At 74.7% G+C, this 56,761-nt stretch carries 53 protein-coding genes (2 of these 53 cut by a window edge); 28 read left to right on the top strand and 25 right to left on the bottom strand.

Going from position 1 to position 56,761, the window contains the following annotated elements; translation table 11 throughout:
- The 4 genes from HC251_RS14250 to HC251_RS14265 form a co-directional block, all read left to right on the top strand.
- A protein-coding gene (locus HC251_RS14250) for an RNA polymerase sigma factor RpoD/SigA (protein ID WP_219941268.1) crosses the window boundary here: on the top strand, nt 1-314 show its end. It extends 532 nt beyond the left edge of the window; only the last 314 of its 846 coding nucleotides appear in the window; the start codon falls outside the window, past its left edge; its stop codon occupies nt 312-314.
- 145 nt (nt 315-459) lie between these two features.
- Nucleotides 460-1,830 carry a class II 3-deoxy-7-phosphoheptulonate synthase gene (locus tag HC251_RS14255; RefSeq protein ID WP_219941269.1) on the top strand — a complete coding sequence of 457 codons (1,371 nt, stop codon included), beginning with the start codon at nt 460-462 and terminating at the stop codon, nt 1,828-1,830.
- Nucleotides 1,831-2,015: 185 nt separating this feature from the next.
- On the top strand, nt 2,016-3,797 hold the full coding sequence (locus HC251_RS14260) for a nitrite/sulfite reductase (RefSeq protein WP_219941270.1): 1,782 nt from the start codon (nt 2,016-2,018) through the stop codon (nt 3,795-3,797).
- Nucleotides 3,798-3,837: 40 nt separating this feature from the next.
- Nucleotides 3,838-4,539 carry a phosphoadenylyl-sulfate reductase gene (locus tag HC251_RS14265; protein ID WP_219941271.1) on the top strand — a complete coding sequence of 234 codons (702 nt, stop codon included), beginning with the start codon at nt 3,838-3,840 and terminating at the stop codon, nt 4,537-4,539.
- On the opposite strand, the gene HC251_RS14270 is transcribed toward HC251_RS14265, so the two are convergent.
- From HC251_RS14270 to HC251_RS14280, 3 genes are all read right to left on the bottom strand, one after another.
- Entirely contained in the window at nt 4,532-4,999 is a 468-nt protein-coding gene (locus tag HC251_RS14270) for a DUF3592 domain-containing protein (RefSeq protein WP_219941272.1), read from the bottom strand. The genes HC251_RS14265 and HC251_RS14270 overlap by 8 nt on opposite strands.
- A 14-nt stretch (nt 5,000-5,013) precedes the next feature.
- Nucleotides 5,014-5,193: a hypothetical protein gene (locus tag HC251_RS14275; protein WP_219941273.1), complete on the bottom strand. Its 180-nt coding sequence runs from the start codon at nt 5,191-5,193 to the stop codon at nt 5,014-5,016.
- Nucleotides 5,194-5,318: 125 nt separating this feature from the next.
- A complete protein-coding gene (locus tag HC251_RS14280) occupies nt 5,319-5,975 on the bottom strand; it encodes an O-methyltransferase (protein ID WP_219941274.1) in 657 nt (218 codons plus the stop codon).
- A 121-nt stretch (nt 5,976-6,096) separates the two neighbouring features.
- Between HC251_RS14280 and HC251_RS14285 the strand changes: the two genes are divergently transcribed.
- Complete coding sequence (locus HC251_RS14285) at nt 6,097-6,657, top strand: hypothetical protein (RefSeq protein WP_219941275.1); 561 nt, start codon at nt 6,097-6,099, stop codon at nt 6,655-6,657.
- Nucleotides 6,658-6,682: 25 nt separating this feature from the next.
- Here the strand turns inward: HC251_RS14285 and HC251_RS14290 are convergent, their stop codons facing one another.
- The 4 genes from HC251_RS14290 to HC251_RS14305 all read right to left on the bottom strand — a co-directional run bounded on the left by HC251_RS14290 (nt 6,683) and on the right by HC251_RS14305 (nt 12,497).
- Nucleotides 6,683-8,221, bottom strand: a complete 1,539-nt coding sequence (locus HC251_RS14290; RefSeq protein ID WP_219941276.1) for a trypsin-like serine protease — start codon at nt 8,219-8,221, stop codon at nt 6,683-6,685.
- A gap of 74 nt (nt 8,222-8,295) precedes the next feature.
- A complete protein-coding gene (locus tag HC251_RS14295; protein WP_219941277.1) occupies nt 8,296-9,831 on the bottom strand; it encodes a trypsin-like serine protease in 1,536 nt (511 codons plus the stop codon).
- Between the two features lie 127 nt (nt 9,832-9,958).
- A complete protein-coding gene (locus tag HC251_RS14300) occupies nt 9,959-11,569 on the bottom strand; it encodes a VWA domain-containing protein (RefSeq protein WP_255566420.1) in 1,611 nt (536 codons plus the stop codon).
- A gap of 10 nt (nt 11,570-11,579) precedes the next feature.
- On the bottom strand, nt 11,580-12,497 hold the full coding sequence (locus HC251_RS14305; protein ID WP_219941278.1) for a MoxR family ATPase: 918 nt from the start codon (nt 12,495-12,497) through the stop codon (nt 11,580-11,582).
- A 165-nt stretch (nt 12,498-12,662) separates the two neighbouring features.
- Between HC251_RS14305 and HC251_RS14310 the strand changes: the two genes are divergently transcribed.
- The 3 genes from HC251_RS14310 to HC251_RS14320 all read left to right on the top strand — a co-directional run bounded on the left by HC251_RS14310 (nt 12,663) and on the right by HC251_RS14320 (nt 15,597).
- Nucleotides 12,663-13,688 carry a helix-turn-helix domain-containing protein gene (locus HC251_RS14310; protein WP_219941279.1) on the top strand — a complete coding sequence of 342 codons (1,026 nt, stop codon included), beginning with the start codon at nt 12,663-12,665 and terminating at the stop codon, nt 13,686-13,688.
- Nucleotides 13,689-13,756: 68 nt separating this feature from the next.
- Complete coding sequence (locus HC251_RS14315) at nt 13,757-13,960, top strand: hypothetical protein (RefSeq protein ID WP_219941280.1); 204 nt, start codon at nt 13,757-13,759, stop codon at nt 13,958-13,960.
- 458 nt (nt 13,961-14,418) lie between these two features.
- Complete coding sequence (locus HC251_RS14320; RefSeq protein ID WP_219941281.1) at nt 14,419-15,597, top strand: HNH endonuclease signature motif containing protein; 1,179 nt, start codon at nt 14,419-14,421, stop codon at nt 15,595-15,597.
- 88 nt (nt 15,598-15,685) lie between these two features.
- Here HC251_RS14320 and HC251_RS14325 read toward each other — a convergent pair whose 3' ends face one another.
- Complete coding sequence (locus HC251_RS14325; RefSeq protein ID WP_255566421.1) at nt 15,686-16,936, bottom strand: glutamate-5-semialdehyde dehydrogenase; 1,251 nt, start codon at nt 16,934-16,936, stop codon at nt 15,686-15,688.
- A gap of 176 nt (nt 16,937-17,112) precedes the next feature.
- Between HC251_RS14325 and HC251_RS14330 the strand changes: the two genes are divergently transcribed.
- The 8 genes from HC251_RS14330 to HC251_RS14365 all read left to right on the top strand — a co-directional run bounded on the left by HC251_RS14330 (nt 17,113) and on the right by HC251_RS14365 (nt 27,810).
- Nucleotides 17,113-17,721: an N-acetyltransferase gene (locus tag HC251_RS14330; RefSeq protein ID WP_219941282.1), complete on the top strand. Its 609-nt coding sequence runs from the start codon at nt 17,113-17,115 to the stop codon at nt 17,719-17,721.
- Nucleotides 17,718-19,142 (top strand): AAA family ATPase, encoded by a 1,425-nt coding sequence (locus HC251_RS14335; protein WP_219941283.1) that lies wholly within the window; start codon nt 17,718-17,720, stop codon nt 19,140-19,142. The genes HC251_RS14330 and HC251_RS14335 overlap by 4 nt, the downstream gene beginning before the upstream one ends.
- Before the next feature lie 97 nt (nt 19,143-19,239).
- The gene (locus HC251_RS14340) at nt 19,240-20,232 is read left to right on the top strand and encodes a hypothetical protein (RefSeq protein WP_219941284.1); all 993 of its coding nucleotides are present in this window, start codon (nt 19,240-19,242) and stop codon (nt 20,230-20,232) included.
- Nucleotides 20,232-22,079 (top strand): extracellular solute-binding protein, encoded by a 1,848-nt coding sequence (locus HC251_RS14345; protein ID WP_219941285.1) that lies wholly within the window; start codon nt 20,232-20,234, stop codon nt 22,077-22,079. The genes HC251_RS14340 and HC251_RS14345 overlap by 1 nt, the downstream gene beginning before the upstream one ends.
- Nucleotide 22,080: 1 nt before the next feature.
- Nucleotides 22,081-22,884 carry a hypothetical protein gene (locus HC251_RS14350; protein WP_219941286.1) on the top strand — a complete coding sequence of 268 codons (804 nt, stop codon included), beginning with the start codon at nt 22,081-22,083 and terminating at the stop codon, nt 22,882-22,884.
- A gap of 4 nt (nt 22,885-22,888) precedes the next feature.
- Nucleotides 22,889-24,907, top strand: coding sequence for a murein biosynthesis integral membrane protein MurJ (gene murJ, locus HC251_RS14355; RefSeq protein ID WP_219941287.1), 2,019 nt, complete (start codon nt 22,889-22,891; stop codon nt 24,905-24,907).
- Between the two features lie 54 nt (nt 24,908-24,961).
- On the top strand, nt 24,962-25,750 hold the full coding sequence (locus HC251_RS14360) for a PspA/IM30 family protein (protein WP_219941288.1): 789 nt from the start codon (nt 24,962-24,964) through the stop codon (nt 25,748-25,750).
- The gene (locus HC251_RS14365) at nt 25,747-27,810 is read left to right on the top strand and encodes a prolyl oligopeptidase family protein (protein ID WP_370651300.1); all 2,064 of its coding nucleotides are present in this window, start codon (nt 25,747-25,749) and stop codon (nt 27,808-27,810) included. The genes HC251_RS14360 and HC251_RS14365 overlap by 4 nt, the downstream gene beginning before the upstream one ends.
- A gap of 73 nt (nt 27,811-27,883) precedes the next feature.
- Here HC251_RS14365 and HC251_RS14370 read toward each other — a convergent pair whose 3' ends face one another.
- Nucleotides 27,884-29,671: a serine/threonine-protein kinase gene (locus HC251_RS14370; RefSeq protein ID WP_219941290.1), complete on the bottom strand. Its 1,788-nt coding sequence runs from the start codon at nt 29,669-29,671 to the stop codon at nt 27,884-27,886.
- 87 nt (nt 29,672-29,758) lie between these two features.
- The gene (locus tag HC251_RS14375; RefSeq protein ID WP_219941291.1) at nt 29,759-30,223 is read right to left on the bottom strand and encodes a DUF983 domain-containing protein; all 465 of its coding nucleotides are present in this window, start codon (nt 30,221-30,223) and stop codon (nt 29,759-29,761) included.
- Nucleotides 30,224-30,414: 191 nt separating this feature from the next.
- Here HC251_RS14375 and HC251_RS14380 point away from each other — a divergent pair, with 191 nt between their 5' ends.
- A complete protein-coding gene (locus HC251_RS14380; protein WP_219941292.1) occupies nt 30,415-31,725 on the top strand; it encodes a hypothetical protein in 1,311 nt (436 codons plus the stop codon).
- Nucleotides 31,726-31,874: 149 nt separating this feature from the next.
- Entirely contained in the window at nt 31,875-32,255 is a 381-nt protein-coding gene (locus HC251_RS14385; RefSeq protein WP_219941293.1) for a DUF4267 domain-containing protein, read from the top strand.
- Between the two features lie 16 nt (nt 32,256-32,271).
- On the opposite strand, the gene HC251_RS14390 is transcribed toward HC251_RS14385, so the two are convergent.
- From HC251_RS14390 to HC251_RS14430, 9 genes are all read right to left on the bottom strand, one after another.
- Nucleotides 32,272-33,012: a VIT family protein gene (locus HC251_RS14390; RefSeq protein WP_219941294.1), complete on the bottom strand. Its 741-nt coding sequence runs from the start codon at nt 33,010-33,012 to the stop codon at nt 32,272-32,274.
- A 51-nt stretch (nt 33,013-33,063) separates the two neighbouring features.
- Nucleotides 33,064-33,528, bottom strand: coding sequence for a C40 family peptidase (locus tag HC251_RS14395; RefSeq protein ID WP_219941295.1), 465 nt, complete (start codon nt 33,526-33,528; stop codon nt 33,064-33,066).
- Between the two features lie 183 nt (nt 33,529-33,711).
- Nucleotides 33,712-36,105 (bottom strand): transglycosylase domain-containing protein, encoded by a 2,394-nt coding sequence (locus HC251_RS14400; protein ID WP_219941296.1) that lies wholly within the window; start codon nt 36,103-36,105, stop codon nt 33,712-33,714.
- Between the two features lie 129 nt (nt 36,106-36,234).
- A complete protein-coding gene (locus HC251_RS14405) occupies nt 36,235-36,708 on the bottom strand; it encodes a pyridoxamine 5'-phosphate oxidase family protein (protein ID WP_219941297.1) in 474 nt (157 codons plus the stop codon).
- A 61-nt stretch (nt 36,709-36,769) separates the two neighbouring features.
- The gene (locus HC251_RS14410; RefSeq protein ID WP_219941298.1) at nt 36,770-37,726 is read right to left on the bottom strand and encodes a carbamate kinase; all 957 of its coding nucleotides are present in this window, start codon (nt 37,724-37,726) and stop codon (nt 36,770-36,772) included.
- Between the two features lie 60 nt (nt 37,727-37,786).
- Nucleotides 37,787-39,010, bottom strand: coding sequence for an arginine deiminase (locus tag HC251_RS14415; protein WP_219941299.1), 1,224 nt, complete (start codon nt 39,008-39,010; stop codon nt 37,787-37,789).
- 1 nt (nt 39,011) lies between these two features.
- Nucleotides 39,012-39,815, bottom strand: a complete 804-nt coding sequence (gene ddaH, locus HC251_RS14420) for a dimethylargininase (protein WP_219941300.1) — start codon at nt 39,813-39,815, stop codon at nt 39,012-39,014.
- A 10-nt stretch (nt 39,816-39,825) separates the two neighbouring features.
- Entirely contained in the window at nt 39,826-41,262 is a 1,437-nt protein-coding gene (locus HC251_RS14425) for an amino acid permease (RefSeq protein ID WP_219941301.1), read from the bottom strand.
- Nucleotides 41,263-41,385: 123 nt separating this feature from the next.
- Nucleotides 41,386-42,036: a response regulator transcription factor gene (locus tag HC251_RS14430; RefSeq protein ID WP_304608279.1), complete on the bottom strand. Its 651-nt coding sequence runs from the start codon at nt 42,034-42,036 to the stop codon at nt 41,386-41,388.
- A gap of 66 nt (nt 42,037-42,102) precedes the next feature.
- Here HC251_RS14430 and HC251_RS14435 point away from each other — a divergent pair, with 66 nt between their 5' ends.
- Both HC251_RS14435 and HC251_RS14440 read left to right on the top strand, forming a co-directional pair.
- Nucleotides 42,103-43,242 (top strand): GAF domain-containing sensor histidine kinase, encoded by a 1,140-nt coding sequence (locus HC251_RS14435; protein WP_219941302.1) that lies wholly within the window; start codon nt 42,103-42,105, stop codon nt 43,240-43,242.
- A gap of 53 nt (nt 43,243-43,295) precedes the next feature.
- A complete protein-coding gene (locus HC251_RS14440) occupies nt 43,296-45,935 on the top strand; it encodes a cation-transporting P-type ATPase (protein WP_219941303.1) in 2,640 nt (879 codons plus the stop codon).
- A gap of 15 nt (nt 45,936-45,950) precedes the next feature.
- On the opposite strand, the gene HC251_RS14445 is transcribed toward HC251_RS14440, so the two are convergent.
- Entirely contained in the window at nt 45,951-47,300 is a 1,350-nt protein-coding gene (locus HC251_RS14445) for a HAMP domain-containing sensor histidine kinase (RefSeq protein WP_219941304.1), read from the bottom strand.
- Complete coding sequence (locus HC251_RS14450; RefSeq protein WP_219941305.1) at nt 47,301-47,987, bottom strand: response regulator transcription factor; 687 nt, start codon at nt 47,985-47,987, stop codon at nt 47,301-47,303.
- A 237-nt stretch (nt 47,988-48,224) separates the two neighbouring features.
- Between HC251_RS14450 and HC251_RS14455 the strand changes: the two genes are divergently transcribed.
- From HC251_RS14455 to HC251_RS14470, 4 genes are read left to right on the top strand one after another with little or no spacing between them, the layout of a single operon-like run.
- The gene (locus HC251_RS14455; RefSeq protein WP_219941306.1) at nt 48,225-48,542 is read left to right on the top strand and encodes a hypothetical protein; all 318 of its coding nucleotides are present in this window, start codon (nt 48,225-48,227) and stop codon (nt 48,540-48,542) included.
- Nucleotides 48,535-48,927 carry a hypothetical protein gene (locus HC251_RS14460; protein WP_219941307.1) on the top strand — a complete coding sequence of 131 codons (393 nt, stop codon included), beginning with the start codon at nt 48,535-48,537 and terminating at the stop codon, nt 48,925-48,927. The genes HC251_RS14455 and HC251_RS14460 overlap by 8 nt, the downstream gene beginning before the upstream one ends.
- 16 nt (nt 48,928-48,943) lie before the next feature.
- On the top strand, nt 48,944-49,837 hold the full coding sequence (locus HC251_RS14465; RefSeq protein WP_219941308.1) for an FAD:protein FMN transferase: 894 nt from the start codon (nt 48,944-48,946) through the stop codon (nt 49,835-49,837).
- Complete coding sequence (locus HC251_RS14470) at nt 49,834-50,418, top strand: ferric reductase-like transmembrane domain-containing protein (protein ID WP_219941309.1); 585 nt, start codon at nt 49,834-49,836, stop codon at nt 50,416-50,418. Before HC251_RS14465 ends, HC251_RS14470 begins: the two co-directional genes overlap by 4 nt.
- Here HC251_RS14470 and HC251_RS14475 read toward each other — a convergent pair.
- The 4 genes from HC251_RS14475 to HC251_RS14490 form a co-directional block, all read right to left on the bottom strand.
- On the bottom strand, nt 50,379-51,110 hold the full coding sequence (locus HC251_RS14475; protein WP_219941310.1) for a VIT family protein: 732 nt from the start codon (nt 51,108-51,110) through the stop codon (nt 50,379-50,381). The genes HC251_RS14470 and HC251_RS14475 overlap by 40 nt on opposite strands.
- A complete protein-coding gene (locus HC251_RS26035) occupies nt 51,103-52,569 on the bottom strand; it encodes an AAA family ATPase (protein ID WP_219941311.1) in 1,467 nt (488 codons plus the stop codon). The genes HC251_RS14475 and HC251_RS26035 overlap by 8 nt, the downstream gene beginning before the upstream one ends.
- On the bottom strand, nt 52,566-53,123 hold the full coding sequence (locus HC251_RS14485; protein WP_219941312.1) for a GNAT family N-acetyltransferase: 558 nt from the start codon (nt 53,121-53,123) through the stop codon (nt 52,566-52,568). Before HC251_RS14485 ends, HC251_RS26035 begins: the two co-directional genes overlap by 4 nt.
- A 169-nt stretch (nt 53,124-53,292) precedes the next feature.
- Nucleotides 53,293-54,510 (bottom strand): CoA-binding protein, encoded by a 1,218-nt coding sequence (locus HC251_RS14490; protein ID WP_219941313.1) that lies wholly within the window; start codon nt 54,508-54,510, stop codon nt 53,293-53,295.
- Between the two features lie 179 nt (nt 54,511-54,689).
- Between HC251_RS14490 and HC251_RS14495 the strand changes: the two genes are divergently transcribed.
- The 4 genes in view from HC251_RS14495 to HC251_RS14510 are tightly spaced (at most 14 nt apart) and all read left to right on the top strand, a layout consistent with a single transcriptional unit that may run on beyond the window.
- The gene (locus HC251_RS14495; protein ID WP_219941314.1) at nt 54,690-55,196 is read left to right on the top strand and encodes a TraR/DksA C4-type zinc finger protein; all 507 of its coding nucleotides are present in this window, start codon (nt 54,690-54,692) and stop codon (nt 55,194-55,196) included.
- On the top strand, nt 55,193-56,038 hold the full coding sequence (locus HC251_RS14500) for a universal stress protein (RefSeq protein ID WP_219941315.1): 846 nt from the start codon (nt 55,193-55,195) through the stop codon (nt 56,036-56,038). The genes HC251_RS14495 and HC251_RS14500 overlap by 4 nt, the downstream gene beginning before the upstream one ends.
- A gap of 14 nt (nt 56,039-56,052) precedes the next feature.
- Nucleotides 56,053-56,484 (top strand): pyridoxamine 5'-phosphate oxidase family protein, encoded by a 432-nt coding sequence (locus HC251_RS14505; protein ID WP_219941316.1) that lies wholly within the window; start codon nt 56,053-56,055, stop codon nt 56,482-56,484.
- Between the two features lie 3 nt (nt 56,485-56,487).
- Nucleotides 56,488-56,761 carry the beginning of a universal stress protein gene (locus HC251_RS14510; RefSeq protein WP_219941317.1) on the top strand. 575 nt of this gene lie beyond the right edge of the window, so 274 of the gene's 849 nt are visible here — the first part of the coding sequence; the start codon lies at nt 56,488-56,490; its stop codon lies beyond the right edge, outside the window.

Raw genomic sequence — 56,761 nt, forward strand, 5'->3', positions numbered from 1 at the left:
CCTCGCTCGACCGCACGGTGGGCGACGACGACGGCAACGAGCTGATCGACCTCCTGGCCGACGACAACGCCGGCCCCGAGCACATCGTGATGGCCCGGGCCGAGGAGGACTACGCCACCGGCCTGCTCGAGGTCCTCGAGCCCCGGGCCCGCTACGCCGTCGAGCAGCGGTTCGGCATCAACGACGGGCGCAAGCGCTCCTACCGCGAGGTCGGCGACGAGCTGGGCGTGACCGCCGAGGCCGCTCGCCGGCTGGTGAAGCGGGCGGTCCACACCGTCCGCTCCGAGGCCGAGGCCCGGATCTCGGCCGCCTGACCCTCCGGACGGCGCGTTCTGCGTCGTCTACCCGCAGAAGACCGGCGACGGCTGCGCGATGTGCGCAGCCGTCATCGCGTCAGCCCAGGACCGGTGCGCGCATTCGCGCTTTGCGTCCGGGGCCGAGACCAGCGAGGCTTGCCCCATGCTCACCGCCGAGCGCGACACACCGCACGACGCATCCCCCGCCGCCTGGAAGGCCCTCCCGGCGGCGCAGCAGCCGGACTGGCCCGATCCCGGTGCCCTCGACCGCGTGACCAAGGAGCTGGCCACCCTGCCGCCCCTGGTCGTGGCGAGCGAGAGCCGCGACCTCCTGGCCGCCCTGGGCCGGGTGGCCGACGGCGAGGCCTTCCTGCTCCAGGCCGGCGACTGCGCCGAGTCGTTCGACTCGTTCTCGGCCGAGTCGGTCAAGCGCCGGCTGCAGGTGATCCTGCAGATGGCGGTCGTGCTCACCTACTCCTCCGGGGTGCCCACGGTGAAGATCGGCCGCATCGCCGGCCAGTTCGCCAAGCCCCGCTCCTCGGGCACCGAGACCGTCGACGGCGTGACCCTCCCGTCGTTCCGGGGCCACATCGTCAACGGCGACGCCTTCACCGAGGAGGCCCGGGTCCCGGACCCGGGGCGCCTGCTCCAGGCGTACCACCAGTCGTCGTCGACCCTGAACCTGCTGCGCTCGCTGACCCGGGGCGGCTTCTCCGACCTGGCCGAGGTGCACGCCTGGAACCAGGACTTCGTCACGGCGACCCCGCAGGGCCAGCAGTACAAGGCGCTGGCCGACGAGATCGGACGGGCCCTGCGGTTCATGACCGCCTGCGGCGTCGACACCGGGTCGCTGCCGACCCTGCACCAGACCGACTTCTTCACCAGCCACGAGGCCCTGCTCCTCCCCTACGAGGAGGCCCTCACCCGGCGGGACCCGATGAGCGGCGACCTCTACGCCACGTCGGCCCACATGATCTGGATCGGCGAGCGGACCCGGCAGCTCGACGGCGCCCACGTCGCCTACTTCGCCAGCGTGGCCAACCCCATCGGGTGCAAGGTCGGCCCCACGGCGACCCCCGAGGAGGTCCTCGCCCTGTGCGAGGCGCTCAACCCCGACCGCGTCCCCGGCCGGCTCACCCTCATCAGCCGCATGGGTGCGGCGAAGATCGAGGAGGGCCTCAAGCCGCTGCTGGCGGCGGTCCGCGACGCCGGCCACCCCGTCGTCTGGGCCTGCGACCCCATGCACGGCAACACCTTCACCTCCGACAGCGGCCACAAGACCCGTCGCGTCGACGACATCCTCGACGAGATCGCCGGGTTCTTCCGGGCCCACGCCGCCGAGGGCACCTGGGCCGGCGGCGTGCACGTCGAGCTCACCAGCGACGACGTGACCGAGTGCCTGGGCGGGTCCCACGAGATCCTCGACTCCGACCTCGACACCCGCTACGAGACGGTGTGCGACCCCCGCCTCAACGGGCGCCAGTCGCTCGACCTGGCCTTCCGCGTCGCCGAGGCCCTGCGCGCCCGCTCCTGACGCACGGAAGGTGCCTGGCACCATCCGTGGCATGCATCCCCACCGGATCGGTGGGAGAAGCCGCTGGTCAGGGGTGACATCTCTGACCGGGCGGGAATGTTGACCTAGGTGATCAGGTTTGTCACTCTTTGCGTGGCACCCCTCCGTGGAGGGGTGTGGTCCCACACCTGCGAGAGGCCCACCCGATGCTCACCACCGAGATCGATCCCGAGCTCGACCCCGACCAGCTGGCCGACATCGAGAAGTTCGAGACGATGCTCGCCCGGCACCTCGAGGGGGCGATCGACGAGGACGCCTTCCGGGTCTTCCGCCTGAACAACGGGATCTACGGCCAGCGCCAGGGCGGCCACAACCAGATGGTGAGGGTCAAGATCCCCTACGGGTCGATCATGCCCGAGCAGCTCGAGATGTTCGCCGAGCTGGCCGACACCCACTCCCGGGGCTGGGGCCACATCACGACCCGCCAGAACGTCCAGTTCCACTACGTCCAGCTGACCGACGTCCCCAACGTGCTCCGCAAGCTGGCCTCGGTGGGGATGACCACCCGGGAGGCCTGCGGCGACACCGTCCGCACCGTGCAGGGCTGCCACCTGGCCGGCGCCTGCCCCTTCGAGCACCTCGACATCAGCCCCTGGGCCGAGGCCGCCACCGAGCACTTCATCCGGAACCCGCTCAGCCAGCGCCTCCCCCGCAAGTTCAAGATCAACTTCTCGGGCTGCGCCACCGACTGCGGCCAGGCCATGTTCAACGACGCCGGCGTCATCGCCGTGAGCCGGCGCCGCGACGACGGGACGATCGAGGCCGGCTTCCGGGTCTTCGTGGCCGGCGGGCTGGGCGCCAACCCCCACCCCGCCCTGGCCCTCGAGGAGTTCACGCCCCGCGAGGAGCTGATGGCCACCCTCGAGGCGATCCTCCGGGTGTTCAACAACCACGGCAACCGGGACAACAAGATCCGGGCCCGCATGAAGTGGCTCGTCGACACCATGGGCTGGGAGGAGCTCCAGGCCCGGGTGCTCAAGGAGCGCAACCTCCTCGTCGCCTCCGCCACCTGGCCCGGCGGCATCCCCGAGCACGTCCAGAAGGTCGGCGACGCCCCCGCCGGCCGGTCGGCCACCGTCGAGCCCACGCCGATGGGCCAGGGCACCGCCGTGGCCATCCGATCGGGGGCCTACGAGGCCTGGGAGAGCGCCAACGTCGTCCGGGGCGAGGCCAAGGGCACCGTCTCGGCCTACGCCTGGAGCCGGCTGGGCGACGTCACCTCCGACCAGTTCCGGGCCCTCGCCGCCATCCAGCGCGAGCTCCACGCCGACGTGCGGCTCACCAACCGCCAGAACCTCGTGTTCCGGGGCCTCACCGAGGGCCAGCTGCCGCTGCTGTACGAGCGGTTGACGGCCATCGGCATGGCCGAGCCCGGCGCCGAGCTGGTGCGCGACGTGGTCGCCTGCCCCGGCGCCGACACCTGCAACCTGGCCGTGACCCAGAGCCGGGGCCTGGCCTCGGCCATCGGCGAGCAGCTCGAGGAGGAGGGGCTGGCCACCGTCGGCGGTGTCCGCATCAACATCTCCGGCTGCACCAACTCCTGCGGCCAGCACCACACCGCCGACATCGGCTTCTACGGCGCCGAGCGTCGGGCCCACGGCCAGGCCGCCCCCGGCTACCAGATGCTCCTCGGCGGCTACGTCGGCCAGGAGCAGGCCCACTTCGGGAACCGGGCCCTGCGGCTGCCGGCCAAGGCCGCCCCCGCCGCAGCCGCCGCCGTCGTCCGCCGCTTCGACGAGGAGCGCACCGTCGGCGAGAGCTTCCGCTCCTGGCTCGACCGCTCCGGCGGGGCCAAGGGCGTGGCCGAGGGGCTCAAGGACCTGGGCGTGTTCCCGACCCCCGAGGACGCCCCCGACTACTACGTCGACTACGGCGAGACCGGGCCCTACGAGGCCGAGGTCGGCGAAGGAGAGTGCGCCGCGTCATGAGCCCGTTCCCCCCCTCCGCACCCCGCCCCGCGAGGATCCCATGAGTGCCATCACCGGACCGGGGATCGGGCCGCTGGCCATCCCCGACTTCAGCGACGAGGAGCTGGCCGAGCTCAACCGCGAGTTCGAGCACCTCCCCGCCTCGAAGATCATCCAGTGGGCGGTCGACACCTTCGCCCCCCACCTGTGCATGACGGCCTCGTTCACCGACGCCGTGCTGATCGACCTCGCCGTCCAGGTCGACCCGGGCATCGAGGTGGTGTTCATCGACACCGGCTACCACTTCCCCGAGACGCTCCAGACCGTCGAGGACGTGCGCCGCCACTACGGCCTCAACCTGCGGATGATGACCGTCGCCCGCCAGGAGGAGGAGCTGTGGGCGGCCGACCCGGCCAACTGCTGCTCGGCGGTGAAGGTCGGCCAGCTCGACCGGGCCCTCGCCGGCAAGGCGGCCTGGATGAGCGGGCTGCGCCGGGCCGACGCCGGCACCCGGGAGACGGCACCGATCGTCGTGCGCGACCTGCGGGGCCTGGTGAAGGTGAACCCCATCGCCACCTGGTCCGACCTCGACGTGCAGGGCTACATCGCCGACCACGAGGTCCCGGTGAACCCGCTGACCCAGCAGGGCTACCCCTCGATCGGCTGCATGCCGTGCACCTCGAAGGTGGCCGACGGCGAGGACGCCCGCGCCGGCCGCTGGCGGGGCTCCGACAAGACCGAGTGCGGCCTGCACCTCAGCTAGAGGTCGATGCCGCCGCCCGCCGGCGGCGGGCCTCCCGGCGGGCGGTCACCGTGGGCCAGACCGCGATCAGCCCGGCGGGGACGCCGACGGACCCGGCGAGCAGGGCCTTCTCGGTCCAGACCGGCACCGGGTCCTCCACCGCCTCGGCCGTCGACGGCCGGTCCGGGTCGTAGCGGATGCGGAGCCTGTCGGAGGTCGGGCGGGCCTCGGTGGCCACCGAGGCCCTGGCCTCGGCGCCGTCGGGCAGGTCGAAGCGGACCAGCGTGTCGTGGTAGCCGATGAGGGTGCGGTTGGTCTCGACCTCGACGACCTCGGCCACGACCTCGACGCCTTCGTCGCGGAGCCGCTCCTCCCGGACCCGGTCCCCGATCCCCGACCCCGCGGCCCAGAGGCCGATCACCCCCAGGAGGGCGACCGGGATCCAGCGCTGCCAGGGTTCCGTCCGCTCCCACCGGGCCACGGGTCGCTCCTGTGTCAGGCGACGTCGGCGAGCAGGTGCGCCGGGGTCGTCGAGGTGTTGGGTTCTGTTCGCGCCAGGCGACACACCTGGCCGGGAGCGGTGTCAGAACGGCGATGGCCGCGTCGACCGTCGTTCTGGTCGCGCCAGGCGACATCGGTGTCCGACAGCTGTGTCAGAACGGTGCTGGCGGTCACGTCCCGCGCGACCGGAGGCCGGGACGAAGCATGCTGCCCACCGACGACACCGACGGTCGGAGCCACGCCCTCGGACGACGACCAACGTGACATCGACGGCGACGGTAGCGGGCGGCGACCCCCCTCTAGCGCCGGACGTTGAGGGTGACGCCGTCGCCCACCGTCACCATGACGGTGCCGACCCGGTCGTCGGCGACGGCATGGTCGTTGTAGGTGCGGATGGCGGTGCGGTTGGCGTCGGCCTCGTCGGGCTCGACGACGTCGCCGCCCCACAGGGTGTTGTCGACGGCGAGCAGCCCGCCGGGCCGGAGCCGGGGCACGAGGAGCTCGTGGTAGGTCACGTAGCCGGGCTTGTCGGCGTCGACGAAGGCCAGGTCGATGGGCTCGCCGTCGAAGAGGTCGCCGGCGAGGGTCTCGGCCGCCGGGGCGATGCGGAGGTCGATGCGATCGGCGACGCCGGCGTCGTCCCAGGCCTGCCGGGCGATCGCCGTCCACTCCTCGCTCACGTCGCAGCAGACGAGACGCCCACCGGCGGCCAGCCCGCGGGCGATCGCCAGCGCCGACATGCCCGTGAAGGTCCCCACCTCGACCGCCCGCCGGGTCCCGGTCAGCCGGGCCAGGGCGGTCATCAGGGCGGCCTGGTCGGCGCCGATCTGCATCCCGGCCACGTCGCCCAGCTCCGCCGTCCGGGCCACCAGGTCGGCCGCGACCGCGTCGAGCGGGTCGGAGTGGGCCTCGACGTAGGCGGCCAGGGCATCGGAGGTCAGGAACGAGCGGCTCATGGCCCCGACGCTATGCCCCGGGTCCCGCGGGTGATCCGTCGCCGCCCCCGTCGGGGGCACCGCTCCAGGTCCGCCCGTCGCGGCCGATAGCGTCTGGGTCCGGACGCCTGGAGGACGCGGCATGCTCGATCTGACCGAGGACACCCTCGCTCCCGACGTCGTCGTCCGCCGCGCCCCGTCCACCGACATCGACGTCCGCCCCGGCCCGTCCGGAGCGCCGCCGGTGGTGGGTGTCTCCGAGGGGGCCGTGTGGGCCCGGGCCGAGACCGACAGCACCGGGATCGACGTCGGCCACGGATCGCTCAACGTCGTGATCCGGTCGGGGACGGTCCTGATCGACGCCCAGGCCGGCGCCGGGCTGCTGATCATCCTGCGCGGCGAGGCCGAGGTCTCCGCCGGCGGCGAGCTCGACCGGGTGGCGCAGGCGGGCGACGCCCTGACCTTCGACGCCACCGGCCGCATCAGCGACCCGGACCCCGTCGACGCCGGGGAGCTGGCCCGCGACCCGTTCGTCAGCCTCAACCTCGTGCTCGACGCCCTCGGCGGCGTGCCCGTGCTGTTCCCCGCCGCCGACGCGCCGGCACCGTCGTCGAGCGGGCGGCTGGGCGCGCCGGCGCCCGTCGACGACATGGTGCCGGACCGGCGCCGGAGCAAGGGGCTCTTCACTCGCGCCAAGCGCTAGTGGGCCTCGACGGTCCGGGGGACCGTCAGAAGCGATGGGCGTACTCGTAGCCCCTGATGATGGTGCTGACGAGCGACTGCGACGACCGGGTGCGCCAGAAGCCGATGTCGCCCTCCGCCGGCGTCCGGCGCAGCAGGCCGAAGAAGGTGATGATCACCGAGGTGTCGGCCGCCGTCGCCGCCTCGAGCTCGGCCGACTCCGAGAACCCCACCATCACCCCACCCCGGGTCCGGCGCCCGCTCTCGAGCTCACCGACCCAGAAGTCGAGGTCCGACGGCGACGGGTCCCGGTGGAGGACGTTCTCGTAGACCCGGTCGACGAAGGCGGTGTCGTCGAGGTCCCCGTACTCGGCCTGGAACTCCTGACCCGCCACCATGATGGTCGCCACCCGCGTGAGCGAGACGCCGCCGTTGACCCGGCCCCACCAGTACCGCATCCCGCCCGTGTCCGGTCGGCGTCGCAGCACCGCCTGGTACAGCCGGACGATGCCGCCGGTCCGGCCCTGGTACGCCCGCTGGGCGAGGACCTCGTGGGCGAACACGTCGGGCCGCTGGCCGTCGTGGAGCTGGGCCACGCCGATGAACAGCTCCCGGTCGGTCGGGAGCCGGTCGTAGGCGTCGACGTACATGCGGCGCACGAAGGCCACGGCGTCGGGCTGGGCGCCGTAGCGGACCTGCTCGTGGATCCACGTCGAGTAGGCGGCCACCCGGGTGTAGATGCCGGGGTACCCGCTCCGGGCGCAGCCCAGGCCGGTGCTGACGATGCCGACCTGGATCCACGAGCCGCCGCGATCCTCGACCAGGGGTCCGCCGCTGTCGCCCTGGCACGAGTCCCGTCCCAGGCGCGCCGCGCAGACCATCGTCGACTGCTGGTAGAAGCCGGGGTAGGCGTCCTGGCACGCCGAGGGCGACGACACGTCGACGGTCACCTGGCGCAGCCGGGCCGGGATCGTGGAGGAGCCCTCCTGGGTCACGCCCCAGCCGGTCGCCACCACGTCGGTGCCCGCCGGTGGGCTCACCCCCTGGGCGGTGAGGGGCTGGACCGGGATCGAGGCCGGCGCCGGCTCGTCGAGGCGGATGAGGGCGAGGTCGTTGCGGTCGTCGACCCCGTCCCACGCCGGGTGGAAGCGGAACTCCCTGCTGTCGATGCGGACCCCGCCGGCGGTGAGGTCCTGCGTGCCGACGAGGACCTGGATCGTCGCCGGGGTCTCGACCAGGTCGGCCTGCCCGGGACGCACGTCGTAGAGGCAGTGGGCGGCGGTGAGCACCCAGCTGCGCTGGACGAGCGTCCCGCCGCAGCGCAACCCCCGGTGGCTGCTGGGGTCGTTCGCCCGCACGAGGGCGACCTGCGAGGGCCAGGCGCCGGGAGCGGCCTCGGTGCCGCCGACGATCTGGGTCTGGGGATCGTCCACTTCGGGCTCGCTCGTCTCGCCCCCGGGAGCCGGGGCGAAGGGGCCGGGCTCCTCGGCCGCCACCGGGGCGGGAGCCGCGCCCACCAGCACCCCCAGGGCCACCGCCCCCACCAGCAGGCGCCGGAGCGCGGTCGCACGTCGTGCCTGGTCCATCGAGCGTCTCCCTCGGCCGGGCGGGACGGTAGCAGCGCGCCACGGGGCGGCGGCGGGGGCCCGACGCGCCGCGGTCAGAACCGGTCGGCGTAGGTCCAGCTGGCGAGGAGGAAGCGGGCGCGGTCGACGGTGGGGCGGCCGGTCCAGGTGCGGAGCTCGCCGTCGTCGGGGACCCGGCGGAGCAGGGCGTGGACGTCGGCGACGACGACGGTGCTCGCGGCGGCCAGGGCCTTGAACTCGGCGGACTCGGAGAACCCGACCATCACGTGGCCGCGGGTGCGACGCCCGCTGTCGAGCTCGCCGACCCAGAAGGCCGTGTCCTCCGGGGTGGGGTCGCGCCGGAGCACGTTCTCGTACACCCGGTCGACGAAGGCGGTGCTGTCGAGCTCGCCGTAGAGCCGGCGGAACTCGGCGGCGGCGACCATGCGGTCGGCGATGCGGATGAGCCCGGCGCCGCGGTTGCGCTCGCCCATCCAGAAGGTGAGGCCTCCGCTGTCGGGGCCGCGGAGGAAGATGGCCTCGTACAGGCGGATCACGCCCCCGGAGCGGGCCCGGTAGGTGGCGCTGTCGAGCAGCCCGGCGACGTAGGCGGCGGTGGACAGGCCGCCCTGGAGGTCGGCGACGCCGGAGAAGAGCTCCACGGCGGTCGGGGGGCGGCCGAACAGGTCGCGGTGCTGGCGGTCGACGAAGGCGTTGGCGTCGGGGTGGGGCCCGTAGCGCACCTGCGACCCGATCCAGCCGGAGAAGGTCGAGACCCGGGCGAAGACGCTGGGGTGCTCGCCGCAGACGGCGCCGTAGCTGACCACCCCGACCTGGACCCCCGCGACGAAGACGGGACCACCGCTGTCGCCCTGGCAGGTGCCGCGCTGTCGGGCCCAGGCGCAGATGGAGGCGGTGGCGCTGAAGAAGCTCGCCCCGAAGACGCCCTCGCAGGTGCTCGGGTGCTGGGCGAGGAGCTCGACCTCCCGCAGGTCGGGCGGGTAGGTGCCGCTGCTGTGGGCGAGGTCACCCCACCCGACGGCCGTCTCGACGGTGTCGGGGAGGGGTGCGTCCGCCCCGGGCCGGGCCAGCGCCTGGTTGGGGACCTGGGGCGGGACGGGGCGGTCGAGCCGCAGGAGGGCGATGTCGTTCCGGATCAGGGACCGGTTCCAGAGCGGGTGCACCCTGATCTCCGCGACCCGGATCCGGGTCCCGCCGACCCGGAGGTCCTGGGTGCCCACGACGACGTCGACCTCCGCCGCCCGGGGGAGCCACCCGGTGTAGGGGTCGTTGACGCAGTGCGCGGCGGTGAGGACCCAGGACCGGTCGACGACCGTGCCCCCGCAGAACTGGCCCAGCACGGCGTCGGACCCGCGGTACACGAGGGCGGCCTGCGACGGGTGGGCACCGGGCGGGGCGATCGTCCCGCCCACGATCTGGGTCGAGGGCGGCACGTCGGACGGGGCGGCGTCGGACCGGTCCGTCCGGTCGGCCCGGCGCGGGCCCCAGTCCTCGGGGTCGGCGGTGGTGGCCGCGCCTGCCGTCCCGCTCGGGACCGCCACCAGTCCGGCCAGGACCACCACGAGGGCCACGGCGCCTCGGCGCCAGCGCGACGTGCTGTTGGTCTGCATCCCTGTGTCCTCCACGACGAGGCCGCCCGCAGGGGCCGCCGCCACGCCACGGGTCGGTTCGCAGGGTCGATCCCCGTCACCGCGCCGTCTCGGAGAGTAGTGGGGCCGGGGTGCGCGACCCCGCCTCTCAGGCCAGGTGATCGATGAAGCGCTCCAGCTGGCGCAGGTTCCGGCACTCGAACACGCCGTCGCAGAAGGTCGCGTACTCCCCGACGATCGAGTCCCCGGTGTCCCAGTAGTTCCGGGGCTCGGGGTTGAGCCAGTACACGTGGCGGGCCCGGTGCTGCATCTCCTTGACCACCCAGGACTGGGAGGCGTGGTAGTTGTTGCGGGCGTCGCCGAGGAGGATGACGGTGGTCTTGGGGCCGATCTCGCGCCCCCACCGCTGCCAGAACACCTCGAAGGCGTGGCCGTAGTCGGAGTGGCCGTCGACCCAGACCACGTCGGCCTCGGTGTTGACCCGGTGGATGGCCTGGTTGATGTCCTCGTTGCCCTCGAAGTACGAGGTGACCTCGTCGATGCCGTCGATGAAGGTGAAGGCCCGGACCTTCGAGAACTGGTTGCTGATGGCGTACACGAGCATCAGCGTGAACCGGGCGAAGGCGGCCACCGAGCCGGAGATGTCGGCGACGACGAAGATCTCGGGCTTGTGCGGCTTGGGGTGGCGGAACTGCGGCTCGGCCGGGACGCCGCCGTAGCTGAGGGACTTGCGGACGGTGCGGCGGAAGTCGAGGGTGCCCTTGCGGCCGTGGCGGCGCTTGCGGGCCAGGCGGACGGCCAGGCGTCGGGTGAGGGGCCCCAGCGCCTTGCGCAGGTTCGCCATCTCGTCCCGGCTGGCGTGCATGAAGTCGACGTCTTCCGGCAGCGGCTTGCGCAGGGTGCGGGCCATGGCCTCGACGCCCCGGTCGGCCACCAACCGGCGGCGGATCTCGGCCTCGACCTCGCGCTTGAGCTGGTCGATCCGGTGCTGGAACTCGTCCTTCTCCAGCCGCTCCTCGAGGTTGGTGAGGTCCTGCCCGTGCTCCTGCGCCTGCTGGCGGGTGGAGTCCATGAGCTTGTCGAGGATGTTGTCGAGGTCGAGGTTCCGCAGGGTGCGGTACAGGTAGTACGTGCCGCCCACCGGTCGCCCCGGCTCCATGCCGGCGTAGCGCTTCACCGCCTGGCGGGCGAGAGCCCGGAGCATGGCGTCGTTGCCGTTGAGGAGGGCCTGGTACAGCATCTGGGCCAGCTCCTCGGGCGTGAGGGCCTCGCCCCCTCCCCCGGCCCCCTTGCCCTCGCCGTCGCCCTGGCCCGGGAGCTGGCCCTCGGCGTCGGGGTCGACCTCACCCTGCTCGAGGGCGGCGTCGTCGTCGATGGCGTGGGCCGCGCCGCGGAGCGAGAAGTACACCTCGAACACCGTCTCGAAGGCGCGCCAGTGGGCCGCCGACTTCACCAACGTGGCGCCGAGGGCGTACTTGAAGGCGCTGCGGTCCTCGAGGGGGATGTGCTTCACGGCCTCGAGGGCGTCGAGGTTCTCGGTCAGGCTGACGGGCAGGCCCGCCTCCCGCAGCTCGACGATGAACCCCGAGAGCAGCTGGAGCAGGGCCTGGCCCGAGGCCTGTTCGAGGCCGGGACCGGCGGCCGGCGAGGCGCCAGACGAGTGGCCAGACGACGCGGCCGACGAGGCGCCAGACGAGTGGCCAGACGACGCGGCCGACGAGGCGCCAGCCGAGGGGCCAGACGGCGCGGGCGAGGCCATGGGGGGTGTCCTACTTCGGTCCGGGGGCGAACGCCTTGACCGCGGACTGGTCCGAGGCCAGCTCGCGCACCGCCTTGGCGATGTCGGTCTGGTACTTGAGCAAGATGTTGGCGGTGCTCGTCGCCGTCTCCGAGTCGACCTCGGTGACGCCGAGCAGCATCAGGGTGCGGGCCCAGTCGATCGTCTCCGACACCGACGGCGCCTTCTTCAGCTCCAGCTGGCGGATCGAGCGCACGATCCGGGCCACCTGGTCGGCCAGGGCCTCGGTGATGTCGGGGACCTTGGCCAGCACGATCTCCTTCTCCCGGTCCATGTCGGGGTAGTCGACGTGGAGGTAGAGGCAGCGGCGCTTGAGGGCCTCGGACAGCTCGCGGGTGGCGTTCGAGGTCAGGAACACCATCGGGATCTGCTTGGCCGTGATCGTGCCCAGCTCGGGGATGGACACCTGGTACTCCGAGAGGATCTCGAGCAGCAGGGCCTCGGTCTCGACCTCGACCCGGTCGACCTCGTCGATCAGGAGCACCACGGGCTCCTCGGACCGGATGGCCTCCAGCAACGGCCGCTGGAGCAGGAACTCGTCGGAGAAGATGTCCTCCTCGACCTCGTCCCAGGTGGAGTCGTCGGTGCGCTCGGCCTGGATGCGGAGCAGCTGCTTCTTGTAGTTCCACTCGTACAGCGCCTTGGCCTCGTCGAGGCCCTCGTAGCACTGGAGGCGGATCAGCCGGGCGCCGGTCATCTCGGCCACGGACTTGGCCAGCTGGGTCTTGCCGGTGCCGGCGGGACCCTCGACCAGGACGGGCTTGCCGAGCCGGTCGGCCAGGTAGACGATGCCGGCGATCCCCTCGTCCGCCAGGTAGGTGGCGTCGCGGAGGCCGTCACGGACCGCGGCGACGGACTCGAACCGGGGCTCAGAGGCGATGTCGGTCATCGGCGCAGCGTACTGGCGGCCTTGACCAGACGGTCAACCCGGTTCGCCGGGGGTGGGGCCGGAGGGTCGCCGGGGTCGGCGTGGCGCCCGACGAAGCTCGGTTTCGTCGCGGTCGGTGGCAGGATCCGGGCTGGCAGGAACCGTGCGAATCGCTAGGTTCCAGACATGCGGCACGACGAGACCGTCCGGGCGGTCGCCGACCCGGCGCGGCGGGACCACCACCGCGTCGTCACCGTGGCCGGGCCCCGGGTGTCGATGTTCGAGATGGCCGTCGCCTGCGAGGTCTTCGGCATCTTCCGCCCCGAGATCGAGGGGTGGCCCTACGTCCACGAGGTGGTGTCGGACCACGACCGGCTCGAGGGGGCCAACGGCCTGACGCTGGCAACCGACGGCGGGCTCGACCGCGCCGTCACGGCCGACACCGTGGTCGTGGCGCCCATCCCGGTGGCGAACGTGTCCCGTCAGGGCGAGGTGCAGGTCGACCGGGCGATCTCCGAGGCCGTGCGGGCCGCCCACGAGTCCGGCGCCCGCATCGTGTCGCTCTGCTCGGGCGCGTTCATCCTGGCCGAGGCCGGGCTGCTCGACGGGCGGCGGGCCACCACCCACTGGATGTACGCCGAGCAGCTGGCCGACCGCTACCCGGCCATCACCGTGGACCCCATGGTGCTGTGGGTCGAGGACCACCCGATCTACACCTCGGCGGGGACCGCGGCAGCCATCGACCTGTGCCTCCACCTGGTGCGCGAGGACCTGGGCGCCGAGGCCGCCAACCGGGTCGCCCGGCGCATGGTCGTGCCGCCGCACCGCGACGGCGGCCAGGCCCAGTTCGTCGACACCCCCGTGCCCGACTGCCCGACCGACGACCCGCTCGGCCCGGTGCTGACGTGGATGGCCGAGCACGTCGACCAGCCGATGACGGTCGAGCAGCTGGCCCGCCGGGCCGCCCTCAGCCCCCGGACCTTCGCCCGCCGCTTCGTGGCCACTACGGGGACCACCCCGCTGCAGTGGCTGCTGACCCAGCGCGTCGCCCGGGCCCGGATGCTGCTCGAGACGACCGACCTGCCCATCGAGCGCATCGCCCAGCTCTGCGGGTTCGGCACCGCCGCCGGGCTGCGGACCCACTTCGCCCGCGTCGTGGGCACCTCCCCCACCCAGTACCGGGGCCGCTTCGCCACCGAGATGGCCGGCTGACAGGAATCACGCGGGCATCGTCGTTCCTGCCACTCGTCGGCAGGGCCCGGGGGGCGGACGATGGGGTCATGTTCACCGCCCACTGCACCGCCGAGGGCCGCGAGGTCCTGCTCACCACCCGGCGCATCACGTCGATCGAGATGCGCGACGGGGCCACCGAGATCCACTTCACGTGCTGGTGCGGGCACGAGGGCGTGGTCGTCGACCGCGCCGTCGAGCGCCCCGCCGCCTCACCGGCCGAGCCCGCCCAGCCGGCCCGCCCTGCGGCCTGACCGGTCTCCCGGTGCGGCGCCCGCCCGTCCCTGCGCGGCGTCGCACCGGGCCACCCACCTCGGCCTCGCGATCGGGCACGGATGGTGCCCGGAGCCGGAGCGGATGGGCGGGACCGCGTGCCGGTGGCTGACCGTCACCGCTTGTGACCTCGCGCCGCGGGCCATCCGGTCGTGTGCCGCTGCGAGCCGCTCGTACCGATGCTGGGGACGGCGGTGGAGTGCGAGGTGGTGGAGAGGCGACGGCTCTGCGGGCCGGGACCGACGGGGTGTCGCTGGCGGGTCTGTGGTGCCGTTCCGGGCCGGGCGCTGTGCGGCCTCCTGCGGCCCGACCCGCCGTTTCGGGCACTGGTGACCACAACCGAACCGAGCGGCTCACAATCGCTCACAGGAGCCGGGAAACCGTGAGATTTCCTAGGTTTCCAGGGTTCGATTCCCGTCTGTCAGGTATCACTGGTGTCATGTTCGAGGCGCTCGCCACCACCATCATCGACCTGGACATCCCGGTCGACGGCGACGCCCTCGAGACGGCCCTGTTCTGGCGGGACCGGTTCGAGGCCAAGCTCATCGAGGCCGTCTGCGCCTTCGATGACACCAACGAGTGGGACACCGCCGAGGGCTGCGCCTCGATGACCGCCTGGCTGCGGGTCCGAGGCCGGATGACCAACAGCGACGCCCAACGGATGGCCAGCACCGCCCGCCGCCTCCGCCACCTCCCGGTGCTGCGCGCCGCCTGGGTGGCGGGTGAGGTGTCGGGTGGTCACGTCGCCGCGGTGGTGGCCAACCTCAACGACCGCACCGCCCCGCTGTTCCAAGCCGGCGAGGACGACCTCGTCCCCATGCTCGCCGGCCTGGATGTGGCCGAGGCGGTGGTGGCCATGAAGTCCTGGGCCGCCCACGCCAAGGAGACCCTTGACGACCAACCCTCCGGTGAGCCCGACCCCGACCGCTCCGCCCACCTCTCACCCACCCTGTCCGGGGGGCGGTTGGACGCGAACCTCGAACCCGAGGCCTTCCACGCCGCCCAAGCCGCCCTCCGGTTGGTCATGGGCAACAAGACAGACGGCGACGAGCGGACACCCGCCCAACGCCGCCACGACGCCCTGGCCGAGATCTTCAACCACTTCCTCGACCACCAACACGACCACAAGGGCGGACGGCACCGCCCGCACGTGAACATCACGATCCCGGTGGAGTCGTTGCTCGAGGGCAAGGGGCAGGGGTGCTTCGACGACGGCACACCCATCACCGCCGACGTCGCCCGACGGCTGGCGTGTGATGCGAACATCCACCGGGTCATCACCAAGGCTGACGGCACCGTCCTCGACTACGGACGCTCCACCCGGACCATCCCGGCGCCGCTGTTCCAGGCGCTGTGCATCCGCGACAAGGGGTGCCGGTTCCCGGGCTGTGACCGACCTGCCCATCGCACCGACGGCCACCACGTCGCCGAGTGGATCGCCCACCGCGGACCCACCAACCTCCGGAACCTGGTGCTGTTGTGCCGGTACCACCACGGCGTCGTCCACCGACCCGGCTGGACCATCGAGCTCCAACCCGACGCCACCGTCATCGTCACCAGCCCCGACGGACGGAGACGACGATCCCAGCCCGTCGACGGACGGGCCCTCGCCGCCTGAACCACCACCCCACCAGGTGAGCGCGCCCCCGAGCGGGCTCACCACCGCGCACGGATGGTGCCAGGCACCATCCGTGCTCTCCGATCGATCAGCCCCGGGTCTGGCCCTCGCCCCGGACGACGTACTTGGCCGTCGTCAGCTCCCGCAGGCCCATCGGGCCCCGGGCGTGGAGCTTCTGGGTCGAGATGCCGATCTCGGCGCCGAAGCCGAACTCCTCGCCGTCGACGAACCGGGTCGACGCGTTGACCACCACTGCGGCGGCGTCGACCTCGGCGGTGAAGCGGTCGGCGGCGACGAGGTCGGTGGTGACGATGGCCTCGGAGTGGCCGCTGCCGTAGGTCGTCACGTGGTCGATGGCGGCGTCGATCGACGGCACGACCCGGACCGCCAGCTTGAGGTCGAGGAACTCCTGGGCCCAGTCGTCCTCGGTGGCCTCCCCCATCGCCGGCACCAGCGCCCGGGCCCCCTCGTCACCCACCAGCTCCACGCCGTCGAGGTCGGTGGCGAGGGCGGGCAGGAGGTCGGCGGCGACGGCCTCGTGGACCAGGACGGTCTCGGTGGCGTTGCACACCGATGGCCGCTGGGTCTTGCCGTTGACGATGATCGCCCGGGCCATGTCGAGATCGGCGCTGGCGTCGACGTAGACGTGGCAGTTGCCGTCACCGTCGATGACGTAGGGGACGGTCGCGTTCTCGAGGATCGAGCGGATCAGCGACGGCCCACCCCGGGGGATCAGGACGTCGATGCTGCCGCGCTGCTGCATGAAGCGGACCGCCGCCTCCCGGGACGTGTCGGGCACCAGCACGAGGGCGTCGGCCGGGAGGTCCACCTTCTCGTAGGCCTCGCGCAGCACCCCGGCCACGGCCGTGTTCGACCGGATGGCCCCCGAGGAACCCCGCAGGAAGGCCACGTTGGCGGACTTGAGGCACAGCCCGGCGGCGTCGCTGGTGACGTTGGGGCGGTTCTCGTAGATGATCGCCACGACCCCGAGCGGCACCCGGACCCGAGAGATGCGCAGCCCGTTGGGGCGCACCCACCCGTCGAGGACCTCGCCCACCGGGTCGGGCAGCGCCGCGACCTGGCGGAGCCCGCCGGCCATGGCCTCGACCCGCCGCGCGTCGAGGCGCAGCCGGTCGATGACCGTGGCCGACGTGCCCGCCTCGGTGGCGGCGGCGACGTCGGCGGCGTTGGCCTCCAGCACCTCGTCGGTGCGGGCCACGAGCAGGTCGGCGGCGGCGAGCAGGCCGGCGTCGCGCTGAGCGGTCGACGACCGGGCGACGACGCGGGACGCGGCCTTGGCCCGATGCCCGAGCTCGACGATGGGGTCGGTGGTGCTCACCCGGGCGATCGTACCGGAGGCACGCGACGCGGCCCGGTGGGCCCGGCGGCAGCCCCTCCACCCGGCCTGCGTCGGATCGAGCCCGTCGCCGAGCTGCCTGGGCGGGAAGGGCCTGTCCAGGGCCAGGTCGCACGCGGGGTGCGCCGTGTCGACCTGGCTTCGGGCAAGATCGCACCGTGCTCCGGGCCCGCATCGCCACCCGGGCGGACGTGCCCGCCCTCGCCACCGCCCTCGCCGGTGCGTTCCGCTCCGACCCGCTGTGGCACTGGATGGTCGGCGACCTCGACCGCTGGGACGTCCGGGCCGCGGGCGCCTTCGCGGCCGAGGCGGCGGTGAAGGTCCGGTACGGGCACACCTACACGACCGACGACCGGGCCGGCGCCGCCCTGTGGGCCCCGCCGGGCACCTGGAAGGGCACCCTCGGCGACGCCCGGCGCGTCGCCCTCCCGATGCTCCGCCTCACCGGCGGGGTCGGCGCGCGCCGGGGCCTCGGCGTGCTGCGGGCCTGCGAACGGGCCCACCCCCCGAGCCCCGACCACTGGTACCTCGCCGTGCTCGGCACCCACCCCGACCACCAGGGTCGGGGCGTGGGCTCCGCCCTCCTGCGCCCCGTCCTCGAGCGCTGCGACCTCGACGGCACGGGCGCCTACCTCGAGTCGTCCAAGCCCGAGAACGTGGCCTTCTACGAACGGCACGGCTTCCGGGCCACCGACACCATCACCCCGGGCGGGTCACCGCCGCTGACGCTGATGTGGCGCGACCCCCGACCGGTCGAGGCCCCGTGATCGCCGACCCCGGCCTGGAGGCGGCCGTCAGCGCCTTCGAACGGTCGCTCACCCCGATCGTCCAGACCCTCGCCGGCACCGTGTCGGGCGTCGACGCCGCCGCCCTGCCCGACGACGTGACGCGCGAGGCCTTCTCCATCGCCGCCGCCGTGGTCGACTGCGACGGCATCCGCACCGACGCCGAGCTGTGGTCGCTGCTCGTGATCTTCGGGCCCCGTCTCGGCGGCGACCTGCTGCGGGCCACGCCCGACGACCTCCGGCGGTCGGGGCTGGTGGTCGGCCAGGCGAAGTGGCTCGACACCCCCTCGACGATGCTCGACCTGCTGGCCCGCTACGACGCCCGCCACGGGACCACCCACGCCCGGACCTACCACGACCGGGCCGTGGGCATCGCCTTCGCCGTGGCCGCCATCGACCCGTACACGACCGAGGACGAGCTCCGGGCCATCGAGCGCTTCCGCGCCTCGATGGCCGCCGCCGGTGCCGCCGCCGGGGCGAGCGCAGGCGGGCCGGGGGTCCCGGAGCCGGCCACCGTCTCCGGTACCGCCGCGGGGGACGCCGACGTCGCCGCCCTCCCCCCGCCCCGCCCGCTCGAGGAGCTGATGGACGAGCTCGACGCCCTCGTCGGGCTCGAGGGCGTGAAGGCCGAGGTGCGCCTCGTCGCCGACCTCATCCGCGTCCAGAACCTCCGGGCCGAGCGCGACCTCCCGGTCGTCGAGCAGAGCCGGCACCTCGTGTTCGCCGGCAACCCGGGCACGGGCAAGACCACCGTCGCCCGGCTCCTGGCCCAGATCTACCGCACCCTCGGCGTCGTCGAGCGGGGCCACCTCGTCGAGACCGACCGCAGCGGCCTGGTCGCCGGCTTCGTCGGCCAGACCGCCACCAAGGTCGTCGAGGTCTTCGACCGCGCCGACGAGGGCGTCGTGCTGATCGACGAGGCCTACGCCCTGGTGCGGGGGGGCGGCAACGACTTCGGCCGGGAGGCGATCGACACCATCGTGAAGCTGGTCGAGGACCGGCGGGACCGCGTCGTGGTCATCGTGGCCGGCTACCCCGACGAGATGGCCGACTTCGTCGACGCCAACCCGGGGCTGCGCTCCCGGTTCCCCAAGACGATCCGCTTCGAGGACTACTCCACCGACGACCTCCTGGCCATCTTCGCCTCCATGGGCGAGAGGAGCGGCTACGCCTGCGACGAGGAGGCGACGGAGAAGCTGCGGGCGTGGTTCGACGCCCAGCCCCGCGACAAGGGCTTCGGCAACGGCCGGGTGGCGCGCAACCTGTTCGAGGCCAGCGTCGCCCGCCACGCCAGCCGCGTCGTCGCCCTCGACGACCCCACCGACGAGGACCTCACCACCCTGGTCGCCGACGACATCCCCGACCTCGACGAGGCCGCCGACTCCTCGATCCGCCGCTCCTGACCCGTCCTCGGCACGGACCTGCACCGCATGCGTGCTCTTCCGTGCTCGGTTGGCGGGTTGAGCCGGGCGGCGGAGGGGCGACCACTACCGTGCGGCCATGCCACCCCGGCTGGCCCGCCTCCTCGCCGTGCTCGTGGCCGTCGCCCTGGTCGCCGGGGCGTTCGTCCTGCGGGGTGCCTTGGCCGACGAGGACGAGCCCACGACGAACGGACCGGGCACCACGACCGGCGCCGGCGGAGGCGATGACGGCGACGGTGGGCCCTACCGCCTCCTCTGCGACGCCGACCTCGGGGAGGAGGCCTGCACCGCCGTGGCCGAGGCGACCGGCGCCGAGGTCCGGACGGTCACCGCCGGTGAGGTCCTGGCCGACGGGGGCGCCGCTGCCGAGGACGCCGATCTGTGGCTGACGCTCGATCCCCTGCCGGGCGTGCTCGCCACGGTGCGAGCCGAGGCCGACCTCGGCGCCATCACCGGAGAGGAGCCGGCGCCCGTCGCCTCCTCCCCCCTCGCCGTCCTCACCTTCGACGGCTCGCCGTTCGACTGCCTTGAGCCGATCGCCTGGGCGTGCCTGGTCGAACCGGTGCGGCCCGAGGTGGCCGTGCCCGGCCTGGACAGCTCGCTCGGGATCGTCGTGGCCGCGGCCGGGTCCGCCGGCCTCGTGGGGAGCACCGACCTGAACATCACCACCTTCCGGGACACCGAGGAGGCGGACCTGGTCGACGACCTCATCAGCGAGAGCCCGAGCGCGGCTGGCGACACGGCGGCCGACCAGGCCAACGCCATGCTCCGTCCTGGCTCGGCGTCGGCCGTGGTGACCGTCGAGGGGCTGGCCGAGCGCCAGGCCAGCACCGTCCAGGGCGGCAACCGCGGCCTGAGCACGGCCTCGCTCTTCCCCCCGGTCACGGTCGGGGTCGTCCTGGCCGGGCTCGGGCCCGAGGGGGACGCCGCCGTGCGAGCCTCGTCGGAGGCCGTCAGCGGCCAAACTGTCCTGCTGGCGCTCGTCGAGGGCGGGTGGACGGGCGCGGCCAGCGCCTCGACCGGGCTGCCGGCGGCCGATCTGGTGTACGCACTACGGGAGAGGATGGGCTGATGAGGACACGTCTGCGGGTGGTCGGCGGGCTGGCGATCGCCGCGCTGCTGGTGGGCGCGACCGCGTGCTCCGACGACGAGGGGCCGAGCGCGTCGGTCCGCGAGGACGGCGCCACCGTCGACCTGGGCGACCCGGGCGACTGCGTCGTCGTCGACCTGGCCGTGTCCTCGGAGAAGGCGACGCTGATGACCGAGCTGGCCCGGGAGTTCAACGGCTCCGACGCAGCCGAGCTCGAGGGCGGCCGGTGCGCCTTCGCCCGTCCCCAGACCAAGGCGTCGGGTCTGGCCGCCGACCTGCTCTCGACCGAGTGGGACGAGGACGCCGAGGGCCCCCGCCCCGTGGTGTGGTCGCCGGCGGCGTCGTCGTGGGGGGCCATCGTCAACCAGCGCCGCGCGGCCGAGGGCCTGCCGGAGATCGTGGGCGAGGCCGACCCGTTCATGCAGACGCCCCTCGTCATCGCCATGCCCGAGCCCATGGCCGACGCCCTGGGCTACCCCGAGGAGCCGGTGGGGTGGGCCGACATCATCCGGCTGTCCCAGGACCCGCAGGGCTGGGCCGCTCTCGGGCACCCCGAGTGGGGGCCGTTCCGGCTGGGCAAGACCAACCCCAACTTCTCCACCTCCGGCCTGTCGGCCCTCATCGCCCAGGCCTACGCCTCGGCCGGCAAGACCGAGGGCCTCTCGGGCGAGGACCTCGCCGCCCCCGCCGTGGAGGAGAGCGCCCGGGCCGTCGAGTCCGCCGTGGTGCACTACGGCGACACCACCCTCACCTTCCTCAACAACTGGTACCGCACCGACGAGCGGGGCACGTCGCTGACCTACGTGTCCGCCGCCGCCGTCGAGGAGAAGTCGGTGATCGACTACAACCGGGGCAACCCCGACGGGAACCTCGACCCCGGCGAGCGGCCCCAGCCCCCGCGGATCCCCCTCGTCGCCGTCTACCCCGAGGAGGGGACGATCTACTCGGACAACCCGTTCATCGTCCTCGACGCCGAATGGGTGAGCGAGGAGGAGCGCCTCGCCGCAGGCGTGTTCGAGGACTTCGTGAAGGCGCCCGAGAACCAGGAGAAGGTGCTCGAGTTCGGGTTCCGGCCGGGCAACCCGGACGTGGCCCTGGCCGACCCCATCTCCGCCGACCTCGGCGTCGACCCCGGCCAGCCCGCCACCCTGCTGGAGACGCCCGCGCCCGAGGTGATGGTCGAGCTGCTCGACCGCTGGGCCGAGCAGCGCAAGAGCGCCCGGGTGACGATCGTCCTCGACGTGTCGGGGTCGATGGGCGATCCGGCCACGCCGGACGGGCCCGAGAGCAAGCTCGACCTGGCCAAGCAGGCCGCCATCACCGCCCTCGACCAGTTCAAGGATGACGACGAGGTCGGGCTCCGCATCTTCACGACGGGCCTCGGCGGCGACGGGACCGCGTCGTACGTCGACCTGGCCCCACCCGAGCCCATCGCCCAGAACCGGGAGCGGCTGCGGCGCGAGATCGACGCCCAGCTCCCCCGCGAGGGCACGCCCCTCTACGAGACGGTCCAGGACACCTTCGACGAGGCCGTCGAGGACTACGACCCGCTCCGCATCAACGCCGTGGTCGTCCTGAGCGACGGCGTCAACGAGGACCTCGACTCGAGCGACGACGAGGAGCAGCTCGACGAGCTCATCGCCAGCCTGCGGGAGAGCTCCTCCAGCGAGCTGGCCAAGCCGATCCGCATCTTCCCCATCGTCTACGGCGAGTCGGCCGACGAGGACGTGCTGCGGCGCATCGCCGAGGCCAGCAACTCGACCGTCTACGACGCCAGCGACCCGGCCACCATCGACCGCGTCTTCGCGGCGGTGGTGAGCAACTTCTGACGTGGCCCGCCGCCGCTTCCGCGACCGGTTCTGGTCACCACCGGTCGCCCGCGCCGTCACCGCGCCCAGCTCGATCCTCCTGGCGGGTGGCGCCGCCGCGGTCGGCATCGTCGCCACCGCACCGCTGGTGCTCCCGGTCAGCATCGTCGCCGGCGTGGTCGCCGGTGCCGTCGCCTACGGCGCCCGCGTGCTCGCCGCCGTGCCCCGGGATCGCTCCGGCACCGCCGGCATCGACCCCTTCGCCGTGCAGGAGCCCTGGCGGCGCTTCGTCGCCGACGCCCTGGCCGCCCGGCGCCGCTTCGACGAGGCCATCCGGGCCATGGACCCCGGCCCGCTCCGCGACCGGCTGGCCGAGGTCGGCGACCGCCTCGACGACGGCGTGCAGGAGACCTGGCAGGCCGCCCGCCGGGGTCACACCCTGATGGCGGCGCGGGCCCGCGTCGACGTGCCCGCCCTCGAGGCCGAGCTGGCCGAGGCCGAGCGGGTCGAGGCGGCCAACCCGGACCCGCGGGCCGCCCAGGTGGCCGAGGCGGTCCGGGCCCAGCTGGCCAGCGCCCAGCGGATGCAGGCCGTGGCGGACGACGCCGTGACGACGCTGCGCCTCCTCGACGCGCGCCTCGACGAGGCGGTGACGCGGGCGATCGAGCTGTCGACCGGGATGGGCCCGGCCGCCCACGCCTCGGCCGTCGGCGGCGACGTCGAGGGCATCGTCTCGGAGATGGAGGCCCTCCGCGTCGCCCTCGACGAGGCGGGCACCGCCGGGGGTCCGGCCGCGGCCGGCGGTGCCGCCGCCCCGTCGGCGTGAGGCCATGAGCGGCGACCGGCGGCCCCACTGGTCCGAGGTCCTCGACGACGTCGCCGACCTCGGGGCGCGGGTCGAGGCGGCCCGGCAGGAGTCGATGACGGCCGCCGCCGAGGGGTCGACCACCGGGCTCATCGGCGGGGCGCCGGTGTTCACCATCGGCGAGCCGCCGCCCCGACCGGCCCGCACCCCGGTGGTGCCGCCGCAGCCGGCACCCGACCGGCTCGACCCGCCGACGGTCCGCATCGCCGCACCCAGCGCGCCCCCGCCGGCGCACCCGTCGCCCCGCATCGGACCGCCCCCGCCGCGGAGCCCGCGGGCGGGGACCGCCGCACCTCCGGCGTCGGGCCCTCCCGTCCCCTCGGCGCCGCCGGCGCCCGCCGCCGGCGCGGCCACGCCGCCGCCGACCGCCTCGCGCCCGTCGGGCGGTCGCCGCCTGCTGAAGGACAACCTCGTCGTGGCGGCGGGCACGGCCCTGTCGCGCGTCACCGGCGTGGCCCGGCTGCTCGCCGTGTACGGCCTGGCGGTGAGCCTGCGCGACGTCTACCTCCAGGCCAACAACACGCCGAACATCGTCTACGAGCTGATCCTGGGCGGGATCCTCACCGCAACCCTCGTGCCGCTGTTCACCCAGCACCTGGAGGAGGACGACGAGGCGGCCACCAGCGCCGTGGTCTCGACGACGATCGTCGCCCTGATCGGCCTCACGCTGGTGGCGTTCGTGGTGGCGCCGGCCCTGCTCTGGCTCTACGCCCGCAACCTCGACGCCGACGTCGACCGGGCCGAGTACCTCCGAGTCGGCATCACCCTCAGCGTGCTGTTCGTCCCCCAGGTCTTCTTCTACGGGATGATGGCCCTCGGGTCCGCCCTGCTCAACGCCCGCCGCCGGTTCTTCGCCGCCGCCTGGGCGCCGGTGCTGAACAACGTGATCGTCGTGGCGGTCCTGGTGGTCGCGGCGCGGATGGGCGACGGCAGCCCGACGATCGGCCGGGCCGACGACGACATGGGCCTGATGCTCCTCCTCGGGCTGGGCACGACGAGCGGCATCGCCGCCATGGCCCTGTCGCTCCTCCCGGCCCTGAGGCGGGCGGGGGTGCGCATCCGCTTCCGACCGTCGCTCCGCCACCCCGCCGTGCGCGCCGCCGGAGGGCTGTCGGGGTGGACCCTCGGCTACGTCGTCGCCAACCAGGTGGCCGCCCAGACCGTCGTCGTGCTGGCCAACGCCGACACCGGCACGTTCACCACGTACCAGGTGGGCTTCATCTTCTTCCAGCTCCCCCACGGCCTCCTCGCCGTGTCGCTCATGACGACGTTCCAGCCCGACCTGGCCCGGGCCTTCGTGCAGAAGGCCTGGTCCACGTTCCACGCCCGCCTCCTCCAGGGCCTCCGCCTGCTGGTTGCGGTCATGGTGCCGGCCGCCGTCGGCTACCTCACCCTCTCGCTGCTGGTGGCGACCCTCGGACCCGACACCGCCGCCTTCGGGCCCGACGGCCGCTTCGCCGAGGCGGTGCCGGTGGCCCGGGCCCTGGCGGGGTTCGCCCCCGGCCTCCTCGGCTTCTCGGTGTACCTGTTCGTCCTGCGGGCCTTCTACGCGACCCAGGACACCCGGCGGCCGTTCTGGATCAACGCCGTCGAGAACGTGGTCAACGTGGTGGCCGCCGTCGTGCTGATCATCCCGCTCCCGCTCCTGACCGGGCTCACGGTGGGCTACTCGATCGCCTACGTCAGCGCCGCCGCCCTGGCCATCGTCGTGCTCCTCCGACGGCTGCCGCCCGGCTTCGACATCCGCGGCTTCGTGGCCACCCTGGTGCGCTGCCTGCTGGCGGCGGCCGTGATGGCGGCCGTCGTCGCCGGCGTCGTCGTCGGCCTGACCGAGGTCGACGACGGGCTCCTCGCCCCGTCGCTGCTGGTGGGCGTGGGCGTGGGCGCGGTCGCCTACGCCCTCGCCGCCCTGGCCCTCGGGGTCGTGCGGGACGCCGGGTTGGCCCGCCGGCTCCCGGGACCCCTGGCCCGGCTCGGCCGCTGACGGTCCCCGCCGTCCCGCTCCGGCCCGGGGCCTGGGCGTCGGTACACTCGCCCCATGCTCAAGCTGATGCGTCGGTTCTGGAAGTACATGACCGCCGGGGCGAACCAGAAGTTCAACGAGAAGGCCGACCCCAAGATCCAGCTGCAGCAGGCCATCGACGAGGCCCAGCGCAACCACCGGGTCCTCACCGAGCAGGCCGCCAACGTGATCGCCCAGCAGAAGCTCGCCGAGAGCCGGCTCAACCGGGCCATGGAGCAGCTCGAGAAGCTGAACGCCAACGCCCGCCAGGCGATCATCATGGCCGAGGAGGCCAGCAAGGCCGGCGACACGGCGAAGGCCGAGCAGTACACCAGCGCGGCCGAGACCATCGCCAACCAGCTCATCACCACCGAGGCTGAGGTCGAGGAGCTCAAGGCCATGGCCCTCGCCGGCGCCCAGGCCTCGGACCAGGCCAAGGCGGCGGTGTCGCAGAACGGCATGCTCCTCCAGCGCAAGCTCTCCGAGCAGCAGAAGCTCATGAGCCAGCTCGAGCAGGCCAAGATGCAGGAGCAGATGAACTCGGCGATGGCCTCGCTGTCGGCCACCGTCGGCGAGGACGTGCCGACGTTCAACGAGATCCGGGACAAGATCGAGGCCCGCCACGCCCAGGCCAAGGGCATGTCCGAGCTGCAGGGCCAGTCGGTCGAGGGCCGCATGCTCGAGGTCGAGCAGGCCACCCAGAACACCCAGGCCCAGGCCCGGCTCTCGCAGCTCAAGGCCGAGCTCGGCCTCGGTCCGGCGGCCACCGCCACCCCCGACCTGGCCAAGCCGGCGCCCCGCGCCGAGCCCCAGCCCGGCACCTGAGCCCCGTCTTCCCGCCCGTCCCGGCCCCACCGCCCACGCCGGCCAACGGGCCGGTCGAGGTGCTGCTCGGGCACCGCGTCGTCGACCCGTTCCGCGCCCTGGAGGACGGCGACGACCCGATCGTCCGGGCCTGGGACGACGCCCAGTCGGCCCGGACCCGGACGGTGCTGTCGGCCCTGCCCGGGCGGGACGCCCTCCGCGAGCGGCTCCGCCAGCTGCTCGACGTCCCCGTCGTGCTCGGCGCCGCCCTGGCCGGCGACGTCGTGGTCACCCTCGAGCGGGCCGACGGGCGCGACCAGGCCACGCTCGTGGCCTCGGCCCGTGACGGCTCGGACCGGCGCGAGATCGTCGACCCCCGCGCCGTCGAGGACGACGACACCGCGGCCATCGATTGGTTCCAGCCCTCCCCCGACGGGGCCCTCGTCGCCGTGGGGACCTCGACCGGCGGCGACGAGCTGTCGACGCTGCGGGTCGTCGCCACCGCCGACGGGGCGTGGCTCCCCGACGCCATCACCCGCACCCGCGCCGCCTCGGTGGCGTGGCGGGCCGACGGGTCGGGGTTCGTCTACACCCGGTACCCGGACCCGGCGACCGTCCCCGAGGGCGAGGCCGGCTACCACCGCACCGTCTTCGAGCACGACCTCGGCGCCGACCCGGCCGACGACCCGGTGGTGTGGGGCGACCTGCCCGACCCGACGGCGTGGGCCGAGGTGCGGCTGTCGCCCGACGACCGCTGGCTGCTGGTCCACGCCTCGCTCGGGTGGGACCGCACCGACGTCCACCTGTGCGACCGCACGACCGGGGCGTGGCGGACGGTCGTCGCCGGCGTCGACGCCCTGACCGACCTGCGGGTGGCCGGCGACCTGCTGGTCGGGACCACGACCCTCGACGCCCCGACCGGCCGGGTCATCGCCGCACCCCTCGACCGGCCCGAGCCCGACGCGTGGGTCGACCTCCTGCCCGCGTCCGACGCCGTGGTCGAGGGGCTGGCCGTCACGTCGGCGTCGCTGCTGGTGGCCCGCTCCCGGTCCGCCGTCGCCGAGCTCGCGCGCCTCCCCCGCCCCGACACCGTCCCCGCCGGCCCCCCGCCGGTCGAGACCGTCGCCCTCCCCACCGAGGGCTCGCTGGTGGCCCTCTCCGGGAGCCGGGACCGGGACGAGGCCGTGGTCGGGTTCACGTCCTTCGCCGTCCCGCCCACGCTGCTGCGGTGGACGGGTGCCGGGGGCCTCGCCCCGTGGGGCACGGCCCAGGAGGCCATCGACCCCGCCACCTTCGCCGTCGACCGCCTCCGCTACCCCTCGACCGACGGCGCCGAGGTCACCCTCTTCTGCCTCCGCCGGGCCGACGTCCCGCCCACGGCCGCGACCCCCACGATCCTCAGCGGCTACGGGGGCTTCGGCATCACCATGAGCCCCGCCTACTCCGCCGACGCCGTGGCCCACGCCGAGAGCGGCGGGGTGTGGGCGGTCGCCGCCATCCGGGGAGGCGCCGAGGAGGGCGAGGCCTGGCACCGGGCCGGGCAGCGGGCCCGCAAGCCGCAGGTCTTCGCCGACTTCGAGGCCGCAGCCGACTGGTTGGTGGCCGAGGGCCGCACCTCTCGCGAGCACCTGGCGATCCGGGGCGGCAGCAACGGCGGGCTCCTGGTCACCGCGGCCCTGACCCGCCGGCCCGACCTGTGCGCCGCCGTCCACTCGGCCGTCCCGCTCTGCGACATGGTGCGGTACCCCCGGTTCCGGATCGCCCGGCTGTGGGTGCCGGAGTACGGCGACCCCGACGAGCCCGCCGACCTGGCCTGGCTCCTGTCGTACTCGCCGTACCACAACGTCACCGACGGCACCCGGTACCCGGCGGTGCTGATCACCACCGGCGCCGAGGACTCCCGCGTCGACCCGCTCCACGCCCGCAAGATGGCGGCCCGTCTCCAGCAGGCGTCACCCGACGGGGCCCCCGTCCTGCTCCGCGTCGAGCGGGGGGCGGGCCACGGGCAGGGCAAGCCGTCGTCGCGCCGGGCCGAAGAGGGCGCCGACGTGCTCGGCTTCCTCCACGCCGTGATCGGCTGATCCCGATCCGGCCGTGTCGATCCCCTGCACCGCGACGGTGGGTGGGACCGACCAGACGATGGCCCGGCGCCGGCTACCGGAGGGGCCAGGCCTCGGGCTCGAAGGCCAGGCCGGCGGCGGCCACGGCCAGGCACACCAGGAGCAGCACGCCACTGGCGAAGGTCGGGCGTCCCCGCGGCACGAGGGCCCGGGCGACGGCGTCGAGGGCGACGTGGCTGCGGAACCCGGGCCCGCCCCGGGCGATGGAGACGACCAGCAAGGTGGCGGCCACGACGCCCGTGGTGCGCAGGATCCACGGCCCCGCCGGGGCGAGGGCCTCGAAGGCGTCGGCCCCGAACCACAGGCACAGGCCGATGGCCAGCACGCAGAGGGCGCCGAGGGTGCGGACGACCCCGAGGGCGACGTTGCGGAGCCACCACACCGGCCACCAGGCGGGGCTCCGGCCGGGCTGGACCTGTCGGTCCCCCACCGTGGCCAGCACCGGGGCCATCCCGATGCCCAGCACGGCGATCAGGGTCGCCGGTTGGGCGCTCGCCAGCGCCACCGCCGCCACCCCCAGGGGCAGGGTGATCCAGCGCCGACCGACCGGCGCCGTGCCGTCGACGAGGTCGAGCCGGGCCCCGGCGGCGGGTGGGGCGGCGGGGCGCGACCGCCGACGGCGGGCCCGCTCGGCCCCCTCGTCGACGACGGGGGCGGGCACGACCCACGAGCCGGCGTGCCCGGCGTCGTCGGGTCCCGCGCCGGCGCCGGCGAGGGCCGAGCGCGGGGAGGGGACCACCGGGGCGAAGACGACGGCGGCGGGGGGCACCACCTCGGTGGCCAGGTCGGGCGCGAGCCCGTCGTCGCCCTCGGCTCCCGCCTCCTCGGGCGACCCGACCGCATCCACCGCCGGACCGTACCCCTCCCCCGCCCGCCCCGCCGGTGCCCGGGCGCCCAACCGGTCGAGGAGGTCGGCCACCGACGCCGGCCGGTCGGCCGGGTCGAGCGCCAGGGCGTCGCCGATGGCGTCGCTGGTGCGGTGGGACACGGTGGGGTTGATCCGCCACAGCGGGACGAGACCGTCGCCGCCGACGCGCTCGGCCGCGACCGGCGGGACCGTGCCCGTCAGCAGCCGGTAGAGCGTGGCCGCCAGGGCGTAGACGTCGGCCCGGGCCGAGAACCGTCCGTTCCCGGCGTGCTGCTCGGGCGGGGCGTACCCGGGGGTGACGATGCGGGTCATCATCGTCGTGCGGTCCTCGACGAAGGCCCGGGCCAGCCCGAAGTCGATGAGCACGATCCGCCCGTCGGGCGTGCGGACGAGGTTGGCGGGGCTGACGTCCCGGTGCAGCACACCGGCGCCGTGGACCGCGGCCAGGGCCTCGGCGGCCTGGGCGGCCACGTCGAGGGCCTCGGGCTCGGTGAACGGTCCCCGCCGCTCCCGCAGCTCGGCCGCCAGCGTCCGTCCCTCGATGCGCTCGAGCACCAGGTAGGCGGTGGCGTTCTCCTCCAGCACGGCGAAGATGCGGACGATGCCGGGGTGGCCGAAGCGGGCCAGCGTCGTCGCCTCGCGCAGGAAGCGGTCGCGCGCCCGCGCGAAGCTCGGGCCGGCGCCGTCGGGCACCACGACCCGTCTGCCCTCGCGGGCGGCGCCCTCGGGGACGAGCTCCTTGACCGCCACCGGTCGCTGGAGCCGCAGGTCCGTGGCGGCGTAGGTGATGCCGAAGCCGCCCCGCCCCAGGACCCCGCCCAGCCGGTAGCGCCCGCCGCCGAGCTCGGCGCCCGGGGGCAGCGGCGCGGGCTCGCCCGCCGGTGTCACGGGAGGGTCCGGTTCCGGGGCCCGGTGCCGGCCACGCACGGTGTCGTCACCGATGACGGGGGCCACCGTCGGAGGCTACGGCCCGGGCGGGGCCGACGACAGGGCGGCCGACGGGGGTGGGCATCCCCGTCCTCGGCGCCGTGCGCCGGGGCCTCACCCGGCGCCGGCGTCCCCGTCGTCGTCGTCCTCGGCCTCGGTCGCGTCGAGGATCTCGTCCAGCTCCATGGGCGCCATGGCCAGGTCGAGGGCGGCCCAGATGGTGCGGGCGAAGGGGTAGAAGAGCACCGGCACGGCGATGGCGACGACCGTGCCGACGACGAGGAACGGCACGGCCGAGGCGCCCGGGTTGCTGCCCAGCCAGACGGCGACGCCCATGATCATGACGAACAGCACGGCGAGCACGACGCCGAAGTTCACGAGGTAGACGCCGGTGAAGTAGCCCTCCTCGCGCACGAAGCGCACCCCGCAGCGGGGGCAGCGCTCCTTGATCGACCACCAGGTCCGGAACAGGTTGCCGCCGCCGCACCGGGGGCACCGCCGGATCAGGCCCCGCCGGAGCATCAGGGCCCAGTCGGCGTCGGGCCGGCTGGCGTCGGAGGGCGAGATGTGCACGGGCATGGGCGGTCGCTCCCCATTCCACCGCGCCGGGCACCGCCCCGACGAGTCCGGCCTGCCCGATGACGCTCCGTCGCCCTGAGCGCGCCGTCGCCCACCCTTGGTGAGATTCTGCTGGACACGCTCCGTGACCATGTGTGATAGTTCCTCACAGAAAGTGGTCGGAGCCCAAGACCGGCCACGCAGGAGACACGATGAAGACGATCCCCAAGATCCTCGCCACCGCCCTGGCCGGTGCCCTCGCCCTGGGCCTGACCGGCGTCGGCGCCCCGCCGGCGGGGGCGGCCCCGGCCGGTGTGGCCCACCCGGTGGTGGTGAGCAGCGACCCGGTCGACACCACGCCCCACGTGCTCGACGGCCAGACCGAGGCCGTCCTCGACCTCGGCTCCCGGGTCCTCGTCGGCGGGTCGTTCAGCAAGGTCAAGCGCTGGAGCCGGCCCGAGGTGCTCACCCGGACGCACCTGTTCGCCTACAGCAAGGCCACCGGGGTCGTCGACCCCGCCTTCGCCCCGCAGCTGAGCGGCAAGGTGACCGCCCTGCTCCCCGCCCCCGACGGCATGGTCTACGTCGCCGGCCAGTTCAAGAACGTCGGCGGGGTCGCCGGCGCCTCCTACCTCGTCAAGATGGACCCCGCGACCGGGGCGATCGTCACCACCTTCGCCCCCACCGTCAACGGCATGGTCTACGACATCCACCTGGCCAACGGCCGGCTGTACGTGGGGGGCACCTTCACCCGGGTCCGCAACCTGGTCCGCACCAACTTCGCCGTCCTCGACCCCACCACCGGCAAGGCCAACGCGACCGACGTCGCCTTCACCGCCGCCGCCAAGGGCGCCACCCGGGTCATGCGGTTCGACGCGACCCCCGACGGCCGCAAGCTGGTCGTGATCGGCAACTTCACCAAGGCCGGTGCCGTCGTCCGCCAGAACGCCGCCGTGCTCGACCTCACCGCCACCGGCGGGGCCACGGTCAACGGGTGGACCACGGACCTCTACCGGTACGGCCTGTGCTCCTCGAGCTACGACACCTACGTCTACGACGTCGACGTCTCCCCCGACGGCAGCTACTTCGTGATCGTGACCACCGGCGCCGCCGGCGGCCCCACCCGGCTGTGCGACTCGGCCGCCCGCTGGGAGACCGGCGTCGAGGGACCGGCCACCACCACCTGGCGCAACTACACCGGCGGCGACAGCCTCACGTCGGTCGCCGTCACCGGTGCCGCCGTCTACGTGGCCGGGCACCAGCGCTGGGCCAACAACACCGACGGAAGGGACTTCGCCGGTCCCGGAGCCCTCCCCCGCCAGGGCATCGCCGCCCTCGACCCGGCCACGGGGCGGGCCCTGACCTGGAACCCGGGTCGGGATCGGGGGCTGCGGGCCTTCCGGGTCGTGCCGACCCCCGAGGGCATCTACGTCCTCAGCGACTCGGCCAAGTTCGCCGGCGAGTACCACCCCCGCCTCACCTTCCTCCCCGTCGCCGGCGGCACCGCCCCCGTCGTCGCCTGATCCGCACGCCCGTCCCCCGCTCGGGAGGGGACGGTCGGCCGGGCCGAGGCCCGTCCCCCACTTGGGAGGGGGCGGGCCTTCGTGCTGCCGGCACCCGCCGCACGGGCCCTCCCCGACGGTCGCTCCCGGGATGCACCACACTCGCGACCATGACCACGCCCGACCTCCTCGCCATCGGCGCCGGGGCCATCCGCCTGGCCTCCGGGGCCTCGTTCCTCATCGCCCCCGAGGCGGCCAACCGGCTCTGGGCCGACGAGCGGACCGACGACCCCACCGCCGCGCTGCTGCTGCGCTCGATGGGCTACCGGGACGCCCTGGTGGGCGGGATGCTCCTCCGCGCCGGCTGGACCGGCTCGGGCACGGTGCCGGGCTGGTTCCTGGCCAGCGCCGGCGCCGACCTGGCGGACCTGGTCGGGGGGCTGGCCAACCACGAGAGGCTCTCGGAGCGGTCGCGGACGGTGGGGGTCTACGGCGCCGCCGCCGGCGTGGCCATCGGCGTGCTGGGAGCCTGGCGCGCCCGTCGCCGCTGACACCGGACCCGGAGCGCTACCCGACCGCGGTGCCCAGCGCCTCGCCGATGGCGTAGGTGACGGCCAGGGCCGCCGCTCCCCCGCCCACCAGGCGCACCACCGCCCGGCCCACCGCCGCGCCCCCCAGCCGGGCGCTCAGGACGCCGGTGCCGGCGAGGGCCAGGAGCACGGCGATGACGGCGACGGGGATGCGCACCGAGGCCGGCGGCACGAGGATCGCGACGAGCGGCAGGGCGGCGCCCACGGTGAACGAGAGCGCCGAGGAGCCCGCCGCCGCCCACGGATCCGCCAGCTGGTCCTGGTCGAGGCCCAGCTCGAGCTCCAGGTGCGTGGCCAGGGCGTCGTGGGCCGTCAGCTCGTCGGCCGCCCGGGCCGAGGTCGCCTCGCTCAGCCCGCGCGCCTCGAGCATGCCGATCAGCTCACGCCGCTCGAGCTCCGGCAGCCGGGCCAGCTCGTCGGCCTCCTGGCGCACCAGGGCCTCCTCGGTGTCGCGCTGGCTGCTGACGGACACGTACTCGCCGAGCGCCATCGACACGGCCCCGGCCACCAGCCCGGCGCTGCCGGCGGTGGCGATGGCGCTGGCGCTCGTGGTCGCGGCGGCGACGCCCACCACCAGGCCGGCGGTCGACACGATCCCGTCGTTGGCGCCCATCACGCCGGCCCGCAGCCAGCCCAGCCGGGCCGCCACCGAACCCCGGTGGGGCTCGCGCCGGTGCCGGGCGCTCCGGGGGACCCGGGCCCACGGTGCGTCGCTCATGGGCCGAGCGTACGGGCCCGGCTCACCGGGGACCGGACCAGTCTGACCGGATCAACCGGCGGGGGGTGGGGCGGGGACCGCCACCTGGCCGTAGCCCATGCGGGCGGCGGGCCACCAGTCGACGCTCTGGTGCTCGACGCGGGTGCCGGGCTTGCGAGCCTGGACGATGCGGCCGCCGCCGACGTACATGGCCACGTGGGTGACGCGACCGCCGCTGCCCCAGAACACCAGGTCACCCAGCTGGAGCTGCGACCGGGAGATGCGCCGGGTCGCTCGGTACTGCTCGGCCGCCGTGCGGGGGATCCGCACGCCGGCCTGGCCCCAGGCCCACGACGTCAGGCCGGAGCAGTCGAACCCGGCTGGCGATGCGCCGCCGTAGACGTAGGGCACACCGATCTGGGCCTCGGCCCGGGCCACGGCGACGGTCCGCGGGGACTGCGGGGTGCACGCCGCCGCGGCGAGCAGGACGGCGACCAGCGCCGGCAGGAGGAGCCGGGTGGAGCGAGAGGTGAGCACGTGGTGGTCCGGTCGTCGGGAAGGGGGCCGCGACGGGGAGCCACGGGGTCGTCGCCAACGACCGGGGAGGAGGCGTGCAGGGGTGCGCGGCCCCGCCCGGCGCCGTCACCTCCCGACACCATCGGCCACGATCGCCGGTTGGCGAGCACCGGGGTCCCGGGTGTGCCCGATGACCCCCTCCGCTCACCCGCCGGGGCCACCTCCACCGGGGGGCCCGCCGGGCGGGGTGGTGGTCGTGGTCGTCGTCGACCCGGTCGGTGCCGTCGTGGTGGGACCCGCCTCGGTGGTCGTCGTCGGCGCCGTGGTGGTGGTCGTGGTCGTCGTGGTGGTCGTGGTGGTCTCCGGGCCCTCGATCTCGAAGGTCGCCTCGGCCACGGTCTCGGGTCCGGCGCCCCGGTCGCACTGGGCCGTGACGGCGGCGGTGCCGGCACCGAGGCCGTCGGGCACCACGAGCGTCGTCGACCGGTCCGACGCCGTGCTGCCCTCCTCGACCGGTGACGCCACCCCACCGGGCTCGAAGGTGGCTGACCACCCCACCAGGCACTGGTCGAACCCCGAGCCCTCGACGGTGATCTCGGTGCCGACGGGCCCGCGGGTGGGGCTCACCGTCAAGGTGGCCTCCTCCTCGTCGGGGGGCTCGAGCAGCTCGGCCGGAGGCTCGGCGAAGTCGGTCGGCTCGACGTCGGCGAGGGCGCGATCCATGAACGCCTTCCAGATGTCGGCCGGCAGCGAGCCACCGGTCACGGCCTCGCCCCGCACGTCGTCCATGGGCCGCTGCGCCCCCTCGGGGTACCCCATCCAGACCACGGCGGTGTAGGTCGGCGTGTAGCCCGCGAACCAGGCGTCGCCGTTGTCCTGGGTGGTCCCGGTCTTGCCCGCCGCCGGCCGGTCGAGGCGGGCCCCGGTCCCGGTCCCCCCGTCGATGACCCCCCGCAGGGCGTGGGTGACCGCTCGGGCCGGGCCCTCCTGGAGGACGCGCGCCACGTCGGGGGCGCCGGCCTCGAAGACCGTCGAGCCCTCGCCGTCCTCGACCCGCTCGATCAGGTACGGGGCGATCCGCTCGCCCTCCCGAGCCAGCGTGGAGTAGGCCTCGGCCAGGGCGACGACCGACACCTCGCCGGTGCCGAGGACGAGGGCCGGGTCCGGCTGCTGGTCCGGGAGGCCCAGGGCGTCGGCGACCTCGGCCGCTCGCTCGGGCCCGACCTCGAGGACGAGCTGGGCGTAGACGGTGTTGATCGACTCGGTGGTCGCGTCGTAGAGGTCGGTCACCCCGAACTCGGTGCCCCCGTAGTTGCTGACCTCCCAGGGCTCACCACCGGCGTCCAGGACCAGCGACCCGGGCGCCGGGTAGGTCGAGCCAAGCGTCGCCGTGCCGTCCTCCAGGGCCGCAGCGAGGACGACGGGCTTGAACGTCGATCCCGGCTGGCGCCCGGAGCCGCCGCCCTCGACGCCCCGCGCCAGGTCGACCTGGAGGGCGGCGAAGTCCCGGCCGCCCACGTGGGCGCGGATCTGGCCCCCCTCGTCGATGGCGACCAGCGCCGCCTGGGGGTCCTCCGGCGCGGTCAGGACCGCGGCGATGGCCTCCTCCGCGGCGCGCTGGTCCTCGATGTCGATGGTGGTGTGGATCGTCAGCCCGGCGCCGTAGACCGCCTCGGGCCCGAACATCTCCACCGCCTGGGCCCGGATCCACTCGACGACGTGGGGACCGACGCCGGCGGTCAGGGTGGCCACCGAGTCCTGGGGGATGGCGCCGAGGTCGGCCGCCCGGGCCGCGTCGGCCTCGTCGCGGGTGATGTCGCCCACCTCGACCAGGTCCTCGATGACCGAGTCCCGGCGGGCGGTCGCCGTCTCGGGGTCGGTGGTCGGGTCGGCCGACTCGGGCGCCCGCAGCAGGCCGACCAGCAGGGCCGCCTGGGGCAGGTCGAGCTCGGCTGCGCTCACGTCGAAGTAGACGTTGGCTGCGGCCTCGATGCCGTACGCCCCCCGCCCGAAGTAGACCGTGTTCAGGTAGCGCTCGAGGATCTCGTCCTTGTCCTCCCGGCGGTCGAGCTTGATGGCCAGCACGGCCTCGCGGACCTTCCTGGTGTAGGTCCGCTCCGAGGTCAGGTAGCTGTTCTTGACCAGCTGCTGGGTCAGCGTCGACGCGCCCTGCGTGTCGCCGCCCCCGACGTTGTTGGTGACGGCGCGGGCGATCCCGAGGGGGTCGATCCCGTTGTGGGACCGGAAGTCGCGGTCCTCGGCGGCGATGAGGGCGTCGACGACGACCGGTGACACCTCGTCCAGCTCGACCTCGATGCGGTACCCGTCGCGCTGGAGGACGGCGAGCTCCTCGCCGTTGGCGTCGAGGATGACCGACGACCGGATCTGGGGGGGCTCGGCCGGGAGCTCGACGGTGGCGTACAGCCAGGCCAGGGCCAGGATCCCCAGCACGCCGACCACGCCCCCGGCGGCGAGCGGCCACCGCCCCCAGCGCCAGGTCCGGGTCCGGCGGAACCGGTCCCAGCGGCTCCCCGGGGCGGCGTCGGCCGGCCGGTCGGGGGCCGCCGGCGTCTCGGCGGGGGTGTCGGATGAGGTCACAGCCGGGCTCCTGCCCGCAGGGTGCAGGGCGGACCGGCCCTGCCCACCCGCCCGGTCGGTCAACCACGCAGAGCGGCCGAGCGCCGCAGGACCCCGGGCCGGGCGCGCCCCGGCCCCCGGCGGGGCCGCTCAGGCCCGGGCGCCCGCCGTGGCCGTCGCCGAGGCGGGGGCGGGGGCGGGCGCCGGGACGGCCCGCTCGCGGGTGATGCGCCGGCCGGAGACGATGTCGGTCGGGAGGAAGAGGATCCGCGACGCCCCCGCCGGGGCCCAGCGGGGGATGGCGCTCGACATGATCGGCCCGGCCCACTCGCTGGCGGGGCTCTCCTGGGCGATGCCGGTGACGACCACGCTCCACCCGGTGTGGTCGACGGCGTCGAAGTCGTCGACCTCGAAGGCGATGACCGCCCCGCGGGTGGCGGCGTCGAGCTTCGACCCGACGCCGGTGCGGAACACGACGTGGCCGTCGATCAGCCGGAAGTTGATCGGCAGGATGGTCGGCAGGGCGCCCACCGAGATGGCGACGCGCCCGAGGGTGCACTGCCCCAGGAGCTCGAGGCACTCGGGCCGCTCGAGGATGTCCAGGCCGTTGCGATCCGCCTTCATGGGTCCATCCTCTCGACCGCCCCGGCCCGCCAGTAGGGCCGAAGGTCCCGGGCAGCGCCGATCAGAGGCGGCGGAGGGCCGGGACGAGGCGGGCCCCCTGGGGGGTCGGCTCCGACGGCCAGATCACCGTTCCGGCCCGGCCGTCGACCAGGGCGGCGGCATCCTCGAGGGCACCGATGCCGGCGACCTGACCCGTCCGCTCGACGAACCGGCAGGCAGCGTCGACCTTGGGGCCCATCGAGCCGGCGGCGAAGTCGTGGGCCCGCAGGGCCCCGGCGGTCACGTGGTGGAGGGCCTGGGCGTCGGGCGTGCCGTGGTCGAGCTCGACGGCGGGGACGTCGGTGAGCAGGATCAGCCGATCGGCGCCCAGGCGCTCGGCCATCACGCCGGCGGTGAGGTCCTTGTCGACGACGGCCTCCACGCCGTGGCGCCGCCCCTCGGCGTCGCGGACGACCGGGACCCCGCCGCCTCCGGCGCAGATGACGATGGTGGACGCCCGCATCAGGTGCTCGACCACCGGGAGCTCGACGATGCTGCGGGGCTCCGGCGAGGCCACCACCCGCCTCCACCACGGCCCGTCCGGGGCGACGGCCCAGCCCTCCTCGGTCGCGACCCGGCGGGCGGTGGCCTCGTCCATCACCGGCCCGATGGGCTTCGTCGGATGGGCGAACCCGGGGTCGTCGGCGTCGACCACCGTCTGGGTCACGAGGGCGACCACGTGACGCCCGGGCAGGGCGTTGCCGAGGTGCTGCTGGAGCCAGTAGCCGATCAGCCCCTGGGTCTCGGCCCCGAGGGCGTCGAAGGGGTAGGGCCGGGCCAGGTCGGCGTCGTGGCTCGTCTCCCGGGCCAGCAGCCCGACCTGGGGGCCGTTGCCGTGGGTGATCACCACCTCGTGGTGGCGCGCCATCGGGGCCAGGGCGGCGACGGCGCGGAGGATGTTGCCCTCCTGGACCGCGGCGTCGGGCGGCTGGCCCCGCTCGAGCAGGGCGTTGCCGCCCAGGGCGAACACGATGCGCATCTCAGGCCCCCGACCTGGCCACGAGCAGGCCCTCGACGCTCCGGCCGCGCCGGTCGGTGCTCATCCGGCCGCCTCTCGCTCGATGGGGCAGGTCATGCAGCGGGGACCGCCCCGACCCCGCCCCAGCTCGCTGCCGTCGATGGTGATGACCTCGATGCCCGCCCGTCGCAACATGGTGTTGGTGGTGACGTTGCGGTCGTAGCCGACGACGACGCCGGGCTCGACGGCCAGGAAGTTCGACCCGTCGTCCCACTGCTCGCGCTCGGCGGCCCGCACGTCCTCCTCGGTCCGCAGGACCCGGACCTTGTCGATGCCGAGGGCGCCGGCGACGGAGGCCCACAGGTCCTCGTTCGGGGTGACGACCACGCCGGCGGGCTCGGTGGCGGGGCGGAGCGTCCACGAGCGCAGGTCGGTGTCGAGGTAGGGGTAGGCGACGAACGTGTCGACGTCGATCATGGTGGCGACGGTGTCGAGGTGCATGAAGGCGTGCGACCGCGGCAGCTCGACGGCGATGACCTGGGTGGCAGCGTCGGCCGCGAACAGGGCCCGGGCCAGGGCTTCGACGGCCATGGGGGTGGTGCGCTCCCCCATCCCGACCAGGACGGCACCGTGGCCGAGCACGTGGACGTCGCCGCCCTCGATGCTCGCCGGCTGGTGGTCGAGGCCGTCGCCGCCGAACCAGATCGGGAAGTCGCGCCCGGCGAAGAGCGGGTGGTGGCGGTAGATGGCCCGCATGTGGATGGTCTCCCGCCGGCGGGCCGGCTTGGCCATGGGGTTGATGGAGACGCCGTCGTAGACCCAGCACGAGTTGTCGCGGGGGAAGAGGTGGTTCGGCAGCGGGGTCAGGACGAAGTCGTCGGCCCGCAGGGTGCTCCAGCGGAGGCTGCTCGCGTCCTGCAGGTCGACCTCGGACTTCAGGACCCCGCCGACGAGGTGGCGGGCCAGGAGCTCCGGGTCGAGGTCCTCGGCCTGCTGGCGGAGCGGGTCGACGAGGCTGGCGCCCACGGCGTCGGCGGTGCAGACCTGGTCGAGGATCTCGGCCCGACCGGCCGGGACGGCGAGGGTCTCGGCCAGGAGCCGGTCGAGGTGGTGGACGACGATGCCCCGGTCGCGGAGGACGCCGACGAAGGCGTCGTGCTGCTCCCGGGCCCGCTTGGCCCAGAGGATGTCGTCGAACAGAAGCTCCTCGACGTTGGAGGGGGTCAGCCGGGCCAGCTCGAGGCCGGGCCGGTGGACGATCAGCTGGCGCAGCCGCCCGACCTCGGAGTGGACCCCGAACCGCATCTCACGGCTCCTCTCTGGGCGCCGGGCGCCCGGCCGGGAGGTCGCGCAGGCGCACCGACAGGCACGTCACGCAGCCCTCCAGCTTCTGGTACTCGCTGATGTCGACCGGGACGGGGTGGTAGCCCAGGTCGGTGAACAGCTCGGCGCTGCGGGGGGCGTCGGCGGCCATGAGCAGCCGCCCCTCCCCGAGCAGCACCACGTGGGCCCCGGACTCCTCGGGGACGCCCAGGAACCGGGGGAACAGCAGCGGGTCGTCGACGAGGGGCAGGTAGCCGATGACGGTGCCGTCCGGGAGGGCGGTCACCGCCGACTTCAGGTGCAGGACCTTGGTGAGCGGGACGGCGACGACCGTGGCGCCGAGCGGCTCCAGGATCCAGCGGAGCTGGCGCACGCCCTCGTGGTTCGTGCGCCCGCCCCGCCCGACGAAGACGGTGTCGCCCACCTTGAGGACGTCACCGCCGTCGAGCAGACCGGGGGCGACGATGCGGTTCATCGACGCCCCCATCCCCTCGAGCACCTCGGCCACCGCCGCCGTCTCGGGTCGCCGGGAGGAGGCCCCGGGTCGGGTGACGACGGCGACGTTGCGGAACATCACCACCGCGTCCTCGACGAAGACGGAGTCGGGGCACTCGGGGGCGGGGGGGACCTCGACGAGGTCCCACCCGAACGCCTCCATGGCGGCCCGGTAGCCGTGCCACTGGCGGACGGCGAGGTCGACGTCGACCTCCACCCGGTCGATGTGGGTGACCAGCCCCTCGGCCAGGCGGGGGACCGGCGGACGGACCAGGGCGCGCATGGTGCTCATGGTGTCCTCCTCAGCGCTCGCTGGTGATGTCGACGAGCTCGGCCGCCGGCATCTCGGATGCCTCGACCGGTGGCGAGGCCAGCCCCAGCCGCTCGCGCCGGGCCTTCAGGAAGCCGTAGAGCGGGATCCCGAGGAGCAGGAGCAGCATCGCCTGGTACACCGACTGGTAGCCGGAGGCGAAGGTGACCCACAGCGAGAACAGCATCCCGACGACCGAGACGGTGAGGTCCCGGGCGAGGGCCCACCCCTGGACCGCCCGCCGGCCGGACACCAGGTAGGCGAGCTGGGCGCAGGCGCTCAGGAAGTACGGGATGGCCACGGTGACGACCGACAGGTAGACGAGGTAGGTGAACACCTTGAGGCCGGTCTCGCTGCTGTAGCTCCAGGCCATCAGCAGCGAGCCGACGACGGTGGAGGCGACGATCCCGAACCAGGGCACGCCCGTCCTCGACTCCTTGGCGAAGGCGGGGAGGAACAGCCCGTCCCGGGCGGCGGCGTAGGGCATCTCGGCGGTGACCATCGTCCACCCGTTGAGGGCGCCGAGGCCGCTGATGATGGCGACGAGGGCCACGGCCTTGCCGGCCCAGCCGACGTCGAACATCTGCTGGAAGGCGGCGACGAAGGGGGCGCCGTCGTCGACCAGCTGGTCGTGGGGCACGAGCCCCATCACCGCGGCGGTCACCGCGATGTAGAGGAGCCCGCTGGCCGCGGTGCCGATGACCGATGCCCGCCCGACGTTGCGGCGGGGGTCACGGACCCGGCCGGCGGCGATGGAGGCCACCTCGACCCCGATGAAGGAGAAGAGGGCGACCCCGGCGGCCAGGTTGACGGCGTCGTAGAGGTTGCCGCCGCTGGCGTTGAACGGTCCGAAGCTGGCGGTGTCGACGAAGAACCACCCGACGGTGCCGACCAGCAGGAGGGGCAGGAACTTCAGCACCACGGTGAGCTTCTGGAACCAGGCCATCTGGCGCACGCCGGCGAGGTTCACGATGGCGGGGATCCACAGGCCGGTGAGGGCGATCCCGAAGCTCGTCCAGGCCGAGGGGGCGTCGATGCCGAAGAAGGACTCGACGTAGAGGACCCACGACGAGACGATGGCGGCGTTCCCGGCCCAGCAGGTGATCCAGTAGCACCAGGCGGTCAGGTACCCGGCGAAGTCACCGAACTCATGGCGGGTGTAGGCGTAGAGCCCGCCGTCGGTGCTCGGCACCCGCTGGGTGAGCTGCCCGAAGAGCACCCCGAGCAGGAGGGCGCCGACGGCGATGATGCCGAGGGTGATGATCGAGCTCGTCCCGGCCCCGGCCATCACCGCGGGCATGGTGAACACGCCCGTGCCGATGATGCTGCCGACGACGAGCGCCGTCGACGACGTGAGCCCGAGCGCGCCCTTCCCGGGGGAGCCGCTCCGGGCGGTTCGGTGGATGAGCCGGTCCAGTGTCGCCGTCATGGCGCACCTCCGTGTGTCATCGAGGTGGGGTCGCCCACCTCTCTCACCCGAAGGTGCGCGCCGAGCGCCTCTCCCCCGTAGAGCCGAAGGTCCCGATCGTCGGGCGCAAACGGCCCTGGCGGCTCAGCGGTCGGTGCGGTGGCGCTCGGCCATGCGGGCGGCGTACACCGCCGCCTCGGTGCGGCGGCTCATGCCCAGCTTGGCCAGCAGGTTGGACACGTAGTTCTTGACCGTCTTCTCGGCCAGGATCATCTGCTCGGCGATCTGGCGGTTGGTGAGGCCGTCGGCCAGCAGGGCCAGGATCCGCCGCTCCTGGTCGGTCAGCCCGGCCAGCCGCTCGTCCTCCTCGGGCCCCCGCCGCAGGCGCTCCAGCACCCGCGTCGTGATCGCCGGGTCGAGGAGGGTCTCGCCCGCCGCGATCCGCCGGATCGACGAGATGAGCTCGCCCCCGCGCACCTCCTTGAGCACGTACCCCGCCGCCCCGGCCAGGATCGACTCGAAGAGGGCCTCGTCGTCGGAGAACGACGTCAGCATGAGGCACGCCAGGTCCGGGCGGGCCGAGCGCACCTCGCGGCACACCTCGACCCCCGACCCGTCGGGCAGGCGCACGTCGAGCACGGCCACGTCGGGGTTGGTCGGGGGGATGCGGGCGAGGGCCTCGGCCGCCGTCCCCGCCTCCCCCACGACCTCGAGGTCGTCCTCGGACTCCAGCAGCTCGCGCACCCCCCGGCGCACCACCTCGTGGTCGTCGAGCAGGAAGATCCGGATCGTCACGGCCCCATCATCGCAGGACTCGGCCCCCTTCCCGTGCCCGCCGGCGGTTGCCCCTACGATCGCCCCGTGACCCGCCCGACGTTCGGACTCCACGCCGGGCCCGCCGCCCTGCGCCGCCTCCTCGACGCCGTCTTGAGCGTGGGCTCCGAGCTCGACCTGCCCTCGGTGCTCCAGCGCATCATCGAGGCCGCCACCGAGCTGGTCGACGCCCGCTACGGAGCGCTCGGCGTGCTCGACGACGAGGGCCTGCGGCTGTCGCAGTTCATCACCGTCGGGGTCGACGACGAGACCCGGGCCGCCATCGGCCCGTTGCCCAAGGGCCACGGGATCCTGGGGCTGCTGATCACCGACCCCCGCCCGATCCGCCTCCCGAACCTCAGCGAGCACCCGGACAGCTACGGGTTCCCGCCGAACCACCCCCCGATGACGTCGTTCCTCGGCGTGCCCATCCACATCCGGGGCGAGGTGTTCGGCAACCTCTACCTCTGCGACCGCCAGGGTGACGAGGTCTTCTCCGACGTCGACGAGGAGATGGCCGTGGCCCTGGCCGCCGCCGCCGGCATCGCCATCGACCAGGCCCGCCTCCACGCCCGCGTCGGCGAGATCTCGATGATGGCGGACCGGGACCGCATCGCCCGCGACCTCCACGACCGGGTCATCCAGCGCCTCTTCGCCATCGGCCTCAGCCTGGAGGGCATCAGCCGCTCGGACCTGCCGCCCGCCATCACCGAGCGCCTCCACCGGGCCGTCGACGACCTCGACGAGACGGTGCGCCAGGTGCGCTCGTCGATCTTCGAGCTCGAGGAGCGCCGCCTCCCCGGCCGCAGCCTCCGCCAGGAGATCCTGGCCGTGTGCGCCGACGCCGGGCGGGGGCTGGGCTACGAGCCCGTCGTCCGCTTCGCCGGCCCCGTCGACAGCGGTGTCGAGCCCGGCATCGCCGACCACCTCCTCGCCGTCATCCGCGAGGCCCTCTCCAACGTGGCCCGCCACGCCCAGGCCCACGAGGTGGAGGTCGGGGTCACCGTGCGCGACGGCCGGCTCGACCTCAGCGTCGTCGACGACGGACGCGGCATCGACCCGGCGGCCCCGCGGGGCGACGGCCTGCGCAACATGGAGGGACGGGCCACGCAGCTGGGCGGGGGCTGCACGATCGAGCCCGGGCGGCCCACCGGGACCCGGATCCACTGGACGGTCCCCACCTCCTGACGCGGTGACGTTCGGCCCTGCCGGGGCGGACGGCAGGGGCGCACGCTCGGGGCGTGACGTCGTCGACCACCCCCGCCGCGCAGGTGGCGGGGGACGCGCCTGGGGGCGCGCCCGGCCTCACCCGGGCCGAGGCCGCGGCCCGTCTCCGACGGGACGGGGCCAACGTGCTGCCGACCGCGGCGACGATCCCGGCCTGGCGCCGCCTCGTGGGGCAGCTCGTCCACTTCTTCGCCCTTCTGCTCTGGGCCGCGGCCGGTCTCGCCGTGGTGGCCGGCATGCCCCAGCTGGGCGTGGCGATCGTCGTGGTGATCGTGGTGAACGGCGTGTTCGCGTTCGTCCAGGAGGTGCGCGCCGGGCGCGCCGCCGAGGCGCTCCGCGACCTCCTGCCGGCCTCGGTGACCGTCCGCCGGGACGGGGAGCTCACCCGGGTCGAGGCGTCCGAGCTGGTGGTGGGCGACGCCGTGGTCCTCGCCGCCGGCGACCGGATCCCGGCCGACCTCGTCGTGCGCCACGCCCCCTCCGCCACCGTCGACGAGTCGATGCTGACCGGCGAGAGCGATCCGGTCCCCGTCGAGCCGGGGGCCGCCGCCCGGGCCGGCACCTACCTTGTCACCGGTGAGGCCGAGGGGGAGGTCGTCGCCGTCGGGGGGTCGACCCGCCTCGCGTCCCTCGCCCGGCTCACCGCCGACGTCGAGCGGCCCGCCAGCCCCCTGTCCCGCGAGCTCGACCGGGTGGTGCGCACCGTGGCCGTGCTCGCCGTGGGGGTGGGCACCACGTTCCTGGCCACCTCGGCCCTGTTCGGCACCCCCCTCCGCGACGCCTTCCTCCTCTCGATCGGGGTGACGGTGGCGCTCGTCCCCGAGGGCCTCCTGCCCACGGTGACCCTGTCGCTCGCCATCGGTGCCCAGCGCATGGCCCGGCGCGACGCCCTGGTGCGCCACCTCGAGGCGGTCGAGACCCTGGGCGCGACGACCTTCATCTGCACCGACAAGACGGGCACCCTCACCCGCAACGAGATGGGGGTGGTCGCCGTCTGGACCCCGGCGGGGGCGGTGGACGTGAGGGGCGAGGGGTACGGACCGGTGGCCGCCGTCTCCGGGGTCCCGGCGGCGCGGGCGCTCGCGGCCCGGGCCGCCCTCGCCGGCCGGCTGGCCTCGGAGGGCCGGGCCGAGGAGCGCGACGGCACGTGGCGCCCGGTCGGCGACCCCATGGAGGCGGCCATCGACGCCCTGGCCCGACGCCTCGCCGACGACGCCGCCGACTCCCCGCTGGTCGCCGCCGAGGTGGTGACCGAGCACCCCTTCGACGCCGACCGCCGCCGGGAGTCGTGCCTCGCCGGCGGCTGGCTCCTGGTGAAGGGCGCGCCCGACTGCGTCCTCCCGGCGTGCACCGAGGTCGCCGGCGTCGACCGCGTCGTGGACGACCTGGCGGCGCGGGGTCTGCGCGTGCTGGCCGTGGCCGGGCGGCCGGCCCGGCCCGGCGACGAGGACGAGGACGCCACCGCCCACGACCTCGACCGCATCGAGGCCGACCTCGAGCTGTTCGGGCTGCTCGCCCTCCAGGACCCGCCGCGCGAGGAGGTCGAGGCGTCGCTGGCGATCTGCCGCCAGGCCGGGATCAAGGTGGCCATGCTGACCGGCGACCACCCCACCACCGCCCGGGCCATCGCCGCCCAGGTCGGCCTGCTCGGTCCCGAGGGGCTCGTGCTCCAGGGGCACGATCTGCCCGAGGACGCCGACGCCCTGGGCGAGGTCCTCGACCACGACGGGGTGGTCATCAGCCGGGTCACCCCGGAGGACAAGCTCCGCATCACCACCGCGCTGCAACGCCGGGGTCACGTCGTGGCCATGACCGGGGACGGGGTCAACGACGCCCCCGCCCTGCGGAAGGCGGACATCGGCGTGGCCATGGGCCGGTCGGGCACCGACGTCGCCCGGGGCGCCGCCGACCTGGTGCTGCTGGACGACGACTTCGCCACCATCGTCGCCGCCGTCGAGCAGGGCCGGGCCACCTTCGCCAACATCCGTCGGTTCCTCACCTACCACCTGACCGACAACGTGGCCGAGCTGACGCCGTTCGTGATCTGGGCCCTCAGCGGGGGTTCCTTCCCCCTCGCCCTGGGCGTGCTGCAGATCCTCTGCCTCGACATCGGGACCGACCTCCTCCCCTCCCTGGCCCTGGGGGCGGAGCCGGCCAACCCGAAGGTGATGCACCGCCCGCCCGAGCGCCGTCACCTCGTCGACGGCGCCCTCCTCCGGCGGGTGTTCGGCGTCCTGGGCGTCACCGAGGCGACCGTCGAGATGGCCGCCTTCTCGGTCGCCCTCGCCGTCGCCAGCCGCTGGCCCGCCGGCCCCGCCCCCGAGGGGCAGGCGCTCCTGGCCGCCTCCGGCGCGGCCTTCGCCGCCGTGATCCTCGGTCAGATGGCGACGGCCTTCGCCTGTCGCAGCGCCAGCCTGCCGGTCCACCGGATGGGCGGGACGACGAACCGGCCCCTCCTCGTCGCCGTGGCCGCGTCGCTCCTCGCCCTGGCCGGGTTCCTCCTCATCCCACCGATCGCCGCCGTGCTCGACCACGCCGCCCCTCCCGCGGCCGGGCTGGCGGTGGCCCTCCTCGCCGTGCCCGCCGTGCTCGCCGCCGACACCGTCCACAAGGCGCGACGGGCCCGACGGCGGGAGCGTCGGGTGGCCGACTGATCGGGGTGGGGCCGGTCACCCGCCGCCGGGGACCGTGGCCAGCACCAGCTGGAACGTCGTGGGGTCCTGGTCGACCAGGCGCAGCCGGCCGGCCTCGGCGTCGGCCAGGCTGCGGGCCAGGTGGAGGCCGATGCCCGTCCGCCCCGCCGACGACGACCGCCGGGCGAAGAGGCGATCGTCGGCCAGCGGGCAGCGCCCCTCGTCGGCCACCACGACGCGGGCCGACCCGCCTGCGGCCTCGGCCGCGAGGGTCACCGCCCCCAAGCCGTGGTGCAGGGCGTTGTCGAGCAGGACGTCCAGGATCGTGTCGAGGGCCGCCACCCGGGCCGAGACCGTGGCCTGGCTGGCGGCCTCGACGTGGAGGGGGCGGTCCTGGGCGCGCAGGAACGGTCGCCACCGCTCCGCGGCCGCCGCGACCACCTCGTCGAGGGCGATGGGCGCACCGACCTCCTCGTCTCGGGCCAGGTCCGTGAGGGCGTCCACCGTGCCCTCCATGCGCTCCACCGCGCCGAGCGCCTCGGTCAGCACCGCGGTGGGGTCCGGGCGCGGGTGGGCCAGCTCGGTCTCGAGGGCGACCCGCAGACCCGCCAGCGGTGTGCGCAGCTGGTGCGAGGTGTCCGCCGTGAGCCTCCGCTCCCGGGCGACCATGGCCCCGATCCGGGTGGCGCTGGTGTTGAGGGCCGAGGCCACCTCGTCGATCTCGGCGATGCCCGTCGTGGGTGCCGTGGCCGTGAAGTCGCCCCCGCCCAGACGGGTCGCCGACCGGCCTACGTCGCGCAGCGGGCGGGTCAGGCGGCGGGCCAGGAGCCACGCCGCCACGGAACCGGCGAGGAGCACGAGCAGGGCGGCGGACGCCAGGCGGAGGATGGCCGCCCGGGTGCGGACGTCGGCCTCCGACGCCGGTTCGGCGGCCCGGACGGCCCCGCCGCCGGCGAGGGGGACGGCGGCGACGCGGAGGTCGCCGACGCGGGCGGTCGCCGAGCGCCCCCGCAGCGCCGACCGGACGGGATCGTCGGCGCCGGGTGGTCCGACGCCGAGGACGAGGCGCCCATCGGCGTCGTAGAGGCCGAAGAGGTGGTCCTCGTCCGCTCCCGCGGGGACCGGACGGTCGGTCTCGTCGTCCTCGCCGCCGTCCTCGTCGGTCTCGTCGTCGCCGTCCTGGTCGACCCCGCCGTCGGGCCCGACGCCCCGGACGCTCTCGTAGCGCTCGCCCAGCAGGGCGGCGGCGTCGGCCGCCTCCCGCTGGAGCTCGGCCTCGTGGGCCGCCCGCTCGGCGTCGTCGAGGGCGAAGGCGGCGGGGATGAAGAAGGCGACGATGGCCGCCGTCGCCAGCAGCAGGGTGCCGACCAGCAGGCGGGTGCGCACTCAGGCGACCTCGAGCCGGTACCCGACGCCGCGGATCGCCGTGATGCGGCTGGGGGTGCCCGGCTCCTCGCCCAGCTTGCGCCGGAGGGCGTTCACGTGGACGTCGAGCGTCTTGGTTGACCCCCACCAGTTCTCGTCCCACACGTCGCTCATGATGTCCTCCCGACGGACCACGTCCCCGGCGTCGGAGGCCAGCCGGGCCAGGAGGTCGAACTCGCGGGGCCGGAGGGCCACCTCCCTCGCCCCCACCATCACCCGGCGGGCCCCCCGGTCGATGGCCAGGTCGCCGACGCGCACGACGCCACCGCGCCGACCGCCGGGGCGGATGGCCGACGCCTGGCGCAGGTGGGCCTCGATGCGGGCCTGGAGCTCGGCCAGGCGGAAGGGCTTGGTGACGTAGTCGACCGCCCCCGACGCCAGCCGGGCGACCACGTCGCCCTCCTCGGCCCGGGCCGTCAGGGCGACGACCGGCAGGCCCGGCTGGTCCCGTGCGAGGGTGGTGATCAGGTCGAGCCCGTCCCCGTCGGGCAGGCCGAGGTCGCACAGGACGAGGTCGGCGTCGGCGACCGGGGCCTCGGCGGCGGCGAGGGTGGCCGCCACGGTCACGTCGTGCCCGGCCGCGCCGAGGGCCCGAGCGAGGCTCGTGGCGATCAGGTCGTCGTCCTCGACGATCACGATCCGGGCCATGCGGTCGAGGGTACGGGGCCCCGGCTCGGCGGGGGCGGTGGTGCGGGGCACGTCGTCCTCCGATCGTGGTTCGACCCCACCCTGGGGTCCGCCGCCCCAGGCCCCGGTGCACGCCCGGTGCGCGGACGGTGAACGTCGGTCGGATCGCACCTCTAACCGTGCGCTCACCCTGGTCTCGCCGGGCGCTGGACGGGGCGAGCGCAGCCTGGGGCCCACACCCAGCAGTCGGAGGACACCGTGCACCGCACCCGGACCATCACCGTCGGATCGATCACCGCCATCGTCCTCGCCGCCGCCGTGGCCCTCGCCGCCACGACCGGGCTCGTCGGCGGGGCCGGGACCTCGACCGGGACCTCCGAGCCCTGGCCGGCCGCGTCGACCGTCGCCCCACCGGCGTTCGAGGGGTCCACGCCGGCCCCCGCGGGCGCCGTGACCACCCCCACCCGCGACGACGGCGACGGGGCCCGGGCCGACGACGACGACCGCGACGCCGTGGGCGACCACGACGACGACCACGGCGAGGGCGAGGACGAGGACGAGGACGACGATGGCTGAGCCGATGCCCGCTGCCGCCACGGGCGAGGAGATGGCCCGACGCCTCGCCGCCGTGCAGGCCCGCCGAGCCTCGGCCCCCGCGGCGCCGCGAGCGGGGCGCCGGTCGCCGTTCCGTCGGCGCCGCCACGTCGCCGCCGGGGCGCGCCGGGCGGCCACGGCGGTGGGCACGACCGCCCTGTGCTCCATCGTCACCGCCCTCGCCCTGGCCCGGCCCCCCGCGCCCGCCGCCCCCGCGGTCCCGGCGCCCGCGGGGGTGGACCAGCCCGCCCTCGGCGCCTCGGCGCCGGATCCCGCCATCGCCGTGCCCCGCGGGTCCGGCCGCCCCGAGATCGCCACCACCCCGCCGACCACGAGCAGCGACGGGGGGACCAATGGGAGCCGTTGAGCACGCGGGTCGGGCGATGGCCAGCGAGGTGAGGATCGTCGCCGTCGACGCACCCTCCGGGAGCACCACCCGGGCGATGGCGCGCATCGACGAGCTCGAGCGCCGATGGAGCCGCTTCCGCCCGACCAGCGACATCAGCCGGATCAACCGGGCCGCCGGCGCCGAGGTCCCGGTCAGCAGCGACACCATCGTGCTGGTCGCCGCCATGGTCGAGGGCTGGCGGTCCTCGGCCGGCCGGTTCGACCCCACGACGCTCCCGGACCTCGTCGGTGCCGGCTACGGGCGGAGCGTCGTCGACGGGTGCCCGGCCGTCCCCCTGCCGGCGGCGGCCCGGCGGGGGGCGGACCTCCGGGAGATCGTGCTCGATCCCCTCGCCTCCACCGTGCGGGTCCCGGCCGGCACCGTCCTCGACCCGGGCGGCATCGGCAAGGGCCTCGCCGCCGACCTGGTGGCGACCGACCTCGTGGACGCCGGCGCGGGCGGTGTGCTGGTGAGCATCGGCGGCGACCTCGTCGTCGCCGGCACACCACCGCGCCGGGACCGGTGGGCCATCGACGTCGAGGACCCGCTGGCCCCGGCCACGGCGATCGTGACGCTCCACGTCGACCGGGGCGGGATCGCCACGTCGAGCACCGAGAGCCGCCGGTGGCGGGTCCACGGTGCCCCGCGCCACCACCTCATCGACCCCACCACCGGGCACCCCGCCCGGACCGACCTCGCCTCCGCCACGGTGGTGGCGGAGACGGCCTGGCAGGCGGAGGTCGCCGCCACCGCCGCGCTGCTGCTCGGCCGGGGCGACGGGCTCGCCCACCTGGCGGGCGAGGGGCTCGCCGGCGTGCTCGTGGGCCGGGACGGCACCGCCCTGACGTCACCCGCCACCCCATCGTGGGCGCCCGGAGCCGTACCGTGAACCCGCAGACGTGGTGGTACCTCACCCGGGCGTCGGGGATCGTCGCCTGGCTCATGCTCACCGCATCGGTGCTGTGGGGCGTGGTCCTGTCCACCCGGGCCTTCCCGCACCGTCGGCGCCCGGCGTGGCTGCTGGACCTCCACCGCTGGCTCGGTGCCCTGACGGTCGCCCTCGTCGTCCTCCACGTCGCCGCCCTCGTCGGCGACTCCTACGTCCACTTCGGGGTGGCCGACGTCCTGGTCCCCATGGCGTCGTCGTGGCGGCCGGCGGCCGTGGCCCTCGGCATCGTCTCGGCCTGGCTGCTCGCCGCCGTCCAGGTGACGTCGCTCGTGATGGGCCGCCTCCCCCGACGGGTGTGGCACGCCATCCACCTGACGAGCTACGCCACGTTCTGGCTCACCGCCCTGCACGGAGCCCTGGCCGGGTCCGACCGGTCGAACCTGCTCTACCAGGTCACCGGCGCGGTCGCGATCGTGGCCGTCGCCGTCGCCTCCACCTACCGGGCCCTGAACCGGGGCGAGCGGCGACCGACGCGACCGCGTCAGCCGACGGCTGCCCCCAGCGCCTCGCCCACCGCGTAGGTGACCGCGAGGGCGGCCGCTCCCCCTCCGACCAGGCGGAGCACGGCACGCCGGACGGGGGCCCCACCGAGGCGGGCGCTGAGCGCACCGGTCCCGGCGAGGGCGACGAGGACGGCGCCGACCGCGATCGGGATCCGGGTGGCGGCCGGTGGGAGCAGGATCGCCACCAGCGGGAGCAGGGCGCCCACGACGAAGGACACGGCGGACGACCCTGCTGCCGCCCACGGGTCGGCCAGCCGGGCGCGGTCGAGGCCGAGCTCGAGCTCGAGGTGCGTGGAGAGGGCATCGTGGGCCGTGAGCTCGTCCGCCGCCTGCACCGACGTCTCCGGGCTGAGGCCCCGCGCCTCGAGCATGCCGACCAGCTCGGCCCGCTCCAGCTCGGGCAGCCGGCGCAGCTCGTCGGCCTCCTGGCGCACCATGGCCCGCTCGGCGTCGCGCTGGCTGCTGACCGACACGTACTCCCCCAGCGCCATCGACACGGCACCGGCGATGAGACCCGCCCCTCCTGCGGTGGCGATCGCGCTCGTCTGCGTCGTGGCCGCGGCCACCCCGACCACCAGCCCGGCGGTCGAGACGATCCCGTCGTTCGCCCCCATCACCGCGGCGCGCAGCCACACCAGGCGGGCCGAGACCGACCTGGCGTGCGGTTCGCGACGGTGCCGGGCCCGACGGGCACCGCCCTCGTCACCCACGGGTCGCTCCGGCCCGGGCCGGGTCCGGCCAGCCCAGCGCGCCCAGCGACTCCCCCACCGACACCGGGAGGGCGCGGTCGGTGTCGAGCTCGATCGCCTCGGGCCACGGGACGAAGCGGGCCGCCAGGGCGGCGGCCACGGCGGGGGTCGCCTCCGACGAGCTGGCGCCGACGGCTCCCCGGGCCTCGATGCGGCGGGCGGCGAGGGCGGCCGGAGCGACGCAGCGCAGCTCGACCAGCTCGGCCGCCGCCCGGCGGGCCAGGTCCCGGGCCGCCGACCGGGCCCCGGCGTCGCTCCAGGTCGCATCGAGCACGACGTGGTGGCCCAGGCCGAGGAGCTGCTCCGCCTCCCGGGCCGCCTGCTCGTAGACGGCGAGGACGTTGGCCGGGTCGTAGCGGTCGGGACCGGTGCCGGCGTCGATGCGCTGACGGACCTCGTCGGTGCGGAGCACGACGGCGTCGATCTCGTCGGCGATGGCATCGGCGATCGTCGACTTCCCCGTGCCCGGCAGGCCGCCCACGAGCACCAGCCGGACCTGCCCCCGCTCGAGGTGGCGGCGGGCGATGGCCAGCAGCGCCTCGGGCGTGGCGTGCCCGCCGGCCAGGACATGGGCCCCCTTGAAGGCGGCGACCTTGGCCCGGATGTGGGCCCGGTACGCCACGTGGTGCTCGGCCAGCGACGCCGGCCACGTCCCGGCCGACATCTCCCGGTAGAGGTGGAGGAACCGCCGGGCCAGGTCGGGCCGGCCGAGCCGCTCCAGGTCCATGGCCAGGAAGGCCACGTCGGCCACCACGTCGGCGATGCGGAGCCGGGGCGAGAACTCGAGGCAGTCGAGGATCCGGGGCCCGTCGGGCAGGAGGTAGATGTCGTCGGCCATGAGGTCGCCGTGCCCGTCGCGGACCCACCCGTCGGCGATGCGCCGGGCGAGGAGCGCGCCGCGCCCGGCGAGGTACTGCTCCGCCAGCTCCTCGACGCGTCGGCTGTCGTCGGTGTCCACCCCCGCAGCGCGCAGCTGGGCGAACGACTCCCGCCACATCGACCGCAGGGCGTCGAGCGAGGCCACGTCGCGGTCGCCGGGTGCCACCTCGCCCCGGGCGTGGAGGGTGGCCACGGCCCGGGCGATGGCCCGCAGGGCGTCGTCGACGTCCTCGCCCTCCACGACGCAGCGGGTGAGGCAGCGGTCTTCGGGCATGCGGCGCATGACGACCATGTGGTCGCAGAGGTCGCCGTCGGTCCCGACCACGTCGGCCACACCGAGGTAGACGTCCGGTGCGAGGCGCCGGTTGAGACGGACCTCCTCCCGGCATGCGGCCAGGCGGGCCTCGCGGGAGCGGTGGTCGAGGAACCCGAGGTCGACGGCCTTCTTCACCTTGTGCACCCGGTCCCCCATGAACAGCAGGACCGCGGTGTGGGTCTCGACGAGGCGGAGGTCCAGGTCGGACCCGATGCCGCCCGTCACCGCCCGTCGCCCCCTCCCACGTCCATCTCGACGCGGACGACGCCCTCCTCGAAGCGGCGCCGCTGCGGGAGGCCGGTGCTGCGGAACAGGCGCAGCATGCGGGTGTTGTGGGGCAAGACGTCGGCCACGAAGGCCGTGATCCCCTCCTCGCCGGCCCGGGCCACGAGGGCGTCGAAGAGCGCCCGACCGAGCCCCTGGCCCTGGACCGCGTCGGCGACGAGGAACGCGACCTCGGCCGCCTGGGTCCCGGCGGTGCGGTCGTAGCGACCGACGGCGACCAGTTCGTCGTCGATGGTGGCGACGATCGCCTCGCGGTCGTGGTGGTCCACCGAGACGAAGTGGTCGACCTCCTCGGGGCTCAGCTGGGTGTGGATCATGAAGAACCGGAGGTAGGTCGTCTCGGGGCTCAGCGTCTCGTGGAACCGCAGGAGGCGCAGGCCGTCGGTCGACCGCATGCGCGACAGCACGGCCGTCCGCCCGTCGGGGAGGGTGACGCGACCGACGGGGGGCTCACCCGAGGGCACGACCACGGTGGGGGGCTTCACGATCGGCACGGCTCCTCCTTCGGCACCTGCCCCAGCGTGGCGGGACGGGCTCGACGGGGACAGGGCCGAAGGTCCCCTGCCCGGCGCCGCTCGTCCCGGACCCACCGTGCGCCACGGCCCCGGCGCCACCGACCGACGGAAGGATGGGGCGCCAGGACCGTGGGGACCTGGGAGAGGGTCAGCCCGCCTGGTGGGCGAGGGTCCCTCGGGCGCGCCGGGCGGCGCGGTGGAACCGGTGGACGCTCCCGACCGGGCGGAGGAACATCAGCGGGCAGGCACCGGCGACGACGGCGACGCCGTGGGTCCGGCAGAGGTCCACGGCCTCGTCGGAGACGGCGCCCTCGCCGCCGATGCCCTTGAACAGCCAGATCGACCCGACGCCGGCGGCGATGCACTGGCGCACCACGTCCACCGCGGCCGGGGCGGGGACGACGATCACGGCGCCGTCGACCTCACCGGCGACGTCACCGATCGTCCGGTGGCACTCGTGGCCGGCGACGACGGCAGCGGTCGGGTGCACGGGGACGACGTCGTGGCCGTGGAGCCAGAGCTCGTGGGCGATGACCCCGCCCATGTTGCCCCTGTCGTCCGATGCCCCGACGACGGCGATGCGGTGACCCTCGAGGAACGCCTCGGCGTCCTCCGGGTGGACCGTCGGGCGCCGGTCGTGGTGCGGGTGGGCCACCCGCACGGGGACGACGGGGGCGGCGGCGGCATGGCGGGCCTCGGCCCGGGCGGCGATGCCCCGCAGCATCTTGCGTTCCATGACGAAGACGCCCGGGTCGGCGACGACCCACCACAGGAGGGTCGCCGGGGTGACGTCGGCGTGGGCCCGGAAGCGGCTGACGAGGCGGCTGCCGTCGCCGTCGGGCGCGACGCGCAGGCACCACGAGGTCGAGCCGTCGTCGGTGAGGGCCACGAGGGTGTGCGGGGCGTCGAGGCGGTGCACGACGAACCCGGCGTCGGGGGTCATGAGGATGCGATCCCCCACCGCCAGGTCCTGCCAGTCGGGGACGATCGAGTCGGCGCTGGGCCGGCCGTCGTTGTCGATCCAGTCGTAGCTGTACCAGCCCGCCCTCCCCCACCCGAGCTGGACCAGCCAGGGCCAGACGTCCTCGGGCGGGGCGGCGATGGCGACGGCGCGGGTGGTGGACGAGCCGTCGGGCACCAGGTCGTCACCGGGGAGCGGGCCGTGGACCTCGTCGTCGGTGGCGCCCCAGCGCCGGTGCCAGGGGCGCAGGGCCAGCCCGTAGTGGGCGAGCACCACGGCCGCGAGCGCCGCCCCCACGCCGAGGCCGGGGAGGACCCCGAGCACGACGATCAGCCCTGCCAGGACGGCCAGCGCACCGACGGTGATGCCGGCCAGGACGATCCCGATGGTGCGAGCGGTGTGCATGGTGACCTCCTGCCCCCTCCGGTTCCGAACGTACGACCGCGGAGCCCGGCCCGGCAGGGCCTTAGGTCCCGGCCGGGACGGCGGAGGACCTCGCCGGTGGCCTCTCGCCAGGGTCCAACGGCCCTGGCGTCGACGGCGGATGTCGCGCATCCTCGCGGCATCGATCCGAGGAGGACGCCATGAACGAGACCAGGGCCCGCCAGCTGCTCGTCACCGAGGCTCGGCGCCTCTCCGCCATCCACGCGGCCGTCGACGGCGACCTCGCCGCCGGCCAGTCCGACGCCGACACCCGTCCGGCGTCGGACGCATGGGGCCCCGACGGCGCCGCCCTCCTGCTCGAGCACGAGGTGGAGGAGTCGCTCCGCGTCGTCGTCGACGACGAGCGGGCCGAGGTCGCCCTGGCCCTGACGCGGGTCGACCTGGGCACCTACGGATCCTGCGTCGCCTGCGGGGTCGCCATCCCCGACGAGCGGCTCGAGCTCGTCCCCGCGACCCGGTTCTGCGTCGCCTGCGAGGCCGCCGACGAGCGCCGCGCCGAGCGGGGTCCGACCCCGGTCCTCGACCCCGCCCTGCGCGTCGCCGTCCAGGAGCTGGACGCCTGGGACGACGACGGGGACGACGACGACGTCGTGGTCCCCGGCGCCGAGGAGGACGCCGTCCACACCCGCACCCGGAGCGCACGATGATCACCAGCATCGTCGTCCCGGTGAGCGACGCGGCCTCGAGCGAGCGATCCATCCCCGTGGCCGGGGCGCTGGCCCGGATGACCGGCGCCACCCTCGAGCTCGTCGGTGTCGATCCGGTCGGGTTGGCACCGGAGAGGACCCAGCGACGCCTCGACGAGGTCGCCGCCACGGTCCCCCCGGGCGTCGCCGTGAGCACCACCGTCGAGGACACCGTCGAGTCCGTCGCCGCCACCCTCGCCCACCTCGACCGCGACCCCGGCGCGGTGATGTGCCTCGCCACCCGGGGACGCGGCGCCCTGCTGTCGCTCGCCCTGGGCAGCGTGACGGTCGACGTCGTCCGGGAGAGCGCCATGCCGGCGCTCGTCCTGGGGCCGGCGTGCACCGCGTCCACGCCGGCCGACCTGTCCTCGCCAGCCGTCCTCGCCCTCGACGGCACCGAGATCGACGACGACGTGATGGCCGCTGCGGTCCTCTGGAGCCGGGCCACCGGTGCCCCCCTGGTCGTGACGACGACGATCACCCGGCCCAGCGAGCCCGACGCCTGGACCGACGCCGACCGCATCGTGGCCTGGGCCGAGGAGCGCGCCGCCCAGCTCGGCCTCACCATCACCTCGAGCCTGTCCGCCGCCGCCGACGCCGAGGAGGGCATCCTGCGGGCGGTCGAGGGCCCGGTCGGCTGCTACATCGTCGGGTCGCACCGACGCAGCCGGCTGGGCCGGACCCTGCTCGGGAGCACGGTGACCGGCCTCGCCCAGCAGGCCCTGTGCCCGCTGCTCGTCGCCCCTGCCGGCGCCCAGGCGCTGGTGACGAGCCCCGACACCACCACCGCCACCGACGGCTGAGAGAGGAGAGCGCCGTGGGCACCACCGACGACGAGGGCGGTCTCGTCCACCACATGGACCGGGCGGAGTGCCTCGCCCTCCTGGAGGCCGACGACGTGGGGCGCCTCGCCATCAACCAGGGGAACGTCCCCGCCATCTTCCCGGTGAACTACGTCCTCGACGGGATCGACATCGTGTTCCGGACCGCACCCGGGTCGAAGGTCGCCCACGGACCCGGGACCATCGCCGCCTTCGAGATCGACGACCTCGACCGCGAGGCCCGGACCGCCTGGAGCGTGGTGGCCGTCGGGCGGCTCGAGGTCGTGACCGAGGACCAGCCCGACCTGCTCGTCCACCTCCGCCAGCTCCCCATCTCGCCGTGGGCGGGCGGCACCAAGGACATCCTGATGCGCCTGGTCCCCGGGACCATCACGGGCCGTCTCATCGGCGCCGAACGGGGGCGGTGACCGGTGGAGCGCATCGTGGTGGGCGTCGACGAGACGCCGGCGGCGGCCGCCGCCGCCCGCTTCGCCGTCGAGGAGGGACGGGCCCGCGGGTGGCCGGTCACCGCCGTGCTGTGCTGGGCCTACCCGGGCCGGCACGGGGAGGGCCCCGGCGAGCCGTCCCCCGATGGCGGTGACCGTCCCCGCAGCCCGGCCCTCGACCGCCTGCTGCGCGACGCCCTCGGCAGCCGGGTCGACGAGGTGGCCCGCACCGTCGACGAGGTCGACTTCGCCGTGTCGG

This window comes from Iamia sp. SCSIO 61187, from assembly GCF_019443745.1.
GTDB lineage: Bacteria > Actinomycetota > Acidimicrobiia > Acidimicrobiales > Iamiaceae > Iamia.

Excerpts from the sequence above, each read along its gene's own strand:
- HC251_RS14255 (WP_219941269.1), top strand. The coding sequence starts at position 460 with ATGCTCACCGCCGAGCGCGACACACCGCACGACGCATCCCCCGCCGCC.
- HC251_RS14260 (WP_219941270.1), top strand. The coding sequence starts at position 2,016 with ATGCTCACCACCGAGATCGATCCCGAGCTCGACCCCGACCAGCTGGCC.
- HC251_RS14265 (WP_219941271.1), top strand. The coding sequence starts at position 3,838 with ATGAGTGCCATCACCGGACCGGGGATCGGGCCGCTGGCCATCCCCGAC.
- HC251_RS14280 (WP_219941274.1), bottom strand. The coding sequence starts at position 5,975 with ATGAGCCGCTCGTTCCTGACCTCCGATGCCCTGGCCGCCTACGTCGAG.
- HC251_RS14285 (WP_219941275.1), top strand. The coding sequence starts at position 6,097 with ATGCTCGATCTGACCGAGGACACCCTCGCTCCCGACGTCGTCGTCCGC.
- HC251_RS14290 (WP_219941276.1), bottom strand. The coding sequence starts at position 8,221 with ATGGACCAGGCACGACGTGCGACCGCGCTCCGGCGCCTGCTGGTGGGG.
- HC251_RS14295 (WP_219941277.1), bottom strand. The coding sequence starts at position 9,831 with ATGCAGACCAACAGCACGTCGCGCTGGCGCCGAGGCGCCGTGGCCCTC.
- HC251_RS14300 (WP_255566420.1), bottom strand. The coding sequence starts at position 11,569 with ATGGCCTCGCCCGCGCCGTCTGGCCCCTCGGCTGGCGCCTCGTCGGCC.
- HC251_RS14305 (WP_219941278.1), bottom strand. The coding sequence starts at position 12,497 with ATGACCGACATCGCCTCTGAGCCCCGGTTCGAGTCCGTCGCCGCGGTC.
- HC251_RS14310 (WP_219941279.1), top strand. The coding sequence starts at position 12,663 with ATGCGGCACGACGAGACCGTCCGGGCGGTCGCCGACCCGGCGCGGCGG.
- HC251_RS14315 (WP_219941280.1), top strand. The coding sequence starts at position 13,757 with ATGTTCACCGCCCACTGCACCGCCGAGGGCCGCGAGGTCCTGCTCACC.
- HC251_RS14320 (WP_219941281.1), top strand. The coding sequence starts at position 14,419 with ATGTTCGAGGCGCTCGCCACCACCATCATCGACCTGGACATCCCGGTC.
- HC251_RS14340 (WP_219941284.1), top strand. The coding sequence starts at position 19,240 with ATGCCACCCCGGCTGGCCCGCCTCCTCGCCGTGCTCGTGGCCGTCGCC.
- HC251_RS14345 (WP_219941285.1), top strand. The coding sequence starts at position 20,232 with ATGAGGACACGTCTGCGGGTGGTCGGCGGGCTGGCGATCGCCGCGCTG.
- murJ (WP_219941287.1), top strand. The coding sequence starts at position 22,889 with ATGAGCGGCGACCGGCGGCCCCACTGGTCCGAGGTCCTCGACGACGTC.
- HC251_RS14360 (WP_219941288.1), top strand. The coding sequence starts at position 24,962 with ATGCTCAAGCTGATGCGTCGGTTCTGGAAGTACATGACCGCCGGGGCG.
- HC251_RS14375 (WP_219941291.1), bottom strand. The coding sequence starts at position 30,223 with ATGCCCGTGCACATCTCGCCCTCCGACGCCAGCCGGCCCGACGCCGAC.
- HC251_RS14380 (WP_219941292.1), top strand. The coding sequence starts at position 30,415 with ATGAAGACGATCCCCAAGATCCTCGCCACCGCCCTGGCCGGTGCCCTC.
- HC251_RS14385 (WP_219941293.1), top strand. The coding sequence starts at position 31,875 with ATGACCACGCCCGACCTCCTCGCCATCGGCGCCGGGGCCATCCGCCTG.
- HC251_RS14390 (WP_219941294.1), bottom strand. The coding sequence starts at position 33,012 with ATGAGCGACGCACCGTGGGCCCGGGTCCCCCGGAGCGCCCGGCACCGG.
- HC251_RS14405 (WP_219941297.1), bottom strand. The coding sequence starts at position 36,708 with ATGAAGGCGGATCGCAACGGCCTGGACATCCTCGAGCGGCCCGAGTGC.
- HC251_RS14410 (WP_219941298.1), bottom strand. The coding sequence starts at position 37,726 with ATGCGCATCGTGTTCGCCCTGGGCGGCAACGCCCTGCTCGAGCGGGGC.
- HC251_RS14415 (WP_219941299.1), bottom strand. The coding sequence starts at position 39,010 with ATGCGGTTCGGGGTCCACTCCGAGGTCGGGCGGCTGCGCCAGCTGATC.
- ddaH (WP_219941300.1), bottom strand. The coding sequence starts at position 39,815 with ATGAGCACCATGCGCGCCCTGGTCCGTCCGCCGGTCCCCCGCCTGGCC.
- HC251_RS14425 (WP_219941301.1), bottom strand. The coding sequence starts at position 41,262 with ATGACGGCGACACTGGACCGGCTCATCCACCGAACCGCCCGGAGCGGC.
- HC251_RS14450 (WP_219941305.1), bottom strand. The coding sequence starts at position 47,987 with ATGGCCCGGATCGTGATCGTCGAGGACGACGACCTGATCGCCACGAGC.
- HC251_RS14460 (WP_219941307.1), top strand. The coding sequence starts at position 48,535 with ATGGCTGAGCCGATGCCCGCTGCCGCCACGGGCGAGGAGATGGCCCGA.
- HC251_RS14465 (WP_219941308.1), top strand. The coding sequence starts at position 48,944 with ATGGCCAGCGAGGTGAGGATCGTCGCCGTCGACGCACCCTCCGGGAGC.
- HC251_RS14490 (WP_219941313.1), bottom strand. The coding sequence starts at position 54,510 with ATGCACACCGCTCGCACCATCGGGATCGTCCTGGCCGGCATCACCGTC.
- HC251_RS14495 (WP_219941314.1), top strand. The coding sequence starts at position 54,690 with ATGAACGAGACCAGGGCCCGCCAGCTGCTCGTCACCGAGGCTCGGCGC.
- HC251_RS14500 (WP_219941315.1), top strand. The coding sequence starts at position 55,193 with ATGATCACCAGCATCGTCGTCCCGGTGAGCGACGCGGCCTCGAGCGAG.